This is a genomic window from Methanomassiliicoccales archaeon (assembly GCA_035527755.1).
In the GTDB taxonomy this organism is placed as follows: Archaea; Thermoplasmatota; Thermoplasmata; order Methanomassiliicoccales; family UBA472; genus UBA472.
Genome location: DATKZX010000012.1, coordinates 1 through 55213 on the forward strand (window position 1 = coordinate 1; position 55213 = coordinate 55213).

Below are 55213 nucleotides of genomic sequence, written 5' to 3' on the forward strand. Positions count from 1 at the left end.
GTCGTCTTGTTCCATACGTTCTCATCCACCATCTCTAGCATTGTCTGGATGATCGCGTCCTTGTTGCTGCTGCTTACCATTATGAACTTGTCAGCTGACATGTTCATCATCTCTGGGATGGCGCTCTTGTTATACTCGGAACCAGCATCGAAAATGACCGCGCTGTCAAGGAAACCGATATCGACCAACGTGTTCGTGGCGAATGCGCCGAACGATGCCACGTGGGTGGCTGGTCGGGACAGGTTCGTTATAACGCCGCGGGAGTCCGTGATGCTGATCCCCCCGGTGTCGTTCACCGCACTGTCGCCACTTGCAATAACTGGTATGGCCATGGTCAATAGGGCGATGACCGCCATCAACGTGATCACTTTCTTGTATTGCATAATAACACCTGTAATTGGAACAATACTCGTAATATTATTAGACTATAAAGTATTATGCCAAAATAATGATTTCGTGTTACTATATGTTGTCACTCAAATAATTAAAAAATGATGCCACATCCAAATTATTATCTCAACGGTCTAGACACAGATCATTTTAAAAAATCCAATTCTTAACATCCGAAGCAAAGAAAGGAAATTATACCAGTATCTGAGTTCGATATGTTCATGGCATCCCGGGTAAAGGTCGTCACCCCTATCTGCTCCCATGAAACCTGGATCACGGCGGAGATGGATGGGGAGGACCGAATCAAAGTTAGCATAGAGACGGACTGCTCCAATGTGAAAAATTATGGTGAGAGGCTGACCAGTGTGAGCATGGACGACATAAGCGAGTTGCGCGATTCCCGTATCATGACCGAGGCCCAGGATGGCATTCTTACGCCCACCTGCCTGGTTCCAGTTGCAGTGTTCAACGTCTGCTGGATGGAATCTGGGATGATATCCAAGCATCTAGCCACCAAGGAAGGGTCGATCGCCATTCACTTCGTCGATTGAGGAAGGAAAAGATATATGGTCTCTACCACGTCTCAACTCCGGAGGCCAATGGACGGATCATCCTGATGTGTGGTAATACCGCTTTTATCTACAATGATGAACTGCTCAAATATCAGTTCGGTTCTGAGCACCCCTATCAGCCCATCCGTTTCCAGCTGGTAATGGATACGCTGATGGAGATGGGGGTGTTCGATCACCTCCTTAGGTCCATGACATCGGAGCTGGCCACCGAAGAGGACCTGAGGGAGGTCCACACCGAACAGCTCATCAACATCGTAAAGGAAATGAGCCAGATCGGCACCGGATGCCTGGATATGGGAGACACCCCCGTATGCGAAGGACTGTTCGAAGGCGCTTTGGCTGCGGTGGGGGCTACGGTGACGGGGGCTGAATGTATCGCCCGAGGGGAGTTCGACCATGCCATGACCCCCGGGGGCGGGTTGCACCATGCCCACTCGGACAAAGCGGCCGGATTCAATATCTTCAACGATCTGGCCATCGCCGCTCGAAGGCTGCAACGTAAATACGGTTACGAACGCATAGCCATAATCGATATCGATGGTCATCACGGGGACGGCACGCAATCCATCTTCTACAATGAAAAGGTCCTGACCATATCCCTTCATCGTTACGGGCCAGGTTTCTATCCGGAGACCGGGGCGGTCACCGAGATGGGTGAAGGTGAAGGGAGGGGCTACTCCATCAATGTGCCCTTGCCCCGGTGCACCCCGGACGAGGTCTATGTTCCAACATACGAAAAGGTAGTCTCCGCGGCCTTGGATGCTTACCGGCCCGAGATCATCATCCACCAGTTCGGTACCGACGCTCATTACACCGACCACATGGTGGGCATGGGGCTGACCACCAGGGCGTATGAGAAGGTGGCGGAGATCACTCATCGCCTGGCCCATGACCATTGTGACGGTCGTTACCTGGTGACCGGCGGCGGAGGTTACTCAGCGGACGCGAGCCGAAGGATATGGAGCCTGGTGGTCTGCACAGTTTCCGGCTCGTTCCCTCTCAATCCCGAGGGGATGCACCTGTTGAGGGACTCCGGCCTCAACCGAAAATGGAAGGTTCAGCAGGAGGAGTTCCACAAACGTTTGGACTACCTCTTCGACGAGGTCATACCGCTGATCAAGTGACAGCATGTTCCGATCGATCCAAGCAGGCACGCCCCTGATTGGAAAGGCACAACGCCGTTCCATCATCCGTGCTCCGGACAGCGACCGGGGCGATCTAGAACATTAGGAAATGAAATTATAGGATATCGACCCTTAAGAAAATGACTGGGTTTGTACATGAACGCGCCATCGAACATTCAAAAGGCGGTCATCATTCTTTTGACCCTTTCATTGCTCGTCCCTTTGTTCTCCGTACAGACCACTGGAGACGATGGGCGAACGATCATCTACGAATTCCATTTCTCCTCCCCGGACGTAGATATTGGCAGACAAGACCGACTTTTCACCGTGAACGGACTCGACCTCGACCCGAGCGCCGGAGCCCCAACATTGCCGGTAGAGACCGTGCTGCTGGCATTGCAGCCCGGCCGACATCTGAAGAATGTGGAGGTGGATCATGCTCGCCCATCATCGTTGGAGATCATAGAGAACTATGCTCAGAATCCATGCGAGGCCCCACTGGGCGTCGAGACCCCGGAGAAGGACATCGTCGACCGGGGTGCCTGGGACCTTGCAGGCACATATGTGCTCGAAGGGGTGGAGGTAATATGTCTTAACCTTCGACCATTGGTCTGGGACCGGAGTACCGGGGTTCTGACGTTCATTCCTGATTATTCCGTCACCATCGTCACCGAGGCTGACGATATCGAATCGATCGGCGACCTGGACCGCGTTAGGGACCTGGTCGACAATCCTGAGGTCCTGCCGTACGTTCCGCGCACCACGACCTCCAACATACTTCCGGACGGGAGCTATGATCATCTTATCATCACCGATTCGTTCCTGAGCGTCCCATTCCAGGCCTTGGCCACATGGAAGGGGGTGAGGAACGAGCTCGGTTCCGTTCATCAGAACGTGGACAGTATCGTGGTCACCCTGCAGCAGATCAGGTCCTACAGTTCCTTGTGGGCCAACCCGACATCGCACAATGGCCAGGGCAACGACACCCAGACACTGGTCCGTAATTTCATCAACGCCGCCCACCAGGAATGGGGCGTGAGCTACGTGCTCATTGGCGGTGACGAGGAGATCATCCCCTCCAGGAAGGTCTCTGTGTCCACCGGTGGATACAACGATCAGCTGCCCGCGGACATTTACTTCACCGGCTTGGACGGAGATTGGGACAATGACAATGACGGCGTGTATGGCGAGCCATTAGGTACGGGGACCGCCGGGGAAGAGGCCGATTTGCTGGCAGAGGTGTTCGTTGGCCGAGCGACAGTTTCAAACACCCAGGAGGCATGGAACTTCGTCAATAAGACCATCAGTTACGAGAAGGGATACGTCAAACAGTACGACAAAGACCTTCTTTTCGTGGGGGAACTGCTTAGCTCAAACCCAGAGACCTGGGGGGGTGATTACAAGGATGAGGTATACAACGATGTATTGGCCGACAAGAACCTCACCCGGACCACCATCTACGAACGGGATGGAACGTTCTCCAATGTAATCTTACTGAACCAACTGGAATCGGGGGCGCATCTGGTCAACCACATGGGCCATGGCAATTACCTGGGGTTCGCCGATATCAACATCTTTGATGTGATGGGGCTGCAGAACGACCTGCCGTTCATCCTCTATACCCAGGCATGCATGGTCGGAGGTTTCGATCAAGGGCCAGACACCTCTGACGACTGCATCGGCGAGGAGTTCATCAAGGGAGAGCACGGGGCTGTGGCCTTCATTGGCAACTCCCGTTACGGATGGTATGCACCAGGCAGCACCGACGGCTCCTCTCAGAAGTTCGACCTCTCGTTCTTCAGCAAGGTGTTCGACGATAACGTGACGCAACTGGGAAGGGCGCTTTCCCTATCCAAGGAGGAATTGATCGGTCAGGCGGGATATGCCAATACCATCCGCTGGGTCTATATGGAACTGAACCTGCTGGGTGACCCGGAGACCATGGTCCTCAAGGCGGGTCTGGGGACCCACGACCTGGGGGTCGTAGAGATGTCCGTAGGTCAATTCGTCCAGGGTGTGGAGGGCGAAGTGACGGCGCGGGTGCAGAACATGGGGCAATACCTCGGGAATGCCACTGTGGAGCTCTACGCCGATGATGCGGTGGTAGACACCGGACCGGTGAGCCTGGTCCCCGGAGAGAGCGCCTGGGTGGACCTGACATGGACTCCTTCAGAAAGCCGGCAGTACGAACTCACGGTCCGGGTGGAAGGTCTGATCGATGATTTCCCTGCCAACGATGAGAAGAGCGTCTTTGTAGTGGTGGACCGCTCGATCTCAGGATACACCATATGGGAAGATATGCACGTGGAACTGACCACTGGCCTGTTCATAGGGACCGGGGCCACATTGGACATACGTAACTGCACTGTGGAGTTCTTGTCATCAGGCAACGATTCCCGGGTGATGGTACAAGGTACGTTGAAGGCCGACAGCTCAACGCTGTACGGTTCCTCATACCACATATTGAGCGACGCTGGTGAGGTGGAACTTACCGGATGCGACCTGAACGGGCTGTCCACCACCACGCCATCTTTGATCGAGGGAGGGACCCTGATGGCGCTGGATACCACGATATCTGGTGGAATGGGGTGGCAGTTGAACGGCACCCTCGTGGAAATGACCACCTCGGAGCTGATAGGCCAGATGTCCGAATGGGCGTTCACAAGTTCCGTGGTCGCATTGGACGGTGTCGATGGACAGGGCGGATACGGCCTTCTACTGAAAAAATCCAGCGGCGCCCTGCTCAACCTCACTTGGTCTGGGGGAGAGAGGGGATTGACCATCGAACGGTGTAGCGGCCTGGTCATGCATGATGTTGAACTGATGGGCAACGCAGCCGACCTGTCGATCATCGGGGACATCGAAGCCCATTTCATACATGACGTGGAAAGGGTGAACCTTACCTACGGACCTCTGGTCATCCTGCATGACCAGGACAACTTGACCGTTGAGGGCGGGACCGGCAGCCTATACCTGGTAAGCTGCCACGACATGGTCGTCAGCGGTCTCCATCTCCGGAACGGCGGTCAGGGATTGACACTGGTCGGCTCCACCGGTGTGGAGGTGGTGGGGAACGCCATCGAGAACTGCACCGTGGGCGTAATGGCCGTCGATTCCAGCGGTCTGCTGTGGAGCAACGACCTGATCGACAACGTATGCCATGTGCAACAGTTACGTTCACAGTTGGTGGTCGGTAAGGACTACCCTATCGGAGGGAACCACTGGTCCGATCAATCTGACACGGATGTAAGCAGCGGTCCGGGACAGGACCTGCCCGGACCGGACGGCATCTCGGACGAAGCGTACGAGGGACAGGACGTTCTTGACCAATATCCCAAAGTGGGCAGATGCAGCTATGTTCATGACATTCCAGTCGCTGATTTCGTCATGGGGAGCGAGGTCATCGATATCATTAGCCAGGTCAACTTCACCGACGCCAGCGCAAGCGGCTCGGGCATCGCCAACTGGACCTGGGATCTCGGAGACGGTGATGAGGCATACGGGAAGGTCGTCAGTCACCATTACACGGTCAAAAGCGTTTTCACCGTCACACTTACGGTGACCGATCATAAGGGTTCAAGTGACTCTGTCTCGATGGAACTGCAGGTCATAAACCACTTGCCCGTGAGCTATTTCTCCTACACACCCTCTCAGCCCATTCCCGGGGGGATCATCGAGTTCCAAGACCTGTCATCGGACATCGATGGCGATTTGGTCAGCTGGTCGTGGGACATGGGTGACGGAAACCATTCCAACCTCAGCGACCCTATCCATTCCTACGCGCTGCTGGGCGATTACAATGTCACCTTGACGGTCATGGACACGGATGGAGAAAACAACAGCTGGACCAAGATCGTATCGGTGGGGAACATCGCCCCCAAGGCCGACTTCTTCTGGTCACCCAGCTACGTGGCCAGTCTGCAGACGGTGAACTTCTTCGACAATAGTTCGGACGTCGACGGACAGGTACGGTCCTGGACATGGGACTTCGGTGACGGATCGACATTGAGCGGTAGGGAGGTAGGGCATCGGTATTCCACGCCCGGCACCTATCTCATCACCCTAACGGTCCTGGATGATGATCAAGCCCAGAACGTGACCACCCGCAGCCTGACGGTGTACAACGCTCCACCGACCGCCGCCTTCGGATGCGTTCAAGAGGTGCTGAGCATGGTCGAGGTGCAGTTCAAGGACCGTTCCTTCGACCCCGACGGGAGGATAACATCCTGGACCTGGGACTTCGGCGACGGGAACGGTTCCACCATCAGCTCTCCAAAGCACACCTACCAGCGGGCGGGGGATCACACGGTCACCCTCACCTTGCGCGATGACCGTGGAGCCACTGGGTTCTCTACCAAGGTGATCGTGGTGATCAACCGGTTACCGGAAGCATCGTTCGAAACCCCGGAAGGGGAGTTTTGGTCCCTGGAGCCGGTGGAGTTCATCGGTCAGGGTTGGGACGCTGACGGAGAGGTGACCTCCTACCTCTGGAACATGGGGGACGGTGGTGTTGAGGAAGGAAGGGTCATCGAGCATGTCTATCAAGCGCCAGGCAACTATACTGTGACCCTCACCTGCGTGGATGACGCAGAAGGGGAGACCTCGGCCAGCATCGTGTTTAAGGTAAACGATCTGCTCCCAGAGGTGGGAATATCGGCGGTCCTGGGGCCGGTCCATCCGCTGGAGATGTCCTTCACGGCCGAAGCATTGGACCGCGACGGTGAGGTGGTCGGATATAACTGGAGCTTCGGAGATGGTTCGTTCGCGGAGATCGCGACCCCGGTCCATCGCTATGCTCAGAGAGGCGATTATCAGGTCACGCTCACCGTGGTCGACGACTTCGGAGAGCGAAATGCGACCTCGATCGCGATCGTGGTGTGGATCGGGGACGTGTCCATGGAGAACGCATCCTGTTACCTGGATGATGATGGATGGGTGTTCCGGGCGGAGCTGGTGAACGAAGGTCCTCTCACCATCTATGTTCTGCTGAACGTGACCACCGAGAACATGATGATGGAGCAAGGATACCAGCTTGAAGCGGGAGAGAGGAAGACCGTCCTGGTGCCCCTAGAAGATTTAAATGGCGGTCGGATCAACGCCGCATTGATATTCGATGAGGACCAGGACTCCGATCCCGGTGACACCTTCTGGACCAGTTCGATCAGCGCCTCCGGAAAGATATCCCCCTGGCTGATGGTGCTGGCGATCTGTACGATCGTCGTGGCGGTGATGGTGGCGGTCTTGATAAGAAGAAGATAAAATAGCGCCCCGGTCGGGATTTGAACCCGAGTCGAAGCCTCGACAGGGCTTCATGATAGGCCACTACACTACCGGGGCATGCGGCCTTTCCCCTTATCGAATGGTAATATTTAATCCTTAAGGTGACAACTGGTTGCTGGCACCTGTCGTCGGAGGGGTGTGCCAGGCGCACTGCGGAACCTAGTGAGGTTTTGTTGATTATATAATTTGTTAGAAATAGATATTAATATTGAAGTTGATTAATGGGAAGGTGGGGTTTTGGTGGACGATTCTTCGATAAATAAAGGCGGGCTGGTTAGAACGTTGACGGTCAACGACCCGTCGATCAAAAGAAAGAAGATCGTGCTCAATGCCAACCTTCTCTACATCCCCATAGTTGACGGTATGCTGCTATACACCGGACTTTACCTGGTGCCAGAGATGTGGTGGATATTCCTAGCCATCGTTCCGATACTGACCGTAGCCATACTTGTTAGCTACATGTTCCTTAAGCGAGTGTTGGGAAGTAGCTTCTACCCAGTTTCCGTATATTCGAACGGAGTGGATTTCCCCCAGTTCCTGTTCAACAAATTGATAGGACGTCCATCCTTCATGAGGAAGGAGGATATTGTTTCTATATGGACCAATGATCTCTCGAACGCCCCGCAGGTCGAGGAAACCAGAGGGTACATGACGCTGTCCTTCAAGACGAGCACCGCAAGGGTCTATGAAACCGGGATCAGAAGCAGGCCAGAGATCGAATCCGTAGTAGAGTGGATCGAGAGGAATTGGGAACTACCCGTCGAGAGCGGGAACCCATCACGATCCGTTCCCAGCCATCAGACCCCGCGATCGAGGCAAAATATCTTGACGGTTCAAAAATTCTGCTCCCGATGTGGAAAGGCCAGCGATGGAACGTTGTCCTTCTGTCCACATTGCGGGACCAACTTCGATCAGGCACCAAAAGGATCTCCGGCCGATCATCGTTGGCAATCCACTAACGAAGCCGCGAACAACCCCCATCAAAGGCCACCCGCTGATACTTATCCAACAGGCCCGGTCGAATATCCGTCCCAATATTCCCAGGTCGGATACGGCCAGATGACCTATCCGAACGATAAGGATCCCCGGTTCGCCTTCATTCTTGGTCTGGCACTGGGGTTCCTGGGGTTCATGGGCATCGGTCACATTTACATGGGAAAGGTCGTCAAAGGTCTGATCCTACTGATCGTCGGAGGATTTCTGGCCATGTTCTCCCTGGTGGCGATCAGCATGCTCTTCGGGCCTTCGGAATTTGAACTGAGCGTACGAATGGTCACGACCGCCATCATGTCCGTTCCATATCTGCTGCTTCAGCTCTGGCAGGCCTTCGATGCCCCCAAGCCAGAAAAAAGGGGACCAGGAAGGAGATACTGATACGATTGTATCGCAAAGCGCCGTTCCCAGCAAAGTATTAAACGCAGGGCGCGCTTTGATTGACGAATCATATGGCCGAACGGAAACCTAAAGTGGAAGACTACATGATCAGGGAAGTGGTCCAGATCCCCCTGAACTACACGGTCAAGCAGGCGGTCGGTCTTTTAATATCCAGTGAATTCCACGGTATGCCAGTTACCGAGAACGGGCGGCTTGTAGGTTTCATCACCGCCAAAGAGCTTCTACGCACATACCAAACCCCTGACAACCCTATCAAGGATATCATCCGCCAGGGGACGGTGACGGTAAACCCGAAGATGGACCTTGACGACGCGGCCCGCATACTTTTCCGTTACGGGCTGCGAAACGTACCGGTCATCAATGACGACGGTATGCTATTGGGCATAATCTCCAATCTGGACATAGTCCGTTCCCATATTGAAAGGGCCACACCGAACAAGGTGGCCATGATCAAAGGCTTCCTGGAGACCAAGCATGGGGTGTCCATCATCGTACGGAGGAAGATCGTTCCCGTGGAATCCTTGCGTCCAACTCAGAAAGAGGTCTACGCTGACGAACTGCTAGGGCGGAAGGAGGAGATCAAACGAGGTCTCGTGGAGCCGATAATCGTCATCCAGAAGAACGATCACTTCATTCTGGTAGATGGACACCATCGTGCACTGGCATCTAAGCAGATGGGGGTGCGACAGTTCTCCGCTTTCGTATTGGAACCCAGCCGTGAAGTGGAGCTGGGGTTGGAGCGCAGCGCCGAAGAACAGGGTCTGCACTCACTGAACGACGTGACGATCATCGATGGTTCCCACCATCCTCTGGTGGAGATCACTACCCGTTTGCTCAAGGACGTGCAGTTAGACATCAAGAACGAATAGGATTATAAAAAAAAGGAAGAGGTTTTACTGGAAGTTCTTTCTGGCAGCTTCCAGTAATATTCTCTGTTCCGCCGAGGCGATGACGTTCAGGGTGTTCACCACGGTGTCCGGGTTCAAACTGATGCTGTCGATGCCCGCCTTGACCAGGAACTCAGTGAACTCCGGGTAGACCGACGGGGCCTGTCCGCAGATGGAGACGGTGCGTCCCTTGCGGTGCGCGGCGTCTATGAGGAACTTGATGGCACGCTTTATCGCATCGTTCCTCTCGTCGAAGTAACCCATCTTCCCCAGAACTTCGGAGTCGCGGTCCGCGCCCATGGTCAGCTGGGTCAGGTCGTTAGAACCGATGCTGAAGCCGTCGCACCATTCGGCGAACTCCTCGGCCATGAATATGTTGCATGGGATCTCCGCCATCAGGTATAGCTTGAAATCGCGGTTGCGTTCCAATCCCACATCGGTCATCATGACACTGATCTTCTTCAGCTCATCTATGGTGCGGACGAAGGGCAACATGACGTGCAGGTTCTTCAGCCCCATCTCCTCACGCACCTTCTTGATGGCCTTCAGCTCCAATTTGAAAGCTTCGCGATAGGAATCAGAGACATATCGGGAGCATCCGCGCCAACCGATCATGGGATTCTCCTCATGCGGCTCGTACTTATCGCCGCCCTTCATGCCGCGGTACTCGTTGGTCTTGAAATCTGAGGTCCGCAGGATGACCGGGCGGGGATAGAACGCCCTCGCCACCATGGCTATGCCATCGGCCAGCTTGTCCACCAGAAAGTCGGATTCTCCCCTCTCTATCAGGGCACAGGGGTGCTCCTGGATATAGGAGGTGAACAGGAATTCGATCCGCATCAGACCGACTCCCTGGACCGGGAGCTTGGACACCTCCTCGGCCTTCTGAGGAATGGCCAGGTTGACCAGCACCTTGGTGCCGGTGATCGGGGCGGCGTAACCGACCGCCAATGTTGATGCTGGCTTGCTTTCCTTCTTCTCCGCGACGCCATCATACACCACGCCCATGGTGCCATCAACAGTGACCATCGTATCTTCCTTGAGCAGTTCGGATGCGCCGCTCGCGCCTACTATGCACGGGATGCCCAATTCCCGGGCCACAATGGCCGCGTGACAGGTCATGCCCCCCTCGTCGGTGACAATGGCCGCCGCTCTGGTCATTGCCGGGACCATGTCGGGCGAGGTCATGGTGGTGACCATGATATCCCCGCTCTTGACCACCTCCAGGTTCATTTCATCGGAGACATGACGGACCGGACCGCCAGCTGCACCAGGTGATGCTCCCATTCCCTTGACCATCACCTTGGCGCTTTTGGTCAACCCGTGGTCCTGCGCGGTCTTATTGCTGGGCTTGACGCCGTTGGGCGAGAGCGTTGTGACCGGACGCGCCTGCACCACGTAGATGATCTTCTCTTCGATGCACCATTCGATGTCCATCGGCCTGTTGTAATGGGCCTCGATGTTGCGGCCTATCTCTCCCAGGGCGAGGATCTGCTCGTCACCCATCTTCTGTACGCTGCGCATCTCATCGGGGACATCGGCCTTATCACAGTCTCCGTGCGCTCCGCGGATAAGCTTCCAGCTCTGTTTGGAGATCCTCTTGTTCAAGATCTTGTCGTGGAATTTGTCCACCACGTAGGTGTCCGGGGTAACCTTCCCTCCGACCAAGGCCTCCCCCAGCCCATATCCGGCCTCGATGATGATGTGAGGCATCTCGGAGTTAGGGTCGACCGTGAACATGATGCCGGAGATCTCGGAGTTGATCATCTTTTGAACGACCACGGCGAGCTTGACCTTGGAATGCTCGAAACCTTTGGTCACTCGATAGGAGATCGCTCTGGGGGTGTACAATGAGGACCAGCACTTACGCACCTTCTCCAGGAGTTCCTCCGGGGTATCCACGTTGAGGTAGGTGTCCTGTTGACCGGCGAAGCTCGCCGTGGGCAGGTCTTCCGCCGTGGCACTGGACCTTACGGCTACCAGCCCTTGCTTCTTGCCCTTGAACATCGCTTTGAAGGAGACCAATATCTGGTCCTTTAGATCGTTTGGTATTTCGCACTGATTAAAAAACTCCCTTATGCGAGCGGAGGCATCTTGTAATGAGGATTCAGAATTGGCATCTACTTCAGCCAAAACGTCCTTGATGCGTTCCGCTATCTTACTGGTATCCAAGAAATAATCGTAGGCCGCTGTGGTAAGAACGAATCCGGGGGGGACGTTGAACCCTGCGGACACCAATTCACCGAGGTTGGCTCCTTTGCCACCGGCGATGTCGATATCGTTCTTGCCTAGGTCAGATATGCTCATTATCCTTTTCATGGGGTCTTTCACCACTCTAAGAACTTTTGATGCAGGCAAGTTCACCGGGGCCGACGGCCCTTCAATGTCCTAACCCGTATGGAAAATAGGCGGGAGGTCTATTAATTTTTCTAAATACTGAATGAGTCCGATTGTATCTATTTATCGAGCGTTTACTTACCTCGAAGATGAAAAAATGACATGTCCAGTCACTCAGTGGGTCCCCGATCGTGATGTTTTGCCGATGAACCACGCATCGAAAGGCCACTTACGTCAGGGGATCGATGATTCCTTTAGGAATATGTCCCCGGAAGGGTGAAGCATCTAAAGATTGGAAGATATAGGTCTGTAAATAATTCTGAATGGACTAAATGATTCCGTAAATACTATGTGTTTTTCGTATTTTCGAAGGTTTTTCACTGTTTAACTGTGTCATTCGTAAACAATTTTTTGAAATGGTTATATATGATTACTAATTAGAGAAAATACCGTATGAGGAGTTGATGTGAGCACCATTGAAATTAGGTGGCATGGAAGGGGCGGTCAAGGGGCCGTCACCGCGAATGAGATCTTGGCTGCTGCTGCTCTTGCAGAGGGTAAGTACATCAAGGCCTTCCCCGAGTTCGGACCGGAAAGGATGGGAGCGCCCATCAGAGCTTTCGCCCGTATCTCGGATCAGCCTATAACCGTACATAGCCAGGTCTATTATCCCGATGTCGTTCTGATCATCGACCCGACCTTGTTGAAGGCGGGCAAAGTGGTGGAGGGCCTGAAGGAAGGTGGAGCGGTGATCGCCAATTTCCCGGAAGATAACGCTAAGCTTGAGGGGATCGTCGGCCGGACGGAAAACGTACACGCGGTCAACGCCACCAAGATAGCTTTGGAAGAGATCGGTAGACCAATGGCCAACACCGCCATGTTGGGGGCGCTGGTCAAGGTCACCAACGTGGTCGGTATCGACACCATCATCGATGAGATGAGGAACAAGATGTCCGGAAAACTAAGCGATGCCGTGGTGGAAAAGAACTTGAAGGCTATCAAAAGGGCATACGAGGAGGTGCAATAATGGCCAATGAGAGATCGAGCGAACTACCGGCCGGAGGGATGATCACCGAGCGGGGAAGCTCCAAGAGATACCTGACCGGTGAATGGCGTTCCAAGAGGCCGGAAGTGGACAAGGACAAATGCACCAATTGTCTGACATGCTGGATATACTGCCCGGACAACAGCGTCCTAGTGGTGGACGAGAAGATGGTCGGTTTCAAATATTCACATTGCAAGGGCTGCGGCATCTGCGCTAACCAGTGCCCGGCCAAAGCCATCACCATGATTGAGGAGGGAGTGTAATGAGCAAACCTATAGCGGTCAACGGGGACACGGCCATAGCTATGGCCTGGAGGCAGATCAACCCGGACGTGGTGGCAGCCTATCCCATCACCCCACAGACCATCATCGTGGAGTCATTCTCCGATTTCGTTCACGACGGGATCGTGGACACCGAGTACGTATGCGCGGAGTCCGAGCACAGCGCCTTGAGCATTTGCATCGGAGCATCGGCCGCTGGGGCCAGGGTGGCCACTGCCACCGCCTCGGCTGGACTGGCGTTCATGTGGGAAGTACTGTACATCGCTTCCTCCATGAGAACACCTATCGTCATGGCCATCGCCAACCGTACCTTGAGCGGACCTATCAACATCCATTGCGATCACAGCGATGCCATGGGCGCCAGGGACTCTGGTTGGGTGCAGATATTCGGGGAGAACGTGCAGGAGGCCTACGACAACACTCTGATCGCTTTCCGTGTCGCTGAGCACATGAAGGTAAGGCTGCCGACCATAACCTGCATCGACGGTTTCATCATCACCCACGCTCTGGAGAGATTCGAGCCCTTGGAAGATGAAGAGGTGAAAAAGTTCGTTGGGCCATACCATGCCATAAGGCCATTGTTGGACCTGAAGAACCCCACTACCTACGGGCCGATCGCCATGCCCGATTACTATTACGAGATAAAATACCAGTTAGCGGTGGCCATGGAGAACGTGTTCGACGTTACCAGGGAGATCATGGCGGAGTACGCCAAGCTTTCTGGACGCCAATACGACCTGGTGGAAGGTTACCGGACGGAGGATGCCGAATATGTGGTGGTGGCCATGGGCTCCACCTCCGGCACCCTGCGCTACGTGGTGGACCAGATGCGGGAGCAGGGTCACAAGGTGGGAACGGTCAAGATACGTTTGTTCCGTCCATTCCCCGCTGATGACCTCGCCGCGATGTTGAAGGGCAAAAAGGCCGTGGCGGTCATGGACCGGGCCATGAGCCCAGGAACTGGGGGGGCGCTCTACTCCGACATCGTGCAGTCCCTCTATTCCACGGAGGATGCCCCCAAGATCACCAACTACATTTACGGACTGGGCGGAAGGGATGTAATGCCCGAGCAGCTCGTAGGGGTGTTCGAGGAGATCATGGCAGGCAAAGGAGAACGCATCAACTACATGGGGGTGAGGAAATGAACATCAAAGAGCTGACCCACCGCGAGGTACGCATGTGCGAGGGGCATCGCCTCTGCGCCGGATGTGCTGAACCGATAATAGCAAGGCAGGTACTGATGGCCACGGACAAGCCAGTAGTAGTGGCCAACGCCACTGGCTGCTTCGAGGTGTCCACTTCCATCTATCCGTTCTCCTCTTGGGAGGTTCCGTGGATACACACGGCCTTCGAGAACGCGCCAGCCACCATGAGCGGGGTCGAGGCGGCCTATAACTCCCTGCGCCGACAGGGCAAGCTGGACCAGGAGATCAAGTTTCTGGCGTTCGGCGGGGATGGTGCCACCTACGATATCGGCTTCCAGTCATTATCGGGAGCGATCGAGAGGGGACATGACTTCCTCTACGTGTGCTTCAACAACGAGGCATACATGAACACCGGGATCCAGAGGAGCGGGGCCACCCAGAAGGGCGCCTCCACCACCACATGTCCAGCGGGCAGCTGCATCCCGGGAAAGAGGGAGTTCCCCAAGGACCTGACCAAGATCATCATCGCCCACGACCTGCCCTACGCCGCACAGGCCTCACCACACAACTGGAAGGACCTGGTGGGGAAGTCGCGCAAGGGTTTTGACATTCCGGGACCGGCGTTCATAAATGTCATCTCCCCATGCCCCCGCGGTTGGAGGCATGATGGTTCGAAGACCATCGAATTGTCCCGCCTGGCCGTGGAAACATGCATCTGGCCGTTGTACGAGTGCGAAGCTGGCACCTGGAGACTGACCGGAGAGAGCCTGCGCATCGCCGAAGGTTCCAAGGAAAAGAAACCAGTGGCCGACTGGCTGAACTCCCAGGGACGGTTCAAGCATCTCATGAAGGGCAAGTTCACCTCGGTGGCCGATGAGATCCAGCAGAACGTGGACCAGAAATGGGAGCAGTTGATCAAGCTCTGCGAGATGTAAGAAACCCCTTCCCTTCCTTTTTTTATTTTTTATCTTGTGCGCAAGCGCAGTGAACACCGACGAACTTGTCCAAGGCTGACTGCATCTCTCGTTTCGTTACCTGATGCGGTGGGTCGCAATTCTCAGGGGTGTTGAGGTAGACAAGGTCGACGCAGATATCTCTGCATATCTGGGCAATGCCTTCCAGTCCATTCAGGTTCTCTCGTACCAGGGTCACCTGCACCCGGAAGGACCCCTCGAACAGGCGTCTCGCTTCCTTCAGACCTTCCAACATCTCGGAGAACTTTATCGAAGGATGCGGTCGGTTGACCCGCTGGAAGGTATCCTCGTCGGCCGCGTCCAGCTTAGCCACGATGATATCGAACGCTCCCAGGCCGCTCAACACTTCCGGATCTCGCAACAAAGAGCAGTTCGTCAATAACGCCACTTTCTTGGGAGCGGTCTCCTTCAATTTCCTCACCATGCTGAAAATATTACTGGCCAGCAAAGGTTCTCCGGTTCCTTTGAACATGATCATGTCGCATTCATCGCGAAAGAGGCACTCTCCCGCCTGTTCAATGATCGATCTCTCGTCGAGAAACTTCGTTCGCTCCAGGATCAAAATACCACGCTGTCCAAGACGACAGTACACGCAATTGAAGTTGCACACCTTCGGGTGCCTGCATATCGGATCTACGACCATGGCTTTTCCAAAGCCCAGAGATCTAATCGGCCCGTAGACGATCTTCATGTGTGCTCCTTCCGCTCTGGTCCTCTTAGGGCAGGGGCTAGCACATAAAGGTTTCCTGTTCAGGCCAACTCGGATTGTTCCAAGAACTCGGACCACAGCTTCAGGGTTTCCCGGGCCTCATCCTCGTCCACCTTCTGAATGGCAAAACCGGCGTGGATGATGACGTATTCGCCTACCTTGGCGTCGACCATGGACAGGTTGGCCTTACGTATCGCTCCGCCGAAATCGACCTCCGCTTCCGCACCTACGACGGAAATTATCTTTGCTGGCATTGCTAAACACATTTTATCACCCCGACATGATCTTCAAAATGGCCTCGGCGGGCTGTCCTTCGCAGTCCTTCAAGGCTTGAACGGCCTTCTCCTTGGAGGCACCGGTCTGCGACATGACCAGTTCGATGTCTTGGTCCGGAATGTCGGCCTCCCCCTGTTCGACCGCCTGGCGAAGGTGCTCTTCGGCCTCGCCTACCACCTGATAGGTCTTCTGTCCCTGCATGACGATGCATGATACTGTCGCGCCTTTGATGACGTATTCCTTATCAGCGGTCCTGATGATGACCTCCTCTACGCCCTGCATCTCTTCCTGAGATATGCCCATGCGCTTCATGGCCTGCTTCATCTGGCGCGGGTTCACCCCTCTTCCCATTCCTGGCATCATGCGATCGTCGACGGATTATTGCTACACATATAAATATGGTTGGGAAATCGGAACCGCCGTCGCAGTCAGAACAACGTGGATTGATGCTTTTTGTAGGGATCGACCATCCGGGGGTCGTCCTTCCGGGGATCGTTGACCAGGTCCGATACCTGGTAGATGTCCATATATCCTGCCGGATAGGGGGTGAACAGACCATGCAGTTCATCTTCGGAAAGCACCTCTTTGTTCAACCATGCCTCTTCCCCTTGTCCGTTTAGGATGACCGGCATTCGGTCGTGAACCGCTTTCACCGCCTCGTTGGCCTGGGTGGTAAGGATGCTGAAGGTGATCAGGTCCTTCCCTCCTTTCGTCCAATGATCATAAATGCCGGCCATGGCGAAATACTCCTGCTCCCGCAGACGAATGTGAAAAGGTTGTCTCCGGCCGCCCTGCCTCTGCCATTCGTAGAACCCTGTGGCAGGGACCAAGCACCGTTGGTGGTTCAGAAGGGGCTTGAACATGGGCTTCTCCAAAGCGGATTCGGATCGGACGTTGATCAGCTTGAGACCGTACTCCTCCCCCTTGGCCCAGTGAGGTATCAGTCCCCAGCGCATCCATCTGAGTGAATTGGGACTTTCGCGGACTATGATGGGCACATGTTGAAATGGGGCGATGTTGTAACGAGGAACGATCTTCGGATCCTCTGGCACCCCGAACCTGGTCGAGAAACCGTATACCAGGCCGAGGGAGAAACGGCCGCACACATAGTATATATTGGGATTCAAAAGGATAAAAGGTTTGAGGAAAGGGGTTTAAAGGACCCTGAGGTACCTTTCGATCTCCCAGTTCGTGACGTACTTACGATAGTCGTCCCACTCCATGCGTTTGAGGTGCAGGTAATGGTTGAAGATGTGCTCACCTAGAGCCTCCTTCATCACCTTGCTTTGGGACATGACCTCGATCGCATCGCCCAGGTTCATCGGTAGGTCGGTGATCTTGTTCTTGATCCTCTCTTCCTTGGACATGTGATAGATGTCCTTCTCCACCGGCTCCGTGGGGGCGGTCCTGTTCTTTATACCGTCTAGACCGGAAGCGAGCATGACCGCGAACTGCAGGTATGGGTTACCCGCCGGGTCAGGGTTCCTCAGCTCCACCCTGGTCCTCATGCCGCGACCGGCAGGGACACGTATCAGGGCGCTTCGGTTCATGTTGGCCCAGGAAATGTAGCAAGGCGCTTCGAATCCAGGCACCAGGCGCTTGTACGAGTTAACGTATGAGGCCAGTACTGCACAGTTCTCCCTGGCGTGGTTCAATAGGCCGCCCATGTAGTGCATGGCCATCTGGCTCAATCCCCATTTGCCGTCCGGGTCGTAGAAGGCGTTGGTGTCCTTGGAGCACAGGGACTGGTGAACGTGCATCCCTGAGCCGTTGCATCCGAACAACGGTTTGGGCATGAAGCTGGCGAACAGGTCGTACTTCATGGCTATGCATTTGACACCGTACTTCAACGTCAGCATGCGGTCGGCCATGGTCAAGGCGTCCTGATAGCGCAGATCTATCTCGACCTGCCCTGGGGCGACCTCGTGATGCGAAGCTTCCATATCGTACTGCAGTTCGTCAAAGGCCAGTACCATCTCCTTGCGGGCGATCTCGCCTTTGTCCAAGGGCATGAGGTCGAAGTAACCGCCGGCGTCGGCCGGTACAGGGACCGGTATCCCGTCCTTCAGAGGGAACAGGAAGAACTCGAACTCAGGGCCGACGTTGAAATCGTAGCCCATCTCCTTGACCTTGGTCACCATCTTTTCCAGGGCCCAGCGGGGATCGCCCTTGAAACGGTTGCCGTTGTGATCGGATATGGTGCACATGAACCGGGCGGTCTTTATCGCGTCATCTATCCAGGGGTATATCTGGAAAGAATCCAATATGGGGTTGGCCCTCATGTCCGATTCTTCGATGGTGGCATAACCCAGGATAGAAGAACCGTCCAGGAAGACACCGTCATCGATCATGCTCTCCAATCTGGAAGTAGGGATCGATATGCTCTTTACCGTTCCCAGGATATCGGAGAACTGCATTTCGATGAACTTCACTCCCTCTTTCTTCACCTTCTTCAAGATGGCCTCTTTCATCTCACAGAAGTCCTTTTCAGTCGCCATTGACATATGGTTAAACAAATGTATATTAAATAATTTGCTTTGCAACAAATGAGTAATATATAGCTGTTTATTAGTTCAAATGTATAATGTTGATTTAAAACAATGAACAAATGATGTATTAAAGGTGTTTAATTAATATTTTTGACGGTATTCAATACATTCTGCAGCAGTCTTTCCGCATCCACTTGGTCGTTGGTACCGCCGCTGGCGAAGCCGGACCTGCCCCCCCCGCGACCACCATGCGCGCCTAGCACCTTATTGAGCAGTGAGACGCAGTCCAAACGAACGTCCGATGAACAGGCCAAAACCAAAAAGGTCTTGTCATCATGAGAGACCAGTGCCACGAATGAATTGTTCCCGGAGGCGATCTCAGAGGCCTTCTCCATCAGCAACTTCCTATCCAGACCGGTAAAGACGCCGGAGAAGACCTTCATGCCACCGACCTCCGATGGTTCCAGCTTGGAAAGGGTCTCTCGAGCATAATGCTTCAGGGATTCTCGGCACTTGATCATCTCCCGTTCTCGGTTGTCGAAAGCGGTCAGGCTGTCCTGGGGAAGGGCGCCCATCCTCTCAGCCAACATTAGCGCTCTGACCGAATGGACCAAGGCGGCGCTGACGGCCGTCGGCCCCACGAGGAACTCTATCTCCCAATCTCCGGCCGGTTTGGCCGATGTAAGTTTGTCCACCATCAGCATACCTATCTCATTGGCGTCCTTCAGATGCACCCCGGCGCAGGCCGCCTGGTCATGCTTTCCGATGAATACCACACGGACCTTTTGGTCATGGATACGTTCCAGTTTGACCCTGGGACCTCCCTCGGTCAGCTCCTCCTTGTTCATCAGGCGGCAGATCACCGGTGCTCCCTTAGCAATGATGGTATTGACCTCCCGCGTCGCCTCCAGGATGATCTCCCAGGTGACATGGCCCTTGACGATGAGAACCTTCCTCTCACTGGTCAAAGATATCTTTACCAATTCCAGTTCGGTAAGGTGGGAAAGAGCAGCGAATAGCAGATGTTCACCGGTGTGTGCCCGCATCAGTGAAAGGCGGTTCTCCCAATCGATCCTACCGGTCACCTCCTGCCCTATTTCGAAGAGATGCCCAGGGATCAGGTGTGCTATTTCCCCTTTGCCCTTTAGTTCAGTGACCTCCAGACCTTCGATCGTTCCCCTGTCCCTCTCCTGCCCCCCGCCGCCAGGATAGAAAGCAGTACGGTCCAAGAAAATCCGATCCCCATCTATCTTCTGCACCCTCGCGGTGAACTCGCTAAGATATGGATCGTCCTCGTAGAGCCTCAGGGTCATGCTCCGGGAATGGTCAAAGGCGGGTAAATAATCCACGCCTACCAGGGACAAAAAATAATTAGACATATGAGCACTTATTTAACTATCTTAAAAGACATGTATCTAAGGGAACATACCCAATCAAGTTCCAGTTAAAAGGGTCATAATATGTTGGATGATTTGGATAAAAGGATCGTTGAGGAATTGTGCAAGTCCAGTCAGGGATCGTCCCGAGCGATCGCAAAGCGTTTGGGCATACATCCTACGACACTTATGCAGCGTGTGCGTAACATGGAGCAGAACGACGTTATCCGGGGTTATCGGGCCAACGTCGACTACATGAAGCTGGGCTACGAGTTCATGGCCATAGTGCACATTTACGTTGAAGGGGACCTCATAGAGATCCAACGGCGCATAAAGGAGCTGAAGAACATCGTGGCCATTCTGGACGTGACCGGGGAATGCGATTCCATCGCCTGGGTCGCCTGCCGATCCCGTGAAGAGTTCAGTCAGGTGGTCAAGTCCATGCTCATCATACCCGGGGTGAAGAAGACCAACACCTATGTCATACTCAATGTTATCAAGGACCCGTTCAACTTCATGCCCGATTTCAGCCCAACTGAAGGAAAATGATGGGTTTTCAAACGCATTCCGTCCATCATATTTTTATTACGTTGGCAGTATGATGGAAAAATCAGTTTAATACTGCCATTTGTAATCATAATGCTCAAATACATTGAGATAAGGATTTAATAGGGCGTCCACGTTACTCCGGCTTACCGACCATATCCGACCAGAGGAATGGAAATGTTGAGGACACACCATTGCGGAAAACTAACTAAAGATGACCTTGGCAAGCGAGTGACCCTCGCCGGTTGGGTAAGGTTCTTCAGGGATCACGGAGGCGTGCTTTTCTATGATATCGCCGACTCCCACGGCAGCACCCAAGCGGTGTTCGATCCCGAGGCCACCAACGACGAGGATTTGGCGCGTTTGAAGCCAATATTGAATAGCGTCGGTCGGGAGTTCGTGATCACGGTCACCGGCGTCGTCCGTGACCGTGTGGAAGGCACTGAGGACCAGCGAAACCTCACTGGACAGATCGAGGTACTGATCGAACAGGCCAAAGTGTTCAGTCGATCCAAGCCGATACCTTTCGAGATAGCTGAGCAGAAGAACTTTATGCTTCCCGGAGAGGACCTGCGGCTGAAGTACCGCTACCTGGACCTGAGGAGGAAGGAGATGAACGCCAACCTCCAGTTCCGGTCCAAGCTCATCTCCCACGCCCGCCGCTTCCTGGATATGGAAGGGTTCATGGACGTTGAGACACCCATGCTGACCCGCAGCAGCCGTGAAGGAGCCAGAGATTTCCTGGTGCCTTCGCGCAACATGCCCGGGCAGTTCTACGCCCTGCCGCAATCACCGCAGCTGTACAAGCAGATGCTCATGGTGGGCGGAGTGGAACGCTACTTCCAGATTGCCCGATGCTTCCGTGACGAGGACAGCCGGGCCGACCGTCAACCTGAGTTCACCCAACTGGACCTGGAGATGTCGTTCGTGGAGATGGACGACATACTGTCCTTGGTCGAGAGGATGTACTCCTATGTGTGGAAGCAGATGTTCGATCAGGAACTGCCTGTTCCTTTCCCCCGCATCGATCTGAAGGACGCCATGTCCAAGTTTGGCACCGATGCTCCGGACGTGCGCTTCGGCCTGGAGATGGAAGAGGTCACCGATATCGTTCGCAACGCTCCTTACGAGATATTCCAGAAGGTCCTGGCCAAGGGAGGGATGGTAACCTGTATAAACCTCAAGGCCTCCCTGATGAAGGAACAGGATGAGGACGGCTCCGTCGGGCGTAAACAGGTGGACCGGCTCATCGAGTGGGCCAAATCCCAAGGTATGGGGGGGATCACCTGGATGCGCATGACCCTTGAGGGGCTCAACTCCAATATCGTCAAGTACTTCCCCGACGAGGTGCGAACTTCTTTGGCCGAGAGAATGAAGGCCGAACAGGGCGACCTACTGCTATACCTGGCAGGCTCCAAGGAAAACGTCCTCAAGGCCGGCGGACAGCTCCGTCTCAAACTGGCGAGGGACCTGGGTCTGCTGGAGGGCAAAGGTCATCAGTTCGTATGGGTCGTTTCGTGCCCCCTGTTCCAGAGGGACGCGGCCACTGGCGGACTGACAAGTTTCCATCACCCCTTCGTACGGCCGGTGGGCGACAGGATCCCCGACGGCAAGGAACGTGAGAACGTGAAGGGCCACTCCTATGATCTGGTCCTAGACGGAAGCGAGATCGGTTCGGGATCGCTAAGAAACCACGACGCCGATATCCAACGCCAGATATTCTCTATCCTGGGAATGGACAAGGAGGCCATGCAGAGGGAGTTCGACTTCTTCCTGGAAGCCTTGGAGTATGGCGCCCCGCCCCACGGCGGCATCGGTATGGGGATAGACCGTCTGTGCTCCATGCTGCTAGGCTGCGAGAGCATCCGTGATGTGATAGCGTTCCCGAAGAACAAGAAGTTCCAGTCGCTGGTCGACGGCGCTCCCACGAAGGTGGAGGAGGCCAAGCTCAACGAGCTGCAGCTGCTTTGCCTGGCCGATGAGGACGAGGACTAAACCCTTTTCTCCAATTCCTTTCTTACTTCTTCCACCACATCTTTCGAGGAATATCGTCCCCGGCTCTCTTTCATGACGTGACCGATGACCGTGTTGGCGGCCTTGGCGTTCTTGCGGTAGTCGGCCAGGACCTCGGGGTGGGCATCAATGAAATCGGATATCATGTGGTCCAGATCGGCATCTCCGGCCTCGGCGTTCTCCTGCTTCACCCCGGCCAGCGACAGTATCCTGCGTTTCGCCTCGTTATCCGTTATCTCGCCGTCCGAATCCGCTTTCACCGCGGCCACCACATCTGACCATAGTTCGTGGCGGTCCTGCAGAGCGGACCAGTTGCTGGAGATCGGCCCCATGGTCCATGTGACCGCCTTCTCCGAAGATACGCTCCGGCACAACAGCTCGAACATGTCGGTCAGCGATGAGGAGGTCAGCACCAGCTGCTTGGCGGTGGCATCATTGATCCCGTGGTCGGTCACCAAACGTCTGGCGCGGACCAGGGGTGTCTCCTTGAGGTCCAGCTCCTCGGCCATCTGGCCGATGTGGAACTCGCCCAGGTCCGGTTCCCCGATGTAACCGTAGTCCTCCTCCGTTTCCTTATCACGGGCGGACATGGTGACCCTGCGTTCCTCGTCGTAACGCCTGGTCTCCAGTATCACCTTCTTTCCAGCGGCCAAAAGCTTCGTTTGACGGACAGCCTCGAACTTCAAGGCCCGTTCAACATTGCGCAGCCCCTGGACGTTCTTGATCTCCACCCGTTCTTCGCCCACGGATATATTGGCGTCCACTCTGACCTTCTGCTCGTCCTGGGCATCCAGGTCGCAGAGCGACCTCAGCTCGATGATCAGTTGGTCGATGAAGACCCGGGCCTCGGCCGGCGACTGCATGTCCGGGGCGGTGACTATCTCGACCAAGGGGATGCCGCTGCGGTTGTAATCGACGAATGATATCTCCTCCCCCGAGCGCCCCACCCTCTTGATGCGTCCCGGGTCCTCTTCCAGATGAACACGCCAGATACCGATCCTGCGTCCGTTCAGATCGAAATGGCCATCAGTGCCCAGCGGTGATTCGTACTGGGTGATCTGAAAGTTCTTCACCAGATCGGGATAGAAGTAGGTCTTGCGAGAGAACCACACCCTATCCTCGATCCGGCAGTCCAGGAAGCGGGCGATGGTCAATCCCACTTCCAACGCCTTACGGTTCAGCGAAGGGCGGGAACCTGGATATCCCAGACAGACCGGGCAGATGTTGTGGTTCGGATCGGCCGCGCTCGTCGGGCAGGAACAGAAAAGCTTGGACCGTGTCGGTAATTGGAAATGCATCTCCAGCCCGATCTTCATGGTCCCACCTCCGGGAATCGGTAAGGGAAGTGTGCCTCCCACTCGGAGGACATCTCCAGCAGGTCCATCTCATGCCAATGGTCGGAGACCAGCTGCATTCCCACTGGCAGCCCCTGCTGGTAAGCGCATGGTAAGGATACATGAGGCATCCCAGTGAGGTTCGGTGGGATGGTCAGGAAGTCCGCTCCATATATCTCCAACGGCGTCATCTTGCTAATGTCCTCGAAGCGCGGAGGCAAGAAGGGCATGGTAGGTGTGAGCACCATCTGATGGTCCTGGAACACCTTGCGGTATTCCTCGATGAGCATCTGCCGTACGGCCAAGGACTTCAGGTAGTAGCGGCTGCGGAACCCGACCATGCGGCAGAACGTGCCCAGAAGGATGCGGCGTTTCGCCTCATCACCGAAGCTCTGCGAGCGAACGCCGGAGAAGAAATCGTTGAAGTGCTGATTGAGCTCTTCCTCCCGGCGGCCGAAACGCATACCGCAGTAACGAGCCAGGTTGGTGGAGGCCTCCGAGGTCGCCAGAATGTAATAGGCGGGCATCGCGTAGCGCAGGGAGGGCATGGAGATCTCCTCGACCTTCACCCCCATTTCCCGTATTCTACCGACGGCCTCCTGAAATCCCTTGCTCACTGCCGGGTCCAAGTTGGCCAGGGCCTCCTTGGGCACGGCCAAGGAATCGGGCATCCCGCCCTTGGTCGGAAGTTGAGGCTGGGCGCAGGAGGTAGGGTCCTTGGGGTCCGGTCCGGCGATCGTCCGGAAATGCTTTCGCACCAATGTTGCCGAACGGGACAGCAGACCGACCTTGTCCAGGGAGTTACCGTAGTCGATGAGGCCGTAGCGGGAGACCCGGCCATAGGTAGGCGACAGTCCGACCACCCCGCAGAAGGATGCGGGACCGGATATGGAGCCTCCGGTGGAAACGCCCAAGGCGATATGCCCGGGGATCAGGCATGCCGCTGCTCCAGCACCGCCTGACGATCCTCCGCAGCTGCGCTGGATATCGAAGGGGTTAAGCGGTATCCCGTGCGCAGAATTGACGCTGAAGGTACCGAAGCCGAACTCGTCCATGGTGGTCTTGCCTACCAGCTGTCCGCCGGCGGTCTTGAGCCTTTGGATCGGTGCGGCGTCGAACGGTGGAACATAACCTTCCAGAATGGCCGAGCCGGCCCGGGCCTGAAATCCATTGGCGCACAGATTGTCCTTGGCCGAGAAATGGAACTCAGCGTCGACAAAGGTCTCCGCTATCTCGGTGAAGGCATGATATCGTTCCTTGGCGAAACGTATCAGGTCATGAGGAGCGGGGACGCTCACGATAATCGAGGCCCCCTGACATAATCCTCGTAGGTCCTCATCTGCTTACGCAGCAGCTGGGGGTCGATGTCCTGGCCAGGCTGGTCCTCCCTCAGAACGTCCACGACCGCTATGGGGTTGAAGGTGAAGTTATCGCACATGGGAGCCTCGTCCAGGATCGAGAAGCTATTGAGGATGTCGTCCAGGTCCTGGGCGTAGCGTTCCATCTCCTCCTCGGTCAGTTCGAGCCTGGCCACTTTGGCCACCCGGGCTATTATCTCTCGGTCCATGCTATCGACGTCCGTGCCGTCCTTAGGCGGCTGTGATGGTATATGATAGCCTATTGTCAAAGTTTCGGATACCAGGAGGAATTAATACCCAAAACCATTCTCCGGCGATGAAATTGCGCTTGTACAGCGATGGAGGTTCGCGGGGCAATCCCGGACGCTCGGCCTACGCTTTCATAATCTGCGACGAGAAAGGCAAGGAGATCGGTTCCGGGTCCAACTTCATAGGGACGATGACGAACAACGAAGCGGAGTACCATGGACTATTGGCCGGTCTCAAGGAGGTCAAGAGCCGCGGCGCCGCCGAGGTGGAGGTGTTCATGGACTCCGAGCTGGTCATAAAGCAATTGAAAGGACAGTACCGGGTCAAGGCGCCGAATCTCATACCGCTGTTCGCCGAGGCGATAAAATTGCTTGAGGGCTTCACCTCCGCCAAGGCGAACCACGTATACCGGGAGAACCCCATCATAACCAAGGCGGATTCCATGGTCAACTGGGTACTGGACCAGCACGTCCTTGCCCAACAACTTCGTAAATGACGAAGGTTCGGACAAGCCTAGTTGCAGCAACAGAGCTATTATATACTAGATGGAATTTGCAGGGTAATAAGCGCTAGGGGCCGGGGGCGTTTTTCCTCCTATTTAATTCACTCCCTTGTGATCCCCCCTCCTCCGGTCCCAACGCGCCCATCACTTCAATTTTGCTACGATGTCCGACATGCTCACCAGGGACTGCTCTCCGCTGGAAAGGTCCCGTAAAGTGACAGAAGCGCTCTCCAGCTCCTTATCCCCCACGATTATGGCATACTTGGCCTTCATAGCGGCGGCGAACTTCAGGTTCTTGCCCATGTTCCGTCGCATAAGGTCGATGTCAGCGGAGATACCGGCGCGTCTCAGTTCCGATACCAGTTTGAAAGCGTGCCCTCGCATCAGGTCGTTCACCGGAACCACAAAGGCGGTCAACCGTTCCTGCGGTAGAGCCGCTCCCTCGGTCTGCAACGCCAACAGCGTACGGTCGAAACCGATGGCGAATCCGGTGGAAAAGACCTTCTCCCCGCCGAAAAGCTCTGCCAGTGAATAGGAGCCGCCGCCGCATATCTGCTTCTCAGCCCCCAACTTGGGGGCATCCACCTCGAAGACCATGCCGGTGTAGTAGGCCAGACCGCGAACGACGCCTAGGTCCACGCTCACGTTGCCGAACCCCATGGCCAGAAGGATGTCGCAGACCTCCCTGATGTAATCCCGGGCCGGTCCCTCGAACGAATCCAGCACGGAGATGGGGCCGGTGAGCTTGGTGGTCTCGACGATCTCGGCCATGATCTCAGGGGCGATCCCCGCTTGGGTCATGAGGTCCTCCGCCTCCGGATACATCTTCTTGTCCAGCTTCTGCAATATCGGCAGGGCCCTGTCCCCCTCGACCCCGGCCCGGGAGAGCAGCTCCCTCAAAATGCCGATGTGCCCTATGCGGATGCGGTAATCCCGCAGGCCGCTGCGTTCCACAATGGCCGCGGCCAGTCCGATCACTTCCGCATCCGTCTCAGGCGTTGGGTTGCCGATGATCTCCGACCCGAACTGGAAGAACTCCCGGTAACGACCCGCCTGCGGACGTTCGTACCTGAAGCATTGGCCGAAGTAGAACATCTTCAGCGGCCTTGGAAAGTTCGTCAGATCGTTAAGGAAGAACCTCACCACCGAGGCGGTAAGCTCGGGACGCAGGCATATCTCCCGGCCGCCTTTGTCCTGGAAGGCGTATATCTCCTCGACCACTCCCGGTCCAGACTTGAGGGTGAATAGCTCGGTGTGCTCGAAAATAGGTGTGGAGACCTCACGAAAACCGTGCAATACGGCTTCCTGGCGCATCATGTCCTCGAAGAACCGGCGTATCTCCATCTCCTCCGGGCCGAAATCCCTGGTCCCCCGGGGCCTTTGGATCATGGGGCGTGAGATAGTATGGTCGATAATAAACATTGCGTGAATGAGAAGAACGCAAGAAATATTTACCTCCTGGCACCATCGAACGGATATGATCCTCGAGGGCGAGCCAAAGGAAAGGAGGGACCGTCTGCTCCGGGCCTGGGCCGACGATCTGGACCATAAAGGTTTCACGGAGCTTCAGATCAATCTGGAGATGTTTCCCATAAAACCGGAAGGCTTCGGCGATATGGTGCCGGACATCGTCGCCCGCCGTCAGGACGGCCGGCGTTTGGTCGGGGAGATATGGATGTGCGAATCCGTGGACAGGGACCACGGCATGTTCTCCCGGGCCATGAACTATGCTTACCACGGCGATGTGGTCATGCTTCTGGTGCCGTTCGATTGCCTGGAGGAGGCCGAGGAACTGGTGCGGCAATGGGGGCTCGAAGAGGAGGTGTTCGTCCAGGGCATATTCGAGTGAACCTAGCGCATGGCCTGTTCCAGGTCTTCGCAGAGGTCCTCAGGATCTTCGATGCCTACGGAGAGCCGGATCATCCCGTCCCCAATGCCCAGTCTCTTTCGTGCTTCCTTGCCGAACGATACGTGCGAGGTGTTGACCGGCATGCTGGCCAGGGATTCCACCCCTCCCAGGCTGGCGGCCTTGGCGATTATCTGGAAACGTTTGAGCGCGTTCTCTGCGGCCTCTCGACCCCCCTTCATTTCAAAGGTGACCATTCCACCGTAACCGTCCATCTGTCTCTGAGCCAGGACGTGGTCCGGATGGGACGGTAATCCGGGGTAGATGCACTTTTCCACCCGGGGGTGGGATTCCAGGAACTCGGCCACCTTCCGGGCGTTGGAATCATGACGCCTCATCCTCAGTTCCAATGTTCGCATCCCCCTGCCCATCAGATACGCCGGCAAAGGGTCCAGCACCGCTCCCAACAGTTTGCGCTTCTGGTGGACCAATGCCATGTCCTCCTTGGAACCGACGGCCAGACCGGCGATCACGTCCGAGTGCCCGTTCAGGTATTTGGTGGCGCTGTGCAGGACCACGTCCACGCCCATGGAGATGGGCCGCTGGAATATCGGAGTGGCGAAGGTGTTGTCTATCAGGACCTTGCAGCCCCTCTCCTTCGCCATTGAACAGGTCTCCCGAACATCGATAAGCTTCAACAATGGATTGGTCGGGCTTTCTAGATACACCACCTTGGTCCTTCCATCGATAGCCTGACAGAGCTTCTCGGCGGAGGTGGTCGGTACGAACTCCACATCGATGCCCATCCGTGGCAGTTCGTTCTTCAGCAGGGCGTAGGTCCCGCCGTACAGGTCCTCCATGGCGACGATCCTATCGCCTTTTTTCAGGAATGCCAGCAACGTGGTGGATATGGCCCCCATACCCGATGAGAAGGCCAGGGCGGACTCTCCGCCTTCCAGGGATGCCAACTTGTTCTCCACCGCATTTACGGTGGGATTGCCGTAGCGACTGTAGATGTAGGCGCCCTCTGGCACCTCTCCTTCCCAAGAGCGCGGGTCATCGGTGGGAAATGCGAAAGTGCTGCTCTGGAAGATGGGTGTGTTGATGGCGCCCTCAAACCTCATCGACAGGTCGCCGTCATGCACGGAGCGAGTGGACAATCCTTTCATTTAGATCGCTAGGGAATTCACCGTGAGCGGTATAATCATTCTCCCTACTCGCCGGTACGTTTGTAGATGACCGAAAGGACGTCGCCGTCGGCCAACTTATGCTCCAATCCCACCATCTGACCTGGGAAGCGGGCGCTCTTCCCCCATATCAGGGCGTAACGGAAGTTCAGCCTGAAGATACGATGCAGGGAATCACAGACATCGCCCACGGTGCTTCCGTGCTTGGCGATGAGCGGTTCATCCAGATCAGCATCCTCTCCCTGCTTCTTCATGTAGACCCGAATGAGCTCCAGCCTTTGAAAGATCTTGGCCTTCAGATCGTCGATGCCTATGTCCTTGACCGCGGAGATGAAGACCGGGTCCCAGTCCTTGAACTTTATACGTATCTCCTTCAGGTAGGTCGCGTCGGAGATATCGATCTTGTTGATGGCCAGGACGGCGCTGATGTAGATGCGGTTCCCGGAAAGAACGTCCACCAGTTGGTCCTGGTCGACATCCTCCCGAATGACAACGTCTGCGTTCACCAGCCCATATTCCACGACCATGGCTCTGGCCAGTTCCATGTCGATCTTCGTCAGCTTGACCGTCGACTTAACGTCAACGCCGCCGATCTCCCTGCGGGTTATGACCACGTCCGGAGGGTGGGTGTTGATGCGCATCCCAGCATTCTCCAGCTCCCGTACCAGCACCTGCAGGTTGGTATCGTAGAAGTCCAAAACGAACAGTACCAGGTCTGAGGCGCGCACCACCGAGATGACCTCCCTGCCTCGGCCCTTGCCCTTGGCGGCATCCCGGATCAGCCCGGGCATGTCCAGGACCTGGATCTTAGCTCCCTGGTACTCGTAAGCGCCAGGGACCACGTCGAGCGTGGTGAAATCATAGGACCCCACCTCGGACTTGGCGCCGGTCAGTATGTTCAACAAAGTGGACTTACCGACGCTGGGAAATCCCACGAGGGCCACAGTGGCGTTTCCGCTCTTTTTGACGGAATACCCTTTGGCAGGGCCTCCGCTGGAAGTCCTTCTTTTCTCCACCTCATCGCGAAGCTTGGCCATCTTGGCCTTGAGCTTACCGATGTGGTACTCGGTGGCCTTGTTCTTCTGGGTCTTGTCGATCTCATCTTGGATCGCTTTGACCTGCTCTTCTATTGTCAGGGCCATTGTGTTTTTTCCTCATTCCACTGTGGTGCCCGCCCTTCCTTCCAGGGCGTCCATCAACCTTTCGGCCGATGTTATCACAGTCCTTCGGCCAGTGGACTCTACGAAGCGAACGGCCGCCTCCACCTTGGGTCCCATGGACCCGGATGGGAAATGCCCTTCCTCGGAGTGGCGACGCATGTCGGCGGCGGTCACAATCCTCAATGGTCGCGGGCTATCGCTCATGAAATCCAGATAGACGGCCTCAACATCGGTCACCATTATTAAAATATCGGCATGCAACACCTGAGCCAATCTAGCCGAGGCCAGGTCCTTGTCCACCACCGCCTCCACGCCTTCATAGCCTTCGGCGGTGGATATCACCGGGACCCCGCCTCCACCGTTGCAGAGCAGGACGAAAGGCCGTTCCATGCGATCGCAAAGGGCGCTCAATTGCTCCTCTTCCGCCAACCTCAGCACGTCCGGGGAGGGCACCACCCGACGGAAGCCCCCCCGCTTGACGTCTTCGATGAACTTCCAACCATTGGAGCGTTCCAGCTCCTTGGCCTTCTCTTCGGGATAGAACGACCCCACCGGCTTGGTCGGGTCGGAGAAGCTGGAATCGTTCTTGGACACTACCGTACGGGTTATCACGGATAGCATAGGAACGACCGTCCCTGATCGCCGGCACACGCGGTCCCAGGCCTGCATGGCCAGGTAGGCGATCTGTCCCTGAGACTCGGCCACGCAGACGTCCAACGGCAGGGGTGGGGTCTCCAGGTGGCACACCTGGTTGCGCAGCAGGATGTTGCCCACCTGCGGACCGTTCCCGTGGGTCAGGACCAATCGCGGGTAATAGGATAGCAACGGCAGAATGTGATTGAAGGCCCTTTCGAGGTTTCTCATCTGGGTCTCAACGGTGGCCTCCTCTCCTGCCTCCAGGATGGCATTGCCGCCCAGGGCTAGAACGGCTAGCCTATCTTCTTTCATCAAGCGCCTCTTCCCTCCTGTTTAAACAAAAGGATTTAAACATACTATAATTATGGCCGGTTGATGTCAGCCCTTGACAAGTTCAACGAGCGAATGAAGGGGGTGCGCCAATCAAAGTTGGCCATTCCCCTGGGTTTAATTCTCGCCCTCATCGTTACGGTGTCCCTGACCCTGATATCGTACCTCTGGGTGTCACAGATACTCTGCTTTCTGCCCATGGTGGTGGCATTGCTGGCCTATGGGATCCCGACCTATTTCGGTCTGAAGGACCGGAAAAAGTTGGCCATATTCGGATTAGGGCTGTTCCTGGTCATCGGGTTATCTCTGGGGGCAGCGCTATACGCCACCATCGACAACTTCGAACCAACACCGCTGAGCTCGGATGACAACTCTCTGATAGCTGGGTCCGTCACTCCAGTGAAAGGGATTCCAGGTGATGCATTCAACTTCACCGTCACCCTGACCTCAACGTCTGGCGATCCGGACGTAAGGGTGATTCTCATCAACAATTGGGGAGATGGCACCAGTGATCGTAATCTCAGCATGTCCCTCCTGTCCAACACAAGTGCAGGTTCGGTCTATTACCTAACCTTGAACGACATGGAAGAGGGCGTCTACTACTACAACTTCATTCTGGAGAACGATACTGCCAGCGTCACCACTACACAATCGTTCGGACCGGTGAACGCCGATATGGGCAAGGTGTTCAGCAACTCCATGATTTCCGGGGTCATGGTCTCCTTCCTCAACATCGCGGTGCTGTTCTACATCCTGGTGCTGCTGACCTGGTGGATGGACCGCTCCAAGAAGAAGATCTTCGAGATGGAGCAGAAGCGCGGCAAGCCCAAGGAGAAGAAGGCCGTGGATGAGAAGTTCGTCTGCTCCGACTGCGGCGCGGACGTTCCGGCCGATTCGGACAAGTGTCCCGGCTGCGGGGCCAAGTTCGATGATGATGAGATCATCTGTCCGCAGTGTTCCTCGAAGCTCCTGAAGACCGATACCAAGTGCTGGAACTGCGGTCGCAAGCTCTGAAGCGCAAAAACCTTTTTTACTGCGCCCGGGGATATGCACCCCGGGATGCAACTCACTTTTTCTTTGCATAGGATGATCCAATGAGTTCGATAGCTGATGAACTGGCCAAAAAACAGAAGGAGATATCAGTTTCCGAGTTCTTCGAGAGGAACCGACACATCCTGGGCTTCGACTCCCAGGTGAAATCGTTGATAATGGGAATCAAGGAGGCGGTGGACAACTCCCTGGACGCTTGCGAGGAAGCGAACATCTCCCCGGAAGTACTGGTCGCCATTGAAAAAGTGGATGCGAACGAGTTCCGGGTGACCGTGGAGGACAACGGACCGGGCATTGTCAAGAAGATGATCCCCAACGTCTTCGGTAGGCTGCTCTACGGTTCCCGTTTCCACGCGGTGCGGCAGTCCAGGGGGCAGCAGGGTATCGGCATTTCCGCCACCGTGATGTATGGGCAGATCACCACCGGGAAACCGGCAACGGTGGTGTCCAAGACCGGAGCGGACGATGTCGCCTGGCGTATGGACATCATGGTCAACACCAAGAAGAACACACCTGACGTTCTGAAGGAGGACCCGTTCATATGGGACGGGAAGGAGCATGGAACGCGCATCGTCTACAACATCAACGGACGGTACGTGAGCGGCAAGCAGTCCGTGTTGGAGTATCTTCGGCAGACGGCCATCGTGAACCCGCACTCGCGCATCACTTTCACAGATCCAGATGGAAAGAGGACCACGTTCGAAAGGGCCACGGACAAGATGCCTCCGGCCACCAAGGAGATCAAACCTCACCCGCAGGGCCTGGAACTGGGCACCCTGATGAACATGGCCAAGGACACCAGGAACAAGAACCTGTCCAAGTTCCTGCAGCTGGACTTTTCCCGTATAAGCGATCGGCTGGCCAAGGAGATATGTGAGAAGGCCGGTCTGGACCAAATGGTCAACCCAGGCAAATTGAACCTGGATGATCAGAAGCGGTTGTTGACGGCCATCGGGGCGGTCAAGATCATGGCCCCGCCCACCGACTGCCTGTCGCCCATAGGCGCCCAGCTGATCAAGAAAGGACTGCGCAACGTGCTGGTGGATGTCCGTCCAGAATTCTACGCCCCTCCAGTGACCAGAGACCCCAAGGTCCACTCCGGCAACCCGTTCCTGGTGGAGGTGGGCATCGTGTACGGCGGAGGACTGACCAAGGATTCGCAGGTTCAGATACTGCGTTTCGCCAACCGCGTGCCCCTGTTGTATCAACAGGGGGCCTGCGTCATAACGAAATCGATCGAGAACACCGATTGGAGGCGCTACGGGCTGGAACAGCGCGGCGGCTCAGGCATACCGTACGGACCGGCCATCATACTGGTGCATGTGGCTTCCACCAAGGTCCCTTTCACATCCGAGGCTAAAGAGGCGATAGCGAACCTGCCGGAGATACAGGCCGAGGTGGAACTGGCGCTGAAACTGTGCGGACGAAGTTTGAAGACGCATCTGAACAAGAAGGAGACCAAGAGCAAGACCCGGGTCAAGTTCGAGATAGTGCAGGAGATACTGCCTATGATCGCCCAGAAATGCGCCAAGATCGTCGGCAAACCCGTCCCGAAGCTGGGCGGGACCATCACCAAGATCATGAACGTGGTGTGGATCGACGATGCGGTAGCGTTCGAGAAGGGGAGACATAAGATCCGTGTTTCCATTTACAACTACACCCCCCAAAACCAGAAGTTCAACCTTCATATGGTGCTCCCACCGGGGTCTTTCGATTACAAGGGTCTGCAGTTCTTCCCCACCGAGGTGAGGGATGACGGTAAGGCATCTTGGGAACTGCAGAAGATCGCTTCCACCGACCGCCTGGACGTTAATTTTGCCTTGGCCGGTCTGAACAAGGACGACTACGAGGAGAACGAGATCTATTCATCGGGGATCAATCCGGTCATGATCATCGGGGCCGAACCGTTGCCTGGTGATTGGGACGTGAAAGGATTGGAGATCACTGAGAGCGTGGAAACGCCACCGACGGAAGATGAGGAAGAAGAGGTCGACTACGACGAGTCCACGGAGGCGCTTAACGATGACTGAGAAAGAGAACAAAGCGGTGAGCTCCCTAAAGGACATCGCCCAATCAATTTACGACCAGATCGATTCCGGCAAGATACCGAAGATGACCTTGCCCCTGAGGACCAAGAGCAACATCCGTTTCAATCCCAAGCACGGGGTCTGGAAGTACGGCAATGCCACCGGTGCTCGTTCCGCCAAGAAGGTTAACGGGGCCTTGATGCTCCTGCGCACCATGTACGTGCTTGAGTTCATCGAGGACATGATCGCCAACAGCAAGTCCTCCACGCTAAGGGAGATGTACTACATCTCCGAAAGCTGGGAGAAGGCCAAGTTCAACTCCCAGGACGAGAGCAACATGCTGGCCGAGGACCTGGAGATAGTCACCACCTGCATGCGCGAGGATTTCAAGCTGCGACCGGAAGAGGACGGGGCCAGGGTCATAGGGGATCTGACCATCAGCGAGATGGACCGCAAAGGCCGTTTGAAGAAGATCAACTGCCGGGACGACGTGGGCGACTCGGGATATGGCATACCGTACAACGTGGAAAAGGAAAAGTTGCAGTTCCTCAGCACCAACGCCAAGTTCGTTATCGCGGTGGAGACCGGTGGTATGTTCGATCGTCTGGTGGAGAACGGCTTCGACGAGAACTTCAACGCCGTGCTGGTGCATCTGAAGGGTCAACCGGCCCGTTCCACCAGAAGGTTCATCAAGCGGCTGAACGAGGAGATGAAGCTGCCGGTGGTGGTGTTCACCGATGGCGATCCCTGGAGCTTCCGCATATTCGCATCCATAGCATACGGCGCCATCAAGACCGCGCATATCTCCGAGTACCTGGCCACGCCGACGGCGGAGTTCGTTGGCATCACCGCCTCCGACATCACCAACTACAAGCTGCCGACGGACAAGCTGACGGAAATGGACGTAAAGGCGTTGAACGCCGAGCTGAAGGACCCCCGTTTCGCCGACGAGTATTGGAGGGGGGAGATCGAGACCATGCTCAAGCTGAACAAGAAGGCCGAACAGCAGGCCTTGGCGAAATACGGTCTGGACTTCGTCACCGACAAGTACCTTCCGGAGAAGCTGACCAACATGAGCATACTGCGCTGAGGGGTCAGGCGACCAGATGAAAGGGTAAGTTAGATAAGTTCAGCATTCCTATTGCACTTGAAATAAATGAACGACCGTGCCTCGGTTACCCTGACCAGCCTGGCAGTTTCGTATCTTATCATGGCGTTCGCCGCCTCGATCCTGATAGCCTGGATAACGGAGGATTGGACCCTTTTCTTCCCCGCGATCTTCTTCTTGAGCGGGATGTTCGCTCTGTTCATCGGTTTCAGGCAGCGCTTCGGAGCTTTAACCAGACGTGAGGGTGACGATGGCAACTACCTCATGTTCTGGGGAACACTGCTCATGGCCTTCGGCACCATCTGGTCAGTGAACCACGTTTACCCTGGTAATCTGCTGTTCCTGTTCATCGCCTTCCTGGTATGGTTGGCGCTGGCGGTGTTGCTGTTCACCTTGAACAAGGTACGGCGTTGATGGGCAAGGTTCCGGCCATCATAGCGTGATGACCCTGTCGCTCTCGGCTATTATGCGATAGAGGTCCGCCATCTTTGACATCGGGCAGGCCTGGCTCTCCCCCTTGGCTCGCAACTTCATGCACGAGGTGCAACTGTAGGTCTTGCCTCCTGCATCCAGGAAGGCTTTGATCTCCTTGGTTATATTGAACGTCTCATTGTCCAGGTCCTCGCACTCAACTCCCTTTGCCAGCAGGAACATGTTGACATGGTCCCCCTGGGACAAGGAATATAAGCTAAGCCTGAAGGCTTGGTAGACGGTCTCGGGATCGTTGGAATATAGAATAATCCCTAGCTTCATGGAAGATAGGTGGGAGTTGAACATATATGATGATATGGAAAAATGTTTGAACGGCCGGTCCTGGAGCTCACGCCTCGGACAATCGTTTGAGGACGAAATCCTTGTCCATGGTGGACAGGAAGAATCCAAGTTTGGGCCCGGAACGTCGAGAGATGAACAAACGATACAGGACCTGGAAGCACACCTTGGGCTGAAGGCCGCGTTTTTTGGCCGTCTCGTAGATGGCGTTGTGGATCAGGTCACCGATCCATTCAGTGGTCCTCAGGCGCTCTAGGAGCTCGACGATATAGTTCCGTTCGTCATCGTTGATCTCCATGTCCGGCCGCTCCGGACTGATGATATAGAGAACCTCCTCCGGGGCGAAGGCGTTCAACCAGTGGCGTACGCATTCGATCCTCTGCTTCAGGACGCCCATATCCTCCTCCGAGATGTCGTCGATGTTCATCGAGCGCTTCAAAACCTTGACCACGCCTTCGTATGAATCGGCTATCTGGGCTATACTTACCAGATGACGATATGGGACCTGGAGCGGCAGTTTGGGCCGGACGCCCGTGGGCTGGGCGATCTCGTAGGCCCGCAGCAGATCTATCTCTTTATCATCGGCTCCGCCGTTGAAATAAAGGGACTCGACCTTGTCATATTCGTCGACGATGTCAATTATCCCCAGGCCAGGATCATAGTCGATGTGTCTCTCCGGATTGTAGCGCAGAACGCCGAAGGCCAAGACCGGAGCGGGGGTGATCAACAACGCGTCGCTCCCGGTGACCACATTGCCAGTGGACTTATGCATCTGACCCTTGCCTTTGAACTGAATGAACTCGTAGGGGATCGGATGTGGAGGCTCAATCCCAAATATCTCCCTGGCCAGGCGTACTCCGCTGTCGTAGGACCCGCCCGAGGCCGCATGGTCCTTGCCGAACGGTTCGCAGGTCACACCGAACAGCTTCCACTTCGCCGCCCATTCCACCCGCCAAGGCATCTTGCCCTGACCCTTGCGTATGTCCGCATCGCCTTCGTGACCGCAACCACACTTGTAATGCACGTAGGGGAACTCGTAGCCCAGGACCTTATCGGTGAACAATCCGCATTTCGGACATTCCGGGGTGAAGGGCCAGAAGTTCTCGGGCATCTTTCTGCCTGTGACCTCGCCCAGAATACTGGCTATGGTCGTCCTTTCCTTCAGTACCAGGTCGACGATCTCAGTGAACTTCCCCTCCTCGTAGAGCTTGTGCGTCCATATGATGCGGGGGTTGATGCCTAGTTCACCCAATGCTTCCAGGAAGGGGGTGATGAAATGTTCGGCATAATTGCCATGGCAATTATCCGGACAGGGAATGTAACAGATGGGCTTGCCGACCTCCTTCTCGAAGCTTTCCGGAAGGAAGGGATAGCGCTTGCGCAGCGGATCGTAGGAATCGACCAGGTAGATGAAGTCGACATCAGCCGATCTATCCTTCAATGCCTTGAACACCGCGTTGGCGGTTATCGATTCCCTCAGGCTTCCCACGTGAATATATCCAGAGGGTGTGATGCCAGTGGAGATCAGGTGTTTATCGCCCCTTGCCATCAAGGTGTTTGCTATCACATCGGCCCAATGCATGCTATCAGGTCGTGAAAACCGCCCCGCATTAAAAGGTTATCGTAAACTGGATGCAGTGTTGCTTTCTAAGCGGGGTTTACTAAATATTTTTATATCCCGTTGAAGGTAGGAGGTTCGATTCAAATGGCGAAGGATAAGAAGACCGGGGGTTTCCAGTCCGCTGCAGGCCTGATAAGGTACTTTGACAATGAGGACGAAAAGGCCCTGAAGATCAGTCCCGTTGTGGTCATCGCCTTGTGCGCCATCACAATAGCCATTGTGGTCGTGGCTACGGCCTTGTTCCCGACCTGAAAAATAAAAAAAATTATTTTGGGCCCTCACTCATCTGGTGGGGCCAATTCACATTTCTTGCCTAGCTTCCTCTGGAAGGTGTAAGTCAATAACGGCGGAGCTACCAATGTTGTCGCCAGGGACATGAACACGATGGTGTTATAGACCCCCAGCTCCACGATTGACATGCTCAGTCCGATGCTGGCAACGATAAGACCCACCTCACCCCTGGGGACCATGCCCACACCGATGATGGCAGCCGACTTTCCTCCCAGCTTCTTGGCCCCTATTCCACAGCCGACGAACTTGGTGACTATGGCTAGCAGTGTGATGATGATCGCCAGTATCAACACGTCACCGAACGCCGCCAGGGACACGCTGATTCCTACGAACACGAAGAAGAACGGGGTCAGGAACTCGGTGATGGGCCCTATCTTCTCCTCACAGGGCCAGGTATCCTTGAACTCCGCGAAGGCCATACCGGCCAGGAAAGCGCCTATGATGGCTGCCAGCCCGAGGAACGAGGATACTGATGAGAGGGCGAAGCAGATGATGAGCGCCAGGGGCAAGGGGCTGATGCCTCTCGTCCTTCTCTCGGCGGTACATACTTGGGTGGCCTTCTTTTCGTTCCTTTTCTTCATCACTTTTGGCAGTAACAAGGAGCCTATGAATATGACCGCCAGGACGAACAGCACCGCCTCGAAGGAGACCACACCCACCTGGACTATGTCCAGGGCTCCACCGCCAGCGATGCCTACCACTACGGCAAGGACGATCATGCCCAGTATGTCATCGATGACCGCTGCCCCGATGATCACCCGGGACTCGATGGCGTGCATGAGGTTCATGTCCTTGATGACCCGGGCGGTGATGCCTACGCTGGTGGCCACCATTGCCGCTCCGACGAACAGGGCCTCGACGGTCCCGTATCCGAGACCGACCATCAGAACATATCCGACGAAGAACGGGAGGATCACACCGAACACTGCCACCAATATTGCCGTTTTACCGACCTTGCGAATGGTGCTGAACGGTGTTTCCAAGCCCACAGTGAACAAAAGGAATATGACACCCAGTTCTTTCAATACCTCGAAGACCTCGGTATCCGAACCCAGGTTGATGAATTCATACAGGAACGTATTGGCGATCACGATACCCACCATGATCTCCCCGATGACGGTAGGGACCTTGACCCTGTTACAAATCATCTTGGCCACTTCGACCAAGACGATGATCATAAAAAGCTGGAACAGAACCGTCTGTATGAAGTCTTGTGCCATTGCGTTTACGGGTATGCGTTATTCATATATTAAGTCCTAATGAACCTCCCTGGCAATTAATTTAAATTGTGATATAGTAATTTAATAGCAACATTCATCGAATTCAAAATACCAGGCGAACGGTGAATGGAAAAAACATAAGTAAGGTAATATAATCGAAGCGCTCAGAGAGGAAATACAATGTCACTATGGAAGAAGGTCCCCTCGGGACGCAATCCACCCGAGATCATCAATGTCATCATCGAGACCCCTAAGGACAGCAAGAACAAGTACGAGGTGTCCAAGGAGTTCGACTGCATGTTGCTGGACCGCGTACTGCATTCTAGCGTAGTTTTCCCGTTGGCCTACGGGCTCATCCCCCGCACCTTCTACGACGACGGGGATCCACTGGACGCCATGGTGCTCATCAGTGAGCCGACCTTCCCCGGCTGCGTGGTCGAGGCTCGCCCCATCGGTGTGCTGGAGATGAGCGACGAGAAGGGACAGGACGACAAGATCCTAACGGTGGCTTGCGGTGACCCCAAGAACAACCAATATTTCGAGCTGGAGGACATTCCTCAGCATTATCTGGATGAGATATCCGAGTTCTTCAAGACCTATAAAAGGCTGGAGGAGAAGAAGAGCACCAACGTCATCGGTTGGCAGGGCCGTGCCCGCGCCACCGAGATCATCTCCGATTCCCTGACCCTTTTCCGCAATAAGTTCGGTTACAAATAGGTCAGAAAACCCTTTCCCACAACAACCTCTTTCCGCTCACTGTACGCACCAGGGCGGCCATCTCCTCAATTTTCATCGAAAGCGGGATGCGATCCGCATGTGCGAAACAGCGTTCTTTGATCTCGGCGCCTACTAGATCATCATTTCCAGGTTCCAGGCGGAAGAGGAACGACCCTGGATAGAATATCTCCTCCTTCGATATGCCGTCCTCGTCGCCGTCGGTGATGGCGATGACCGGTATCCCCAATCGGAACAGCAGGGCCGAAGCGATCTTGCTGGTATCGTCGCCTACCGTGACCACATAGGAGGCGTCCCGGCATCGGAAGACCGATTCCTCGGCGCAATGGTCGATGATGCAGACCGCGTTCCCGAGAGAACGAAGACTGCGCGGCCGACCACTGGTCCGACGGACCTGACCGCTGCGGACGATCGCCGTGCGGATATCGAAATCGCCCAGACGCTCCACCCCCGTAGGTTTGATGGTCAATCCCTCGGCCCTCAATTCCCCGGAAGGGGTTTGGGACAGTACCACCTCATCTCTCAAGGCCCGACCGATCACGTGACCGTTGATCCAGACGAACTCACCGTTCCTGACGCCGCTCAACCGCCTGACAGTAAGGTCGGCGGTCTCTACGGACCCTCGGAGGTCCAGGACCTCACCTATCGTCAAGGGGAGGATGCGGTGCAGCAAGGGGTCGTCAGCAGACCAGATAATGCTCAGACCATTGTCCACCTGGACCACCGCGGCGGATATCGGCAGGACCTTGGTCATCACCAAACGGCCGAAGCCGAGCGCGGAGTCACGGTCCTTGCCGTAATTGACCAGCACCACGACGTCCGCCTCCGCGGCCATCTGCCTGATGGCCGTCGAGGGCAGTTCGCGGGAATCATGGGCGATCACGTCCTCCAGACCGGAATCTATGACCGCCGCCACCGCCGTAGCTCCACCGACCCGGGCTCTGACCTCACCTATCATTGCGGCGCGCCGAATGACCTCCAAGGCCAGCCCGCTGTCCACCGCCTCAGGTCCATGGACCACCACGGCCGTTCTCATGCCAGTATCCATTCGGACCGGTCAACTCGCCAGAAATATGTAATTCTTGGGTTGGAACGCCGATCCGGTATCAGCTCAGCTCCTTCTCCACCTCTTTCCTTCCCTCTTCCATCTCCTCGCTCTGTTCATGGTCGATGAGCAGCAGCAATGTTTGGAACTCGCCCACGTGGGTCTTCTCCTCCTTGGCCACGTCCAAAAGGATCCGCTTGATCTTGTGATCGTTGGTCATGGCCGCCATCTGCTCGTACAGGCTCACCGCGTCCAGCTCGGCGATGATCGCCGCCCGCAATATCTCCCGGTCCAGATGGTCTTCTTTGACGTTCGTCAGATCAATAGGCAGTTTTGACATCATGGTATCAACGGATGTTATTACGATCCATGGCAGATATAATTAGTGAAAGTTCCCTCGCGTTCATATCGCCATCGCGGCAGCAATCGATAAATGCGGACGATCCCATTTCCGAGGAAGGTGTGTGATCCGCCTTTACCGACGATGGAAAATTTGACCGGAAGGATGAAGTCCTTTTCTCCCACGAGGCTGTCAAGCACCAACCAGGGAGCGATAGGACAGCTCCGGAACCAGTGCATGTTTCGGTACTCGTGCTGGCGAGCGTAGGCGGGATGATATTCTTTCTGGGATCGTTCTTCGGCCTGATCGCCCTTCTGGGGGTAGCGGGGTTCTTGATCCCTGCCCTGGTCATCTGCTCCATTGGTGCGTTGATGATGGTGGCGGGGTGGCTATCGTGGCGCAAGGACCAGCATCACCATGGTGCGGCGATCGAGAAAGAGAAGGAACGATTGCTTTGCGACTATTGTGGAGGAATGAACGCCGAAGGTGAACTGCAATGCCGTTTCTGTGGCGCTCCCCTACGTTAAGCTCAGATGCCTAGATATCCACCATAGGTGGCCTTTTTACACACTGGCAGTTTACCTTTCAGGCATTTTTCCAGTATGTCACCGACCTTGCCTTCGCAACCAGCGTGCACTTTCACCCCTGCGGACTCCAACTGCTTGTACGCCCGGGGTCCGATGGTTCCAGTGATCACTACGTCCACCTTTTGATCGGTAAGCTCCTTCGCTACCCGGACACCCGATTCGCTTCCCGCCCTCTTTACCAGGTTCTCCATGACCAGATGGTTCTTGGGGTCCCCTTCGAAAATTATGAAGAAAGAGCTCCTGGCTATGGAAGCGATCTCTCCTTGAAGACTATCGGTCTTGGAGGTCACCGCTAAGCGGCAAGGCCTCTCATCGCCGATCTTCTTACTCTTTCCTGCCATATTTTACACCGTTAATACATTGGGTATCTGACCTTATCTTTCTTTCTATTGCCCTAAAGAAGTTTACAAATGTGTCCGGTTAGGCACGATCGCCCGATGACCGCGTTCCAAACCGGTAAATGGACATCTTCAAGGCAGACCATAAAAATGGACACATATACTGGACGAATCTATTTTCAACCTCTTCCAGTAAACATTTATTAGCTTATAGGGAATGGTGAGGGCGGGAATTCAATGGCCGACACGGGGGAAGTGGTCATCGACGTCAAGGGTCTGGTGCGTAAGTACCAAAGCAGTTCTGGCATCTTTCATCAGAAGAAGAAGGAGACCCTGGCCGTGGACCACATAGATCTGGAAGTGAGGCGTGGCGAGCTGTTCGGGCTGCTCGGCCCCAATGGCGCCGGGAAGACCACCACCATCAAGGTCCTGACCACCCTGCTGCTCCCAACAGAAGGCAGCGTGAAGATACTGGGCTACGATGTTGTCAAACAATCCATGGAAGTACGAAAACGCATCGGGCTGATATTGGGTGGTGAGCGGGGGCTCTACTACCGCATAACGGCGCGTCAGAACCTGAGGTACTTCGCGGACATCTATGGTGTTCCAATAGGGATCAGGGACAAGAGGATAGCGGAGGTTCTGGAAAAGGTCGACCTGACCGATAAGGCCGACACCCGGGTGGAGGACTACTCCCGGGGCATGAAGCAGCGCCTGCACATCGCCAAAGGCATCGTTCACGATCCAGAGCTCATTTTCATGGACGAACTGACCATTGGTCTGGACCCGCAGGCGGCCCGCGACGCCAGGGATATGGCGAAGGCCCTTGTGACCGAGGGCAAGACCATACTCTTGACGACGCACTATATGTACGAGGCCGATGAGCTGTGCGATCGCATCGGGGTCATCACCAAGGGGAAGATCGTGGCCATGAACACTCCTGAGGCCCTCAAGTCCCTGGTGCGGGACACCTCGGTCATAGAGGTGGAGGGGTTCGGCATCACCAATGACGACCTGGAATCCCTGAAGGGACTGGACGGTGTGCGCACCGTTTCGGCCAACATGTGCGAGGACAAGCAGACCATGAGGGTTCAGGTAAGCGACCCATCGGGCATGCTTCCCAAGGTCACCCATCTGCTGGAGGATCGGAAGGTCATCGGCATGAGGGTCAAGGAACCGACGTTGGAGGACGCCTACCTCTGGTTGGTGAGGGAAGATGCCTAGATTGCGAGCGCTGACCGCCTCCTTCCGCCATCAGGCCGCGATCTTCTGGGCCGAACCGCAGTGGATTGTACCTAACATCATCGCCCCTTTCGTACTGGCCATGGTGGTCTTGATGTTGTTCAGGGAACCAAGCCCAGAAGCCCTCCTCTACGCCGTTCTGGGGGGAGGGATGATGGGGATGTGGGGGAACACGCTGTACGCTTCCGGGTTCTCCATCCAGTCGGACCGCTGGTGGGGCACGGTGGATGCCATATTCGCGGCGCCCAGCTCTCTGATATGGATAATCGGCGGCCGGACCATCTGGCACGCCCTCATCGGCATCATCAACGGATTGTTCGTGCTGGTGGTGGCGGTGTTGATATTTCAGATGCCTTTCGTGGTGGCAGATATGCCACAGTTCCTGCTGGCCTTCATGCTCACGCTGCTTTCCCTGGCCGCCCTGGGCATGCTTTTCAGCGCTGCCTTCGTGCTGACCCGCTCAGCCCAGGTGCTGACCAACGGCCTGGAGTACCCGATATACGTGGGGACGGGAAGCATGTTCCCCATCGCGCTATTGCCATTCTGGACCAACCCGCTCTCCTTGAGCCTGGCGCCCACCTGGGGGATAGATGCCATAAGATACGCCGCGCTCGATGGTTACCCTCATGGTTTTTCCGCTGGCTACTGGGGAGACCTGCTGGCATTGGCACTGCTATCGCTATTCTATCTGACCGTGTCGATCTGGCTCTATAAGGCGGTGGACAAGAGGGCCAGGAAGACCGCCAACCTCATGAGGTATTGACTTGACCGATTATGTGAGCAATCCTTTTAGGGTGTTCTGGAGCTCGGCGGTATTGGCCAAGCGTGCGTTGTTCGCCTGGTTGAACCCTGCTATGTGGGCCACACAGCTCTTCGGCATGTCCCTCTTCCAGATCGCCTTCTTCGTCTATGTCGCTACCTTCGTCAATAACGCCGAGGTCACCGTGGAGTTCGTGGCCATCGGCAACGCCCTGCAATCTTTGGCCATAGTGAGCATCTTCGCCGTGTGCAACATCACCGGGGAGGAGAAGAACCAGGGGACGATCGAGAACTTGTTGGTCTCCCCGGCGAACCGTTTCTCCGTTTTCGTTGGCAGAGCTATGTTCCAGATCGTGAACGGCATAGCCACGGTGGTCATCGCCTTCTTCTATGCGGCGTTCATCTTCAACGTGGACTTCTCCCACGCCAACCTGGTCGGGTTAGCCCTGGTCATCCTGATAACCACTTTCGCCATGACCGGTTTCGGATTGATGCTCAGCTCGCTGGGATTGTTTCTGCGCACCTCCATGATCATCGCCAATGTGTTCCTGTTCATCGGCCTGCTGGTATGCGGGGTCAATTTCCCCGTTTCGTACCTGCCGGCATACATCCAACCGATATCCTACGCCATTCCCATGACCTATGGCACGGAGGCCGCCAGGATGGCGGTGTCGGGAGCATCGTTAGGAGAGATGTCAGGGGTGCTGGGAATGGAAGCTCTAGTCGGCTTCCTGGTCATGATAGCGGGTTACCTGATGTTCCGCGGGTTCGAGCACCTCGCCCGGAGCAAAGGTACATTGGACCGGTTCTAGGGTCGTGACCCCTCTTGCTTCAAGACCACTTAGACGACCTTATTCTCTCTAGTTCAGATAACACTTGACAGCTCATTGGTGGGAGATCATACCAGCAACCGGGGTGTTCACGCCTTTCGGTCGGTCTCTATGCACCGGATGACATATCGTGCAAATGGTGACCGGACATTCCGGTCCGACGCGGTTAAAATATGAAGGTGATGCCCATTACCTGGTCTGATATGACGAAGAGCATTGGTTGGTTCACCACCGGTAGGGGTCCAGGCTCCCTGAGCTTGTTCTCGATGATGATGTCCAAGATAAAAAGCGGGGAGATCGATGCTAATCTGTCATTTGTTTTCGTTAATCGTGAGGTCAAGGGGAACCATTGCCGTGCTAAGCTCATATCCATGGCCGAAGAGGATGGTATTCCGGTTATCATTCTGCCATCGGACGGTTTTCGATCCGATCTTAGACAGAATAACATGAGCGCTTGGAGAGACGCATATGGTACGGCGATGAGAGACCAGCTCTCCCGATATGATATGGACTTCGGTGTTTTGGCCGGTTATATGCTCATTTTGGACCCCAAGACCTGCCAGCAGTACGACATCATCAATCTCCACCCGGCGCTCCCGAACACCTATCAGGGGACGTGGGAGGAGATCGTTCGCCGTGTGGCCTTGGGTGAGGATAAGACATACGGAGCCATGGTCCACATATGCACCCCGGAGCTGGACCGCGGTGAGACCGTGGCCTATGACGAGTTCGATATCAGCGACATGCGGAAGACATATCGTTCTCCGGACGAGCTATCGAAGGCCATCCGGGCCATGGGGGTCCGCAGGGAGGCTCCGCTCCTGATGGAGACGATCCGGTCGATCGTCGATGGCGATGTGATCATCAGGGATGGTGAGGTCCTCGATCGCAATGGCACTAAAGGCAAAAGGCACCGTTGCTTATCTCGGACCATCGATGAACAGTTGAACTGATCCTTTCCAATGAACGAAAGGTACCGTTCATGTGGCCATTTTCATATTAATTACTAGTAAGTAAACATACGATATCATGAACAATAAGCCTCGTCTCTCCGATCCAAATAGCTGTATCCAGATGATCGATCGTTCGAGATGGTTTACCATTCCACGAACGAATGCCCTTTCATATACTCAAAGGGAGCTGTGAACCCAGCCTATCGATCATTCTTCCTTTACTATGGCCGAGGCCTCCGGATCCATGGGGTTGGTACGAATGGCCAATGAATACAGGTATGGATGATCGACCCTCAAATGGTCCAAGTATCTTAACCACTCCCTGACCAGAAGTGGGTATGTCCTTTCCAGATCTTTGATCAGGTGATCGATATCAGACTGAGGTAATTCATCGAATTCGGTACGATAGTTCAATTCATCGCTAACATGGAAAACAGCAAGCAATAGTTGTGTGAACTCTTGATGTTCTACGAGATTTTGGTTCTCTAAAAGCCCCATTATAAAATCTCGCTTCCCTGCCAGGGCAGATTTAATATCGATGAGGTCCTCGGTCGTTATTTGGATATCGAGACCCTTTTCTCTCAATTTTGCTATAGCAAACCGGTAATCCTTACCACCCCATTCATAACTTGGTTTTAGGTATTGCATCAATTCCATTCGTCTGTCCAAGGAGGATATCTTCCAAACCAACCAAGTACCCAGCTCGGTGAAGAATATGCCGATCAACGTATCGAGCTTCAATAACTTGTTGGCCCTATCGCTTCTAACGAGAAGGGATTGGATGATGAGCGTTACCAGAAGTACATTTATGAAAACGAAGGCGAGATTACCGATCAAGTAGAAGAAGATGCCTCGGATGTCCTGGAATATGATAAAATGGATCAGGTATACGCATACCGATAATGAGATCAGCACGATCCCCAATCTAAATTGCCAACTCCTCATTTGAACGTATTAACATGTATTGAACCGCATTATACTTTTTTGGCACGACGCCGGGGAGGTCATGGAGCTGCTTGGGCAATGGACGACTGAAAGAGCGATCAACAGTGGATCGAGGTCGATGGCTTAAGCCAAAAAACATTTATTTTATTGTAAATAATATAATATTTCAGCAGGCAATACGATCGCGATAGAAATCAATCCGGTCATCTTAATGAACGATCGATATTATATTATATAAAAATAATATATATAACAAAATATTAATATTCTAAATTCTAAAAATTAACTTTCAGAAAGAAAGATAAATAAAGGTAAGTTGTATAACTGGTTAAAATCTTTGATTCGAAATTCGATTTCTTTTCTGGGTCGGATCATCAAAATCAAGGGGGTATTTCATTGAAATTTAAATTTGGAAAATGTGTTAGGTCCACGGTTTTCGTGTTAATATTACTGTTATGTGCATCATTAATGATGGTCGTCGCTACGGATAATGCATCTGCAGCACCAGGCGTCGTCGATCATTATAATGTCACTGTCGGAGGATATCAGACAGCTGGCATAGGGTTCGAAGCTTTGGTGGAGGCGGTGTCCTCCGAAGGAGACCTCGTCACCAGTGCGACAACCACCGTTCATATTGAATTGTACATCGCCTCGACCTTAATTGATTCCAATGCTGAATTATTACAGAGCGACTACGCCACTCCAGCGTCAGATAACCAACCGCTCGTCGGCGGTCAGTTGACGCTCTACATTAACGATACTGTGACCGAACCCATATACATCTCCATATCAAGTGGAGGTGTGTCTGGCGCTAGCGAAATCAATATCATCAACCCTGCGGCGATCCATCACTACATTGTCCTTTCCTCTACCCCGCAAATAGCAGGCGTTGGCTGGAGCGGCACCGCGACCGCCTATGACGAGTTCGACAACATCGTCACCACCGACAGCACGACCATCGTCACCATGACCGAAAATGGTGATGCGTTGTTCTACGCAAGTGACTATACAACACCAGATGACACCTACCAGATGTCCGCAGGCGTTGCCACCTTCTACGTGAAGGACACCGTTGCCCAGACGATCACACTTACTGTAACTGATGATAATTCAATTTCTGCTTTCATCGCCGGCATCGTAGTCAATCCAGCACCGATCGATCATTTTGATGTGACCGTCGGCGGAGCGCCTATGAGCAAGATGGCCGGAGTATCTTGGATGGAACCCACCAACAATGTCGTGGTCACTGCCCACGATGAATTCAATAATGTCGTGACCATTTACACAGGTAGCCCGGCGTGGTCTGCCTCATGTGCCGGTACCTTGCCGACCGCACAAGCATTCGTATTGGGCACCCACACCTTCGGTGGAAGCGGATTCAGGCTCAACATCGCCGGTGCACAGACTATCACCATGACTGATGGTTCGATCAATGGCACCAGTGCCATCATCACCATCACTCCAGCGGCGATCGATCATTACATTGTCCGTTCCTCTACCCCGCAAATAGCTGGAGTAGGCTGGAGCGGCAACGCGACCGCCTATGACGATTTCGACAACATCGTCACCACCGACAGCACGACCGTCGTCACCATGACCGAAAATGGTGATGCGTTGTTCTACGCAAGTGACTATACAACACCAGATGACACCTACCAGATGTCCGCAGGCGTTGCCACCTTCTACGTGAAGGACACCGTCGCCCAGACCTTAACGCTGACCGCGACGGACGTAAATAGCAGGACCGGCAACATCGCCGGCATCGTCGTCCTTCCAGCGGAGATCGACCACTTCACCATGAGTGGCTACCCAGCTTCCACTATAGCCGGGGAGGTTTTCGCTAATGGCGTCATCGTGACAGCCTATGACGAGTTCGACAACTTGAAGACCAACTACAACGGCACCGTCAACTGGACATCCAGTGATGGAGCTCCGTACCTGGCAGCACTGCCTGATGACTATACCTTCACGAGCGGTGACGCAGGCGTACACACCTTCGCCGGTGCAGGTTTCGTTCTCTACACCACTGCGTCACAGACGATCACCGTAAGTGATACCAACAATTCGGTGACCCTGACAAGTATCAGCATAACCGTCAACCCCACGGCGATCGACCACTACATCGTCGCTTCCTCTTCCCCGCAGGTAGCTGGAGTGGGCTGGAGCGACATCGCGACCGCCTATGACCAGTTCGACAACATCGTCACCACCGACAGCACGACCGTCGTTACCATGACCGAAAATGGTGATGCGGTGTTCTACACCAGCAGCTCATACGCTGTTGAAGGCAATACATACACGCTGTCAGCAGGCGTTGCCACCTTCTTTGTGAAGGACAACGTCGCTCAAACATTAGGACTGAGGGCGATGGACGGAAATGACAAGACCGGCAACATCACCGGCATTGTCGTCCTTCCAGCGAATATCTCTGAATACGAGATCGTTTCCTCTACCCCGCAAATAGCTGGAGTAGGCTGGAGCGGCACCGTGACCGCCTATGATTTTTTTGGTAACTTGGTCTACACTGATAACACATCAGTGTTCCGTATGACAATAACAGCACCCCAAAATCTTATGTTCTACTCCGACGACAACTATACTGGTGGGTCCAATACCGGCCAATATACGCTGTCTGAAGGCATAGCTACATACTATGTGAGGGACACCGTCGCTGAGACAATATATCTGTATGGAATTGATCTGAGCAACTCTATATCGGATACATCTGACGACATCGTCGTCAACCCCGCGGCGATTGAATATTATATGGTCGGCCCTTCTACCTCGCAGGTAGCTGGAGTGGGCTGGAGCGGCACTGCGACCGCCTATGACTTTTTCGGTAACATGGTCACCACCGACAGCTTAACCTATGTCAACATGACCGCCACCGGTTCAGCGGTGTTCTACGAAGGTGACTATGCAACAGAAAATAATACCTACCAGCTGTCCGCTGGTGTTGCCACCTTCTACGTGAGGGACACCGTCGCTCAAACAATAACGCTGACCGCGACGGACGGAAATAACAAGACTGGTTACATCTCCGGCATCGTCATCAACCCCGCGGCGATCGACCACTACCATGTCGTTTCCTCCTCCCCGCAGATAGCCGGAGTGGGCTGGAGCGGCACTGCGACCGCTCATGACGTGTTCCATAACGTGGTCACCATTGACAGCACAACCGTCGTCACCATGACCGCCACCGGTTCAGCGGTGTTCTACACCAGCATCACATACGCAACCCCTGGTGACACATACACGCTGTCCGCAGGCGTCGCCACCTTCTACGTGAAGGACAACGTCACCCAGACCTTAACGCTGACCGCGACGGACGGAAATAGCAAGACCGGCAACATCGCTGGCATCGTAGTTCTTCCAGCGGAGATCGATCACTTCACCATGATCAACTACCCGGCCTCTACTACGGCTGGAGTTGCCTTTGTGGCCGGTGTCACCGTGACCGCCTACGACGAGTTCGACAACGTGAAGACCAACTACAACGGCACCGTCAACTGGACATCCAGTGATGGTGCTCCGTACCCGGCATCATTGCCTGTGGACTATACCTTCACGAGCAGTGACGCAGGCGTACATACGTTCGCCGGTGCAGGTTTCACACTCTACACCACTGCGTCACAGACGATCACCGTCAGTGACACGGTCTTATCGGCGACAAATACCAGTACCAGCATCACCGTCCTTCCGGCGGTGATCGATCACTTCAGCATTGAAGGCTGCCCAATATTTACTATCGCTGGAGATGGCTTCGATGCTGGCGTCACTGTGACCGCCTACGACGAGTTCGACAACGTGAAGACCAACTATGAAGGCACCATCAACTGGACATCCAGTGATGGTGCTCCGTACCCGGCAACACTGCCTGGGGACTATACCTTCACGAGCGGTGACGCAGGCGTACATGTATTCGCCGGTGCAGGTTTCATACTCTACACCACTGTGGTACAGACGATCAGCGTAAGTGACACGGTCGACTCGTCGACCATCTCGGAAAGCGATGATATCGTCGTCGGTCCGGCCGCGATCCATCACTTCAGCATGATCAACTACCCGGCACAAACCTATGCTGGCGTTGCCTTTGTGGCTGATGTAACTGTGACCGCCTATGACGAGTTCGACAACGTGAAGACCAACTACGTAGGCACCGTCACCTGGACATCCAGTGACCCGTACCCGGCATCACTGCCTGGGGACTACACCTTCGTGCTCGGTGACGCAGGCGTACGCACCTTCGCCGGTGCAGATTTCATACTCTACACCCTCCCGTCACAGACGATAACTGTCAGTGACACGGTCGACTCGGCGACACTGACGAGCGCCAGCATCACCATGTTGGTCAACGACCGCCCCATCGACATCGTGATGGATGTCGGAGCGATCCAATTCCCAGGCGAATTCGTCACCTGGTGGATGATGATGACCGTGAACGGACAACCGTTCGACCCATCGGGAATGATCGCCACCCTGTACACGCCTGAATTAAGTTCGATCGACCTGTCCGGGGAAATGTACGGGATCAACCCAGGCTTATGGATCGTTAACTGGACCGTCCCGGGAGACGCTCTGGCTGGCCAGTACACTCTGGTGTTGACAGTTAACGATGGCTTCAGCTACGGTGGCTCGCTTAGTACCTTTGTGGTCTCCGATAATCTGGTCGATATGGGTGCCAGGGTCGTGAGCATGGACGGCAACGTCACCTTGGTCCAGACCGACATCGGTCTGATCAAGCTGAACCTCACTGCCATCAACGCCTATATCGCGTCGATCAACGGAACACTGGTGACCATACAGACCGACATCGGCAGCATACAGGCCGACATAACCGCCATCAATGGAAATTTGACAACCATCGAGGGTGACATCGCCACCATACAGACCGACATCGGTACCATACAGGCCAGTGTCACCAGTATCAACGCCTATATCGCGTCGATCAACGGAACACTGGTAACCATACAGACCGACATCGGCAGCATTCAGGAGAACGCCTCCGCAATGAATGCAAGGTTGACAGCCATCGAAGGTGACATCGCCACCATACAGACCGACATCGGCAACATCCAGGTAGATATCGCTGACATCAACGCTCTACTGGTATCGATAAACGGTACCATAGCGACGATTCAAACCGACATCGGTACCATACAGGAGAACATAACCGCCATCAATGGAAGGCTAACCTCCATCGAAGGTAATGTTGCCACCATACAGACCGACATCGGTACAATCCAGGTAGATATCGCTGACATCAACGTTCTACTGGTATCGATCAACGGAACACTGGTAACTATACAGACCGACATCGGCAGCATACAGGAGAACGCCTCCGCAATGAATGCTAGGCTAACCATGATCGAGGGTGACATCGCCACCATACAGACCGACATCGGTACCATACTGGCCAATGTCACCAGTATCAACGCCTATATCGCGTCGATCAACAGCACCCTGGCGACGATACAGACCGACATCGGTACCATTCAGGTAGATGTCTCCAGTATCAACACCTATATCGCGTCGATCAACAGCACCCTGGTAACCATACAGACCGACATCGGTACCATACAGGAGAACATAACCGCCATCAATGGAAGGCTAACCTCCATCGAAGGTAATGTTGCCACCATAAGAACTGATATAGGCACTATCCGGGTCGATATAGCTAACATCAGAGCAAGTGTAGTATCGATCGAAGGCACCCTGGTGACGATACAGACCGACATCGGCACCATCCAGGAGAACATAACCGCCATAAATGCAAGGCTGACCGCCATCGAAGGTACTGTTGCCACCGTACAGACCGACATCGGCACCATCCAGGTACAACTTGCCGCACTGAACACCACGGTTACTAGTATAGAGGGCAATGTGGCCACTATACAGACTTCACTGGGGACATTGACCGGAACCGTGTACAGCATCGAAGGCAACGTGGCGACCATACACACTGAGCTGGGAACCATGCAGGCGGACGTCTCCGGATTAGAGACCGAGACTCAGAACAACAACATCTACACTCTGGTCGCCATCGTGCTATTGGTGATCACCCTGCTGGTCTGCATATATGGTCTGGTAAGGCGGAGGAACTTCTTCTGAGATCAGAAAACGCGTGCTAAAAGTGGCCTAACCAGCCACTCCCTTTTTTCTTTTTATTTTTATACGTTTACTGCCTGATCGACACTGATGGGGACATGGTTCGAGGATGATCGTCGAACCGAGCCAAAACTAAATGAAAAGAGATGATTTAGAAAAGATTTTGATAAAACAGGTAATTTTTGTTCCTGAAGTTGTGTTATGGTGCTTCCGTCGGGATTTGAACTCGGGTAGGGGCCAGGTATTCCATTCTTAAATTACAATATAATAATATTTCTCATATTAATTGAAATCCGAACCTGTAAATGTTAATGACCACTTTATATTTGTTTAAGAAATAATTTTTCTATGGGCTTTGGGATTGGAAAAGAACATAAATGCCATCTATATTGACACGCCATGAAACGGGGCCCCATATTGCTCGTTCTTATCGCGGGTACGCTTTTCGGTCTTTGCGTGCCTTTCTCAAAGGCGCTGATCGGTGAAATGGAACCGATAATGTTAGCCGGGTTCCTATATGCTGGAGCGACGGTTGGTACGGGAACTTGGTTCTTATTAAGACGCGGGATGGCTCCGCCACCACCATCGGCTCCGATGGGCCGCTCCGGCGTGCTTTACCTGACCGGCAGCACATTTATCGGGGCCATCGTCGCCCCCATCCTACTGCTGGTAGGATTGGCATGGACCGCGGGGTCCGATGCATCCCTGCTGCTCAATCTGGAAGGGGTGATGACCGCGATCGTCGCGGTGGCATTTTTCCGCGACAAGGGCGGATATCGACTTTGGATCGCCCTCGCAGCGATGACGGTCGCGAGCGCCATTTTGTCATATACTCCGGGTGGGGGGTTCGGTGGCAACGGGGCTGTGCTGATCATCTTAGCCATGGTGTGTTGGGGCATCGATAATAACTTCATGCAGAAGATCTCGCACCACGACCCTGTCAAGCTATCGACGATCAGAAGCGCGGCGGCAGCGACCGTCTCGCTGACATTGGCTGTCATTCTTTATGGTGGGCCGGAGCTGACCTTGGTGATAATTTATGCGATGCTCATCGGATCCATAAGCTACGGACTAAGCAATGTCATGTTCTTCATCGGGTTGAAGTATCTGGGATCAAGCCGTACCGGAACTTTTTTCTCCATCGGTCCGTACGCCGCGGCCATGGCGGCTATTCCACTGTTGGGGGAATCGGTCACGGGAAAGCTTGTCTTAGCCGGTGTATTGATGCTCGCGGGCACCTTATTTCTGACCAGCGAAAAGCATGCCCGTACGTGATGGAAAGACCTTATGGTGCGACCCAAACTGACATGATATGTGCAAGACCACCACGGCCGGGGAATTGGAACGAACAAAGTCCGACGAATAAGATAATTACATTTCCCGGAAGCGCTTGGTATGGCGTTCGGTCAGGACCATTTCATTCGTATCCTTATTTCCGTCGAAGGGACCCTGCTCAGTCAGATTGGTTATGGAACGAACAGTAAAGAAGAAAAGAACGCATGTTCAGAATTGTTTGAATGGTGCTCCCGTCGGGATTCTAACCATTTTTTTACTGGTAAAATTACCGGTATTTTTTTATGCCAGTATTTTATTAACGGTGTTTACTAAATTAAGAACATTCTAATACTATAATCATAGATATTTCCATATATAATATTTATATTTTGCTTAAATGTGGAAGGTCATATCGGAATTTTTCAGTCTTTACGAATCTAGCAAAAGAGAATGAACTGCATTGCGTCATTGAATGAAATAGAATGGAATCTGCGTTATCGTTGTATAAGTCTTTCAGAGTCTATTGA

At 54.5% G+C, this 55213-nt stretch carries 48 protein-coding genes and 1 tRNA gene; 26 read left to right on the plus strand and 23 right to left on the minus strand.

Annotation, left to right across the window (positions count from 1 at the left end; translation table 11 throughout):
* The coding region (locus VMW85_04920) for a hypothetical protein (GenBank protein ID HUT27369.1) at window positions 1-383 on the minus strand (383 nt) is incomplete at its 3' end.
* A gap of 228 nt (window positions 384-611) precedes the next feature.
* Here VMW85_04920 and VMW85_04925 point away from each other — a divergent pair.
* The 3 genes from VMW85_04925 (at window position 612) to VMW85_04935 (ending at window position 7345) form a co-directional block, all read left to right on the plus strand.
* Window positions 612-941, plus strand: a complete 330-nt coding sequence (locus VMW85_04925) for a hypothetical protein (protein ID HUT27370.1) — start codon at window positions 612-614, stop codon at window positions 939-941.
* Window positions 938-2086 (plus strand): acetoin utilization protein AcuC, encoded by a 1149-nt coding sequence (locus tag VMW85_04930; protein HUT27371.1) that lies wholly within the window; start codon window positions 938-940, stop codon window positions 2084-2086. The genes VMW85_04925 and VMW85_04930 overlap by 4 nt, the downstream gene beginning before the upstream one ends.
* Window positions 2087-2242: 156 nt before the next feature.
* Window positions 2243-7345 (plus strand): PKD domain-containing protein, encoded by a 5103-nt coding sequence (locus VMW85_04935; protein ID HUT27372.1) that lies wholly within the window; start codon window positions 2243-2245, stop codon window positions 7343-7345.
* A gap of 5 nt (window positions 7346-7350) precedes the next feature.
* Here the strand turns inward: VMW85_04935 and VMW85_04940 are convergent.
* A tRNA-Asp gene (locus VMW85_04940) sits at window positions 7351-7423 on the minus strand.
* A gap of 183 nt (window positions 7424-7606) precedes the next feature.
* Here VMW85_04940 and VMW85_04945 point away from each other — a divergent pair.
* Window positions 7607-8740: a hypothetical protein gene (locus tag VMW85_04945; protein ID HUT27373.1), complete on the plus strand. Its 1134-nt coding sequence runs from the start codon at window positions 7607-7609 to the stop codon at window positions 8738-8740.
* 92 nt (window positions 8741-8832) lie between these two features.
* Window positions 8833-9630, plus strand: coding sequence for a CBS domain-containing protein (locus VMW85_04950; protein ID HUT27374.1), 798 nt, complete (start codon window positions 8833-8835; stop codon window positions 9628-9630).
* Window positions 9631-9654: 24 nt separating this feature from the next.
* On the opposite strand, the gene ppsA is transcribed toward VMW85_04950, so the two are convergent.
* Window positions 9655-11967, minus strand: a complete 2313-nt coding sequence (gene ppsA / locus VMW85_04955; GenBank protein ID HUT27375.1) for a phosphoenolpyruvate synthase — start codon at window positions 11965-11967, stop codon at window positions 9655-9657.
* 484 nt (window positions 11968-12451) lie between these two features.
* Here ppsA and VMW85_04960 point away from each other — a divergent pair, with 484 nt between their 5' ends.
* The 4 genes from VMW85_04960 to VMW85_04975 are packed head-to-tail and all read left to right on the plus strand — an operon-like array spanning window position 12452 to window position 15391.
* Window positions 12452-13012 carry a 2-oxoacid:acceptor oxidoreductase family protein gene (locus VMW85_04960; GenBank protein ID HUT27376.1) on the plus strand — a complete coding sequence of 187 codons (561 nt, stop codon included), beginning with the start codon at window positions 12452-12454 and terminating at the stop codon, window positions 13010-13012.
* Window positions 13012-13293, plus strand: coding sequence for a 4Fe-4S binding protein (locus VMW85_04965; GenBank protein HUT27377.1), 282 nt, complete (start codon window positions 13012-13014; stop codon window positions 13291-13293). The genes VMW85_04960 and VMW85_04965 overlap by 1 nt, the downstream gene beginning before the upstream one ends.
* Window positions 13293-14456 (plus strand): pyruvate ferredoxin oxidoreductase, encoded by a 1164-nt coding sequence (gene porA / locus VMW85_04970; protein HUT27378.1) that lies wholly within the window; start codon window positions 13293-13295, stop codon window positions 14454-14456. Before VMW85_04965 ends, porA begins: the two co-directional genes overlap by 1 nt.
* The gene (locus VMW85_04975; protein HUT27379.1) at window positions 14453-15391 is read left to right on the plus strand and encodes a thiamine pyrophosphate-dependent enzyme; all 939 of its coding nucleotides are present in this window, start codon (window positions 14453-14455) and stop codon (window positions 15389-15391) included. The genes porA and VMW85_04975 overlap by 4 nt, the downstream gene beginning before the upstream one ends.
* A gap of 22 nt (window positions 15392-15413) precedes the next feature.
* Here the strand turns inward: VMW85_04975 and VMW85_04980 are convergent, their stop codons facing one another.
* From VMW85_04980 to VMW85_05005, 6 genes are all read right to left on the minus strand, one after another.
* A complete protein-coding gene (locus VMW85_04980) occupies window positions 15414-16121 on the minus strand; it encodes a radical SAM protein (GenBank protein ID HUT27380.1) in 708 nt (235 codons plus the stop codon).
* Between the two features lie 59 nt (window positions 16122-16180).
* On the minus strand, window positions 16181-16393 hold the full coding sequence (locus tag VMW85_04985; protein HUT27381.1) for a HypC/HybG/HupF family hydrogenase formation chaperone: 213 nt from the start codon (window positions 16391-16393) through the stop codon (window positions 16181-16183).
* Between the two features lie 16 nt (window positions 16394-16409).
* A complete protein-coding gene (locus tag VMW85_04990) occupies window positions 16410-16778 on the minus strand; it encodes a nascent polypeptide-associated complex protein (GenBank protein ID HUT27382.1) in 369 nt (122 codons plus the stop codon).
* Between the two features lie 65 nt (window positions 16779-16843).
* A complete protein-coding gene (locus VMW85_04995; protein HUT27383.1) occupies window positions 16844-17542 on the minus strand; it encodes an SOS response-associated peptidase in 699 nt (232 codons plus the stop codon).
* A 27-nt stretch (window positions 17543-17569) separates the two neighbouring features.
* Window positions 17570-18913 (minus strand): glutamine synthetase family protein, encoded by a 1344-nt coding sequence (locus VMW85_05000; GenBank protein HUT27384.1) that lies wholly within the window; start codon window positions 18911-18913, stop codon window positions 17570-17572.
* Window positions 18914-19041: 128 nt separating this feature from the next.
* Window positions 19042-20217, minus strand: coding sequence for an alanyl-tRNA editing protein (locus VMW85_05005; protein HUT27385.1), 1176 nt, complete (start codon window positions 20215-20217; stop codon window positions 19042-19044).
* Window positions 20218-20364: 147 nt separating this feature from the next.
* Here VMW85_05005 and VMW85_05010 point away from each other — a divergent pair, with 147 nt between their 5' ends.
* Window positions 20365-20829: an Lrp/AsnC family transcriptional regulator gene (locus VMW85_05010; protein ID HUT27386.1), complete on the plus strand. Its 465-nt coding sequence runs from the start codon at window positions 20365-20367 to the stop codon at window positions 20827-20829.
* A gap of 174 nt (window positions 20830-21003) precedes the next feature.
* A complete protein-coding gene (aspS, locus tag VMW85_05015) occupies window positions 21004-22821 on the plus strand; it encodes an aspartate--tRNA ligase (protein HUT27387.1) in 1818 nt (605 codons plus the stop codon).
* Here aspS and gatB read toward each other — a convergent pair.
* The 3 genes from gatB to gatC are packed head-to-tail and all read right to left on the minus strand — an operon-like array spanning window position 22818 to window position 25740.
* On the minus strand, window positions 22818-24155 hold the full coding sequence (gene gatB / locus VMW85_05020; protein ID HUT27388.1) for an Asp-tRNA(Asn)/Glu-tRNA(Gln) amidotransferase subunit GatB: 1338 nt from the start codon (window positions 24153-24155) through the stop codon (window positions 22818-22820). The genes aspS and gatB overlap by 4 nt on opposite strands.
* The gene (locus VMW85_05025; GenBank protein HUT27389.1) at window positions 24152-25471 is read right to left on the minus strand and encodes an amidase family protein; all 1320 of its coding nucleotides are present in this window, start codon (window positions 25469-25471) and stop codon (window positions 24152-24154) included. The genes gatB and VMW85_05025 overlap by 4 nt, the downstream gene beginning before the upstream one ends.
* Window positions 25468-25740 carry an Asp-tRNA(Asn)/Glu-tRNA(Gln) amidotransferase subunit GatC gene (gatC, locus tag VMW85_05030; protein HUT27390.1) on the minus strand — a complete coding sequence of 91 codons (273 nt, stop codon included), beginning with the start codon at window positions 25738-25740 and terminating at the stop codon, window positions 25468-25470. Before gatC ends, VMW85_05025 begins: the two co-directional genes overlap by 4 nt.
* 107 nt (window positions 25741-25847) lie before the next feature.
* Here gatC and VMW85_05035 point away from each other — a divergent pair, with 107 nt between their 5' ends.
* Window positions 25848-26276 (plus strand): ribonuclease HI family protein, encoded by a 429-nt coding sequence (locus VMW85_05035; GenBank protein HUT27391.1) that lies wholly within the window; start codon window positions 25848-25850, stop codon window positions 26274-26276.
* Between the two features lie 150 nt (window positions 26277-26426).
* On the opposite strand, the gene hisS is transcribed toward VMW85_05035, so the two are convergent.
* Complete coding sequence (hisS, locus tag VMW85_05040) at window positions 26427-27671, minus strand: histidine--tRNA ligase (GenBank protein HUT27392.1); 1245 nt, start codon at window positions 27669-27671, stop codon at window positions 26427-26429.
* Window positions 27672-27759: 88 nt separating this feature from the next.
* Here hisS and VMW85_05045 point away from each other — a divergent pair, with 88 nt between their 5' ends.
* The gene (locus tag VMW85_05045) at window positions 27760-28131 is read left to right on the plus strand and encodes a hypothetical protein (protein ID HUT27393.1); all 372 of its coding nucleotides are present in this window, start codon (window positions 27760-27762) and stop codon (window positions 28129-28131) included.
* Between the two features lie 2 nt (window positions 28132-28133).
* Here the strand turns inward: VMW85_05045 and VMW85_05050 are convergent, their stop codons facing one another.
* Genes VMW85_05050 through VMW85_05060 form a run of 3 tightly spaced genes read right to left on the minus strand, consistent with a single transcriptional unit; the run spans window position 28134 to window position 31423 of the window.
* Window positions 28134-29297 (minus strand): aminotransferase class I/II-fold pyridoxal phosphate-dependent enzyme, encoded by a 1164-nt coding sequence (locus VMW85_05050; GenBank protein HUT27394.1) that lies wholly within the window; start codon window positions 29295-29297, stop codon window positions 28134-28136.
* A 44-nt stretch (window positions 29298-29341) separates the two neighbouring features.
* Window positions 29342-30457 carry a GTP-binding protein gene (locus tag VMW85_05055; GenBank protein HUT27395.1) on the minus strand — a complete coding sequence of 372 codons (1116 nt, stop codon included), beginning with the start codon at window positions 30455-30457 and terminating at the stop codon, window positions 29342-29344.
* A 12-nt stretch (window positions 30458-30469) separates the two neighbouring features.
* Complete coding sequence (locus VMW85_05060) at window positions 30470-31423, minus strand: carbamate kinase (GenBank protein ID HUT27396.1); 954 nt, start codon at window positions 31421-31423, stop codon at window positions 30470-30472.
* 63 nt (window positions 31424-31486) lie between these two features.
* Here VMW85_05060 and VMW85_05065 point away from each other — a divergent pair, with 63 nt between their 5' ends.
* The 4 genes from VMW85_05065 to VMW85_05080 all read left to right on the plus strand — a co-directional run bounded on the left by VMW85_05065 (window position 31487) and on the right by VMW85_05080 (window position 36040).
* On the plus strand, window positions 31487-32455 hold the full coding sequence (locus VMW85_05065; protein HUT27397.1) for a zinc ribbon domain-containing protein: 969 nt from the start codon (window positions 31487-31489) through the stop codon (window positions 32453-32455).
* Between the two features lie 80 nt (window positions 32456-32535).
* Window positions 32536-34521: a DNA topoisomerase VI subunit B gene (locus tag VMW85_05070; GenBank protein ID HUT27398.1), complete on the plus strand. Its 1986-nt coding sequence runs from the start codon at window positions 32536-32538 to the stop codon at window positions 34519-34521.
* Window positions 34514-35608, plus strand: coding sequence for a DNA topoisomerase IV subunit A (locus VMW85_05075; GenBank protein ID HUT27399.1), 1095 nt, complete (start codon window positions 34514-34516; stop codon window positions 35606-35608). Before VMW85_05070 ends, VMW85_05075 begins: the two co-directional genes overlap by 8 nt.
* 66 nt (window positions 35609-35674) lie before the next feature.
* Window positions 35675-36040, plus strand: a complete 366-nt coding sequence (locus tag VMW85_05080) for a hypothetical protein (GenBank protein ID HUT27400.1) — start codon at window positions 35675-35677, stop codon at window positions 36038-36040.
* Between the two features lie 18 nt (window positions 36041-36058).
* Here VMW85_05080 and VMW85_05085 read toward each other — a convergent pair whose 3' ends face one another.
* Both VMW85_05085 and lysS read right to left on the minus strand, forming a co-directional pair.
* Window positions 36059-36379, minus strand: a complete 321-nt coding sequence (locus VMW85_05085; GenBank protein ID HUT27401.1) for a DsrE family protein — start codon at window positions 36377-36379, stop codon at window positions 36059-36061.
* 67 nt (window positions 36380-36446) lie between these two features.
* Window positions 36447-37979 (minus strand): lysine--tRNA ligase, encoded by a 1533-nt coding sequence (gene lysS / locus VMW85_05090; GenBank protein ID HUT27402.1) that lies wholly within the window; start codon window positions 37977-37979, stop codon window positions 36447-36449.
* A gap of 123 nt (window positions 37980-38102) precedes the next feature.
* Here lysS and VMW85_05095 point away from each other — a divergent pair, with 123 nt between their 5' ends.
* Window positions 38103-38270 carry a preprotein translocase subunit Sec61beta gene (locus VMW85_05095; protein HUT27403.1) on the plus strand — a complete coding sequence of 56 codons (168 nt, stop codon included), beginning with the start codon at window positions 38103-38105 and terminating at the stop codon, window positions 38268-38270.
* A gap of 26 nt (window positions 38271-38296) precedes the next feature.
* On the opposite strand, the gene VMW85_05100 is transcribed toward VMW85_05095, so the two are convergent.
* Complete coding sequence (locus VMW85_05100; protein HUT27404.1) at window positions 38297-39529, minus strand: cation:proton antiporter; 1233 nt, start codon at window positions 39527-39529, stop codon at window positions 38297-38299.
* A gap of 180 nt (window positions 39530-39709) precedes the next feature.
* Between VMW85_05100 and VMW85_05105 the strand changes: the two genes are divergently transcribed.
* Window positions 39710-40246 (plus strand): inorganic diphosphatase, encoded by a 537-nt coding sequence (locus VMW85_05105; GenBank protein HUT27405.1) that lies wholly within the window; start codon window positions 39710-39712, stop codon window positions 40244-40246.
* Between the two features lies 1 nt (window position 40247).
* Here VMW85_05105 and VMW85_05110 read toward each other — a convergent pair whose 3' ends face one another.
* Together VMW85_05110 and VMW85_05115 are read right to left on the minus strand one after the other, a co-directional pair.
* Complete coding sequence (locus VMW85_05110) at window positions 40248-41312, minus strand: DUF2117 domain-containing protein (protein ID HUT27406.1); 1065 nt, start codon at window positions 41310-41312, stop codon at window positions 40248-40250.
* A 58-nt stretch (window positions 41313-41370) separates the two neighbouring features.
* A complete protein-coding gene (locus VMW85_05115) occupies window positions 41371-41652 on the minus strand; it encodes a ferritin family protein (GenBank protein HUT27407.1) in 282 nt (93 codons plus the stop codon).
* A 230-nt stretch (window positions 41653-41882) separates the two neighbouring features.
* Between VMW85_05115 and VMW85_05120 the strand changes: the two genes are divergently transcribed.
* The gene (locus VMW85_05120; GenBank protein HUT27408.1) at window positions 41883-42176 is read left to right on the plus strand and encodes a hypothetical protein; all 294 of its coding nucleotides are present in this window, start codon (window positions 41883-41885) and stop codon (window positions 42174-42176) included.
* Window positions 42177-42178: 2 nt separating this feature from the next.
* On the opposite strand, the gene VMW85_05125 is transcribed toward VMW85_05120, so the two are convergent.
* Window positions 42179-42577 (minus strand): NifB/NifX family molybdenum-iron cluster-binding protein, encoded by a 399-nt coding sequence (locus VMW85_05125; protein HUT27409.1) that lies wholly within the window; start codon window positions 42575-42577, stop codon window positions 42179-42181.
* A gap of 234 nt (window positions 42578-42811) precedes the next feature.
* On the opposite strand from VMW85_05125, the gene VMW85_05130 reads away from it, so the two are divergent.
* From VMW85_05130 to VMW85_05145, 4 genes are all read left to right on the plus strand, one after another.
* A complete protein-coding gene (locus VMW85_05130) occupies window positions 42812-43798 on the plus strand; it encodes an ATP-binding cassette domain-containing protein (protein ID HUT27410.1) in 987 nt (328 codons plus the stop codon).
* On the plus strand, window positions 43791-44579 hold the full coding sequence (locus tag VMW85_05135) for an ABC transporter permease (protein HUT27411.1): 789 nt from the start codon (window positions 43791-43793) through the stop codon (window positions 44577-44579). The genes VMW85_05130 and VMW85_05135 overlap by 8 nt, the downstream gene beginning before the upstream one ends.
* A 1-nt stretch (window position 44580) precedes the next feature.
* Complete coding sequence (locus tag VMW85_05140; GenBank protein ID HUT27412.1) at window positions 44581-45387, plus strand: ABC transporter permease; 807 nt, start codon at window positions 44581-44583, stop codon at window positions 45385-45387.
* A 221-nt stretch (window positions 45388-45608) separates the two neighbouring features.
* Complete coding sequence (locus VMW85_05145) at window positions 45609-46358, plus strand: formyltransferase family protein (GenBank protein ID HUT27413.1); 750 nt, start codon at window positions 45609-45611, stop codon at window positions 46356-46358.
* 207 nt (window positions 46359-46565) lie between these two features.
* Here VMW85_05145 and VMW85_05150 read toward each other — a convergent pair whose 3' ends face one another.
* The gene (locus tag VMW85_05150; GenBank protein ID HUT27414.1) at window positions 46566-47195 is read right to left on the minus strand and encodes a hypothetical protein; all 630 of its coding nucleotides are present in this window, start codon (window positions 47193-47195) and stop codon (window positions 46566-46568) included.
* 576 nt (window positions 47196-47771) lie between these two features.
* Here VMW85_05150 and VMW85_05155 point away from each other — a divergent pair.
* A complete protein-coding gene (locus VMW85_05155) occupies window positions 47772-53414 on the plus strand; it encodes a hypothetical protein (protein ID HUT27415.1) in 5643 nt (1880 codons plus the stop codon).
* A gap of 396 nt (window positions 53415-53810) precedes the next feature.
* On the plus strand, window positions 53811-54686 hold the full coding sequence (locus tag VMW85_05160; GenBank protein ID HUT27416.1) for a DMT family transporter: 876 nt from the start codon (window positions 53811-53813) through the stop codon (window positions 54684-54686).
* Window positions 54687-55213: the final 527 nt, after the last annotated feature.

Excerpts from the sequence above, each read along its gene's own strand:
- VMW85_04925 (HUT27370.1), top strand. The coding sequence starts at position 612 with ATGGCATCCCGGGTAAAGGTCGTCACCCCTATCTGCTCCCATGAAACC.
- VMW85_04935 (HUT27372.1), top strand. The coding sequence starts at position 2,243 with ATGAACGCGCCATCGAACATTCAAAAGGCGGTCATCATTCTTTTGACC.
- ppsA (HUT27375.1), bottom strand. The coding sequence starts at position 11,967 with ATGAAAAGGATAATGAGCATATCTGACCTAGGCAAGAACGATATCGAC.
- VMW85_04965 (HUT27377.1), top strand. The coding sequence starts at position 13,012 with ATGGCCAATGAGAGATCGAGCGAACTACCGGCCGGAGGGATGATCACC.
- porA (HUT27378.1), top strand. The coding sequence starts at position 13,293 with ATGAGCAAACCTATAGCGGTCAACGGGGACACGGCCATAGCTATGGCC.
- VMW85_04975 (HUT27379.1), top strand. The coding sequence starts at position 14,453 with ATGAACATCAAAGAGCTGACCCACCGCGAGGTACGCATGTGCGAGGGG.
- VMW85_04980 (HUT27380.1), bottom strand. The coding sequence starts at position 16,121 with ATGAAGATCGTCTACGGGCCGATTAGATCTCTGGGCTTTGGAAAAGCC.
- VMW85_04985 (HUT27381.1), bottom strand. The coding sequence starts at position 16,393 with ATGCCAGCAAAGATAATTTCCGTCGTAGGTGCGGAAGCGGAGGTCGAT.
- VMW85_04990 (HUT27382.1), bottom strand. The coding sequence starts at position 16,778 with ATGATGCCAGGAATGGGAAGAGGGGTGAACCCGCGCCAGATGAAGCAG.
- VMW85_05000 (HUT27384.1), bottom strand. The coding sequence starts at position 18,913 with ATGGCGACTGAAAAGGACTTCTGTGAGATGAAAGAGGCCATCTTGAAG.
- VMW85_05005 (HUT27385.1), bottom strand. The coding sequence starts at position 20,217 with ATGACCCTGAGGCTCTACGAGGACGATCCATATCTTAGCGAGTTCACC.
- VMW85_05010 (HUT27386.1), top strand. The coding sequence starts at position 20,365 with ATGTTGGATGATTTGGATAAAAGGATCGTTGAGGAATTGTGCAAGTCC.
- aspS (HUT27387.1), top strand. The coding sequence starts at position 21,004 with ATGTTGAGGACACACCATTGCGGAAAACTAACTAAAGATGACCTTGGC.
- gatB (HUT27388.1), bottom strand. The coding sequence starts at position 24,155 with ATGAAGATCGGGCTGGAGATGCATTTCCAATTACCGACACGGTCCAAG.
- gatC (HUT27390.1), bottom strand. The coding sequence starts at position 25,740 with ATGGACCGAGAGATAATAGCCCGGGTGGCCAAAGTGGCCAGGCTCGAA.
- VMW85_05035 (HUT27391.1), top strand. The coding sequence starts at position 25,848 with ATGAAATTGCGCTTGTACAGCGATGGAGGTTCGCGGGGCAATCCCGGA.
- hisS (HUT27392.1), bottom strand. The coding sequence starts at position 27,671 with ATGATCCAAAGGCCCCGGGGGACCAGGGATTTCGGCCCGGAGGAGATG.
- VMW85_05045 (HUT27393.1), top strand. The coding sequence starts at position 27,760 with ATGATCCTCGAGGGCGAGCCAAAGGAAAGGAGGGACCGTCTGCTCCGG.
- VMW85_05050 (HUT27394.1), bottom strand. The coding sequence starts at position 29,297 with ATGAAAGGATTGTCCACTCGCTCCGTGCATGACGGCGACCTGTCGATG.
- VMW85_05055 (HUT27395.1), bottom strand. The coding sequence starts at position 30,457 with ATGGCCCTGACAATAGAAGAGCAGGTCAAAGCGATCCAAGATGAGATC.
- VMW85_05060 (HUT27396.1), bottom strand. The coding sequence starts at position 31,423 with ATGAAAGAAGATAGGCTAGCCGTTCTAGCCCTGGGCGGCAATGCCATC.
- VMW85_05065 (HUT27397.1), top strand. The coding sequence starts at position 31,487 with ATGTCAGCCCTTGACAAGTTCAACGAGCGAATGAAGGGGGTGCGCCAA.
- VMW85_05070 (HUT27398.1), top strand. The coding sequence starts at position 32,536 with ATGAGTTCGATAGCTGATGAACTGGCCAAAAAACAGAAGGAGATATCA.
- VMW85_05075 (HUT27399.1), top strand. The coding sequence starts at position 34,514 with ATGACTGAGAAAGAGAACAAAGCGGTGAGCTCCCTAAAGGACATCGCC.
- VMW85_05080 (HUT27400.1), top strand. The coding sequence starts at position 35,675 with ATGAACGACCGTGCCTCGGTTACCCTGACCAGCCTGGCAGTTTCGTAT.
- VMW85_05085 (HUT27401.1), bottom strand. The coding sequence starts at position 36,379 with ATGAAGCTAGGGATTATTCTATATTCCAACGATCCCGAGACCGTCTAC.
- lysS (HUT27402.1), bottom strand. The coding sequence starts at position 37,979 with ATGCATTGGGCCGATGTGATAGCAAACACCTTGATGGCAAGGGGCGAT.
- VMW85_05095 (HUT27403.1), top strand. The coding sequence starts at position 38,103 with ATGGCGAAGGATAAGAAGACCGGGGGTTTCCAGTCCGCTGCAGGCCTG.
- VMW85_05100 (HUT27404.1), bottom strand. The coding sequence starts at position 39,529 with ATGGCACAAGACTTCATACAGACGGTTCTGTTCCAGCTTTTTATGATC.
- VMW85_05105 (HUT27405.1), top strand. The coding sequence starts at position 39,710 with ATGTCACTATGGAAGAAGGTCCCCTCGGGACGCAATCCACCCGAGATC.
- VMW85_05110 (HUT27406.1), bottom strand. The coding sequence starts at position 41,312 with ATGGATACTGGCATGAGAACGGCCGTGGTGGTCCATGGACCTGAGGCG.
- VMW85_05115 (HUT27407.1), bottom strand. The coding sequence starts at position 41,652 with ATGATGTCAAAACTGCCTATTGATCTGACGAACGTCAAAGAAGACCAT.
- VMW85_05125 (HUT27409.1), bottom strand. The coding sequence starts at position 42,577 with ATGGCAGGAAAGAGTAAGAAGATCGGCGATGAGAGGCCTTGCCGCTTA.
- VMW85_05130 (HUT27410.1), top strand. The coding sequence starts at position 42,812 with ATGGCCGACACGGGGGAAGTGGTCATCGACGTCAAGGGTCTGGTGCGT.
- VMW85_05135 (HUT27411.1), top strand. The coding sequence starts at position 43,791 with ATGCCTAGATTGCGAGCGCTGACCGCCTCCTTCCGCCATCAGGCCGCG.
- VMW85_05145 (HUT27413.1), top strand. The coding sequence starts at position 45,609 with ATGACGAAGAGCATTGGTTGGTTCACCACCGGTAGGGGTCCAGGCTCC.
- VMW85_05155 (HUT27415.1), top strand. The coding sequence starts at position 47,772 with ATGATGGTCGTCGCTACGGATAATGCATCTGCAGCACCAGGCGTCGTC.
- VMW85_05160 (HUT27416.1), top strand. The coding sequence starts at position 53,811 with ATGAAACGGGGCCCCATATTGCTCGTTCTTATCGCGGGTACGCTTTTC.